Raw genomic sequence first — 57,671 nt, 5'->3', positions numbered from 1 at the left:
CACCGGCTGCGCACCGGCTTCACGCAGCAGGTCCACGATGAAAGTGAAGAGCTGGTTGGCTTCACCCACGCGGGCATCCGGGGCATCCGAACTGCTGAGACGGACGGGGACACCGATACGCGGACGGACGACTTCGGGACTCTTCATCCTTCATGATGCACCGGACAGCCGCCCGTCGCGCAAACGCCTGCGTCAAACCTGCTTCAAACCTGCCAAAAAGAGGAGCGATACTACGCTGGGACCATGAACCGCAGTGCGCCCCTGAACCCGAGTCCCCGCACACTTGATGTCGAAAGCGTGGCCCACTTCGACCGGCTGGTCAGCGCCGGTGCTGGGGCGATGAACGGTTGGCACGCGCAGTCACTGGATCTTCGAGGCCACGCCAAGGACCTGAAAGCACTGAATCCCCAAGGCGCGATCTTCCTCGGATGCACCTTCGACGACGGGGTGGAAGAGAGTCTTCGACGTCGCGGAGCGCTGATCTTTCCCAGGCTGCAGGGCGTGCCGTTCGACCCCTACCGGAACAGCCTGTACACCGCAGGAGAGCTCTACGATGACATCACTGCCACGGAGTACGAGTCCACCCTCGACGCGCGGGTCTACCAGTGGAGCATCCTTCCCGGACAACGCGCAAGCCTGGACGCCACCCTGGCCGCGGCACTGCACGACCACGCAATCGGCGACGCCCTGGACGAGCTGCTGGACCAGTGGGCGCTCGCGGGGACCACGGTGGTAGGGGTCATGGGTGGGCACGCCGCCCAGCGTGGCACCACCGAATTCGCCGACGCCGCGCGGCTGGGCCGGTTGCTCGCCCAAGCCGGTTTCGCTGTCGCCACCGGCGGCGGGCCCGGGGCCATGGAAGCGGCAAACATGGGTGCGTACCTGAGCGGAACGTCCGACGCCGATGCCGCGGCCGCGCTGGAAACCCTCGCCGGCGTACCGGGGTTCAGGCCCTCGGTGACGGCTTGGGCGCGGCAAGCAGCCGCCGTCGTCGACCGTTTTCCGGACGGTAGTCCGACCCTCGGCATTCCGACCTGGTTCTACGGCCACGAGCCGCCCAACCTGTTCGCTACGCACATCGCCAAGTACTTCGCCAACGCCGTCCGGGAAGCCATCCTGCTGGAGCTGTGCACCGGTGGGACCGTGTTCCTCCCCGGTGCCGCAGGAACGGTGCAGGAGGTCTTCCAGGACGCTTGCGAGAACTACTACGGAGCGCCTGAAACCATCAGCCCCATGGTGTTGGTCGGACGCGAACACTGGGAGCGGACACTCCCCGCGTGGCCCATGCTCCGGAGCCTCGCCGCGGGGAAACCCATGGCGGAGAAGATCTTCCTGGTGGACACCGTGGAGGAGGCGCTCGCGGTAGTCTCCGGCCAGTCGTGAGCTGCGCCTAGAAGTCCTTGCTGCAGGGACCCGAGCCGAGTTGGGCCAGCCCAGTCCTGTCGCCGGCGGCGTATTGCCGGACCCAGGATGCCTGGTCAAACATCAGCTGGCGCGGATCATCCACGTGGTCGAGTCCCAGGAGGTGCCCCAGCTCATGCATGATCACGGCAACGCCGATCTCCTTGCCCTCTGACGTGTCCACGATGCCGGCGAATTGCGGGGCGTCCAGGGACACAGTACCTGTGACGTAGGCCTTGTAACCGTCGCTCAGGCCGATCGACGAACTGCCGCCCAGTCCGACGGTCTGGCCGGTCAGGCGCGGTACCTGCTCCGGAGTGCTCCATGCGATCAGGACGGGAGCCCACCGGTCGCCGTACCTGGCGGGCTGGTATCCCTGCCTGTTGGTGGAGGGGACCTCGGAACTGGGGCCGTCGTAGATGAACTTCAGCCCCGTGGCCACGCTGGCTTGCCGGACCGCTTCTTCCACCAGGGGCTGCCACGAAGGGTCCGCGAGGTCCGAGTTCACGACGTAGTGGATGGGCCTGCACGGGGAGTACGCCAAGGGTGTTCCATCTTCCTTGACGGCGAGGAATTTGTACGAGGTACTGGTCCGGTTCACTGGCGCCGGCGTCCCAAGCGGCGCGTCGGCTTCTTCCAATCCGGGCAGGGGATCCTGACGCTGGCCGAAAGGTACCAAGCCGGGCCGGGGCGCTTGGCTCTGCGTAGCGGACGAGCCGTAGAGGAAGCGCTGAAGATCGCCGCTGAAGTAGGCTCCCGCGCACACCAGGCCGAGGATGCCCAGGAAAAACAGGATGGCGGCGATGCTGCTGTGTTTGATCGGCGGCCGGGGTGCCGGGGGATCGGGCGGGCGCGGACCAGGTGGCAGGTACTGCGGGCGAAGGGGATCGGGGTCCGGCCTCTGGGGCGACCCGTAAGGTTCCATGGAACCCCCTGACGTGGCGGCTGCGACGGGAGGTGGGGCGCCCGCCGTCGGCCGTAACCGTCAGCATAAGTCCGGACGCGCCGGGAGTCCATGGCGGACGTGATCACCGCCGGACAGCCGTCAGATGTCCTTGCGGCAGGGTGCCGAGGAGAGCAGGTGCAGGCCGTTCAGGTCGCCTGTGGCGAGGCCGTCAGGGGCGCCAATTTCCGGGTACATGAGCTGGACCGGATCATCAACATGGTCCAAACCCATCACGTGGCCCAGCTCGTGCTGCATGACAGCCAGGACATAGTCGGCCCCCTCGGGGTCGGCGAGCAGTTCGGCCACCTGCGGGGTGTCCAGTTCCAGGCTGCCTGTGATGTAGCTTTTGGGTCCGTTGTTGAGCGAGTACATGGTGCTGCCCCCGGTGCCGATGACCTTGTCGGCCAGCGCCGGCGCGGCCTCGGGGGTGGTCCAGGAAATCAACAGGGGAGCCCAGCGGTCGCCGTACTTGGCCGGCTGGTAGGGTTCGCGGCGGTCCACGGGCAACTCATCCGTCGTGCCGTCGTTGACGAACTGGATGCCGGACGCGGCGGAGACCCGTGCGATCGCCGTCTCCAGCAGCGCATCGGAGCCTTCCGGAGCGGATGCGTTGTTCACGACGTAGTGCAGCGGCCGGCATGGCGAATACCCCACCGGTGTGCCGTCGTCGTTGGTGGCCAGGAACTTATACGAATCACTGGCCGCAACGGGCGCCGGCGGCGAGGCGGGCGGGGCGTCCGCTTCCTCAAGGCCTGGCGGCGGTGCGTCCGACGCACGTGCGGGTTTTGTCTGGCTGCCACCGTCCTGCGGGGCGACCGGCAGGCTCACCCCTGGGAAAAGGGCCGTGATACGGGGGTCGCCGTGCAGGTAGCCGCTGACCAGGACTGCGACCAATGCGGCGATGACAGCCATGAGGAGTCCGCGAAGAACGCGCCATGTCGTTCCCGCACGCCGGTGCCTTGGCACACGGGTTTCCCGCTCCGAGTCCACGGTTCTCCATTCCTCACGCCCTGGTCACGCGGGGCAGCGCGGAGGACGAACCAACATTACGGGCTGCGGCAGGAACGGTTCAACTTAGATGATGGTTGCTCCGAAGACCAGGCCCAGTCCGTAGGTGGCGGCCGCTGCTCCCAGGCCAATGGCGAGTTGCCTCAGTCCGCGGCTCAGCGGCGACGTTCCGGACAGCAAGCCCACGACGGCGCCGGTCGCCAGGAGCGCGATGCCCACCAGTACGCCGGCCACCATCAGGGCGGCCACACCCGTCATGCCGAAAATGAACGGCAGGATGGGGACGATGGCGCCCGAGGCGAAGAAGCAGAAGCTGGATAGGGCGGCACCCCACGCCGAGCCGACCGTTTCGTGCTCATCCGTGGCCGGTTTCTCCGGCTGCAAGGAGAGGCTGGGGTCGCAGTCGCAGCTGAAGATGCCCATGCGCTCCGCTGCGCGGTGCTCAGCGGCCTCCCGTGTCATGCCCCGGGCCAAATACACCAGGACAAGCTCGTTGTGCTCGATGTCCAGGGAAGGCGCCGCCGTGAGCGTGGCTTGCGTGGGCAGCGTGGCGTTGAGCAGTTCCCGCTGGGAGCGGACGGAGACGTACTCGCCGGCGCCCATGGACAGCGCTCCGGCCAGGAGCCCGGCCACCCCGCTCATGAGTACCACCGGGCTGGGCACGCCAGTGGCGGCCATGCCCATGACGAGTGAAAGGTTGCTCACCAATCCGTCGTTGGCGCCGAAAACGGCGGCACGGAAAGTACCGGAGAGCCTGTTGCGTCCACGCGTGGCCAGGCCTCTGACTACTTCCTCGTGGATTTGCTCGTCGGCCACCATGGCGGCTGTTGCCGCGGGTTCGGTGCCGTAGGGGGAGCGGCCTTCCGCACGCTGGGCCAGGGCGAGGACAAAGACGGACCCAAAGTTGCGGGCCAGGAAGCCCAGGAATTGGCTGCGGGCTGATGCGGCCTTGGGCATTCCGGCGTGCTCGCCCAGGAGTTTGAGCCAGTGGGCTTCGTGCCTTCCTTCGGCCTCGGCCAGCGCGAGCAGGATCTGGCGTTCTTCGCCGTCGCGGCGCTGGGCGAGTTCGCGGTAGACGGCGGCTTCGGCGCGCTCATCGGCAAGATACTGACGCCACCGACGGATGTCGGATGGGGACGGCGATGCGGCGCCGTTTCCGGGGGCTGTGTTTTCCGGGGTGGGGTCCGGAGCGGGGCTCGACGAACCGTGTGATTCCTGGTGCTGTTGCACATTCTCTCCTGTGCTGGGTGGGGTAGTGGCGGCCCCATTGCACGCCCCACTGTACCGCCTATTGGCGGGGATTTTTGGCCGGTATTCCTTAACTGGAATGTTCGGCGCACCGTAATTTCCGGCCCTCCTTGACCCTTGCCGGGGCCCGGTGCTCAGATGGAAGGACCTGGGCGGGGGTCCTCCCCGCACATCGTTCAGTAGGGCTTTGAGTGGCCCACGAGACGGAGGTTGCACCATGGACGCCACCGAATCACACGCCAACCACCCGGAACGGGCAACCATCGAGTCGGACCCCGCGTACGACTATGCGGAGGACCAGGAAGTGGACGAAGCCTGGGTGGAGGAAGTGGACGCCCCCGAGGACGACGAACGCGTGGTCCCGCTTGATGAAACCGAGGATTTCCGCGAGGAGGACGAAGAACCCTGAACCGGGTCGTTCCAACCGAAAGTGAATTGTCGCTGCAGGCCATCGCGCTTGCCCGCAGCGGCGACGGTTACCGTCAGTGTCCTGGACGTTTCACACCATCGCGTTGGCCTGACGGCTTGGGCGAGGGCCTGGGCAATCAGCCCGGATTCCGGGTGCCGGAACTGCACCGTTCTGTTCCGGACCATGATGGTGACGGTGCCCAGGAAGAGGTCGACGGCGGGAATCACCGTAAGCGTGCGTGCTGGGGTTTTGGCGCTGGTGCTTGGAGCCGGGGTGCTGGGGACTTGGGTGGGATCGCCTTGGTACGGCAAGGGACTGCTCCTTGGGAGAGTGCTCTTGCCCGCTCGGTTGTCTCTGGTCCGGGGCGGGCCGCTTCCTCATCCGAACCACCCGTGAACATGGGGTTGGTGTGTGGCCAGTCGGAGCTTGGCACCACATCTCTTGAAGCTGGGACAACCCTACCCCACAGCACCCCACCCCTCCCGTTGTGAGGCCTGCTCTGCTGGCTTTGGCGGGGTCTTAGGGAGCAAAGCGGACCGCGCAACGCCCAATTCCCCGGCGACGAAACAACAGCGGCGACGAAACAACGGCGGCGCTTCCCCGGAAAGGGGAGGCGCCGCCGTCGAACTTTGCTCTTTTACGTCGTTAGTTCGTGATCCGTTACTTGTGGCTGCTGACCGGGTGGGCCTCAGGCGGCAGCTCTTCCGAGACGGCACCTGCCACGCGCTTGTCCCAGGCCTCGCGGACTGCGGGGTCGGTGGGCGGCGTGAGGAGCGAGATGACGACGTAGGCGACGAACGAGGCGGCCAGGCCGTAGTAGATGGGCTCGTTCGCGTAGACGCCATCGGCGCTCGGAATGACTCCGACGGCGAACATGATCAGCAAGGCCAGCGTGAGAACCGAGCCAACCGCCATGGACCAGGCGGCGGCGATGCCGGTGCCGCGCTTCCACACCAGACCGCCCAGGATTGCGACCAGGAGACCGCCAACCAGGATGTCGTAGGCGATGGTGAGGGCAACCACCACGTCCTGTGCTGCCATGGAGATCAACACGGCCACGATGCCGAGTCCGAGGACCCAGTAGCGGTTGGCCTTGACGTCGTGCTCGGGATTTTCCGTGTCGTCAGTGTTGATGGTCTTGCCGAACCAGCTGGCCACAAACGGGACAACGTCCGCACGTGCCACCGTTGCCGCAGCAATCAGGGCGCCGGATGCGGTGGACATCATTGCTGCAACGGCAGCGGCCATGACCAGGCCGCCGATGCCGACGGGCAGGATGTGTGTTGCGACCTCCGCGTAGACGACGTCCTTGCCGAGGTTGGCGACGTCGATGTCCGGGAGGGCCACGCGGGCGGCAAGGCCGATCAGGGCGCCGGCGATGCCGTAGAGGATGCAGTAGACGCCTGCGGTGGCGCCGCCCCAGCGTGCAACGGTGGGGGTCTTGGCGGTGAAGACGCGCTGCCAGATGTCCTGGCCGATCAGCAGGCCCAGGGTGTAGACCACGAAGTACGTGATGATGGTCTGGGTGCCGATGCCGTCGATTTGGAAGAAGCTGTCTTCGAGGCGGCCACGGATGCCGTCCATGCCGCCGGCAGCATTCATGACGAACGGGAGCATCAGGAAGAAGATGCCAACGGTCTTGATGATGAACTGCACCTGGTCGGCCAGGGTGATGGACCACATGCCGCCGATGGTGGAGTAAACCAGCACGATTGCGCCGCCAACGGCTATGGCCAGCCAGCGTTCCCAATCGAAGAGCACCACGAAGATGGTGGCGTAGGCGCCGGTGGACGTAGCGCACAGCATCAGCGTGTACGCAAGCATCACGATTCCGGACGTCTGCGTGGCCTTGCTGCCGTAGCGGAGGCTCAGCATCTGGGAGACCGTGTAGATCTTCAGGCGCTGGATGGTGCCGGCGAACAGGAGGCTGAGCAACAGGACGCCTGAGCCGATGGCTACAACCAGCCACATGCCGGAGATGCCGAACTTGTAGCCAAGGCCAACGCCGCCCACGGTGGATGCGCCACCGAGGACCACAGCGGCCATGGTGCCTGTGTAAAGGAAGGGTCCCAGGCGGCGGCCGGCCACCAGGAAGTCGCTGTTGTTCTTGGTGCGGGACTTGCCCCACCAGCCGAATGCCAGCATGGCGAGCAGGTACACCACCACGATTGCGATGTTAATAGCCGAAGATTCCATGAACGGTCCTTGGAGCTGATGCACGGAGGTTGGGGTTTTCGACGATACTCCTGCGAAGCGTCGAAGTCTCTGTGCTGATGATTGGAGATTGGGGAGGTGTTGTGTGCCTCACAGACAACACTTGTTGCCTATGAGGATATGTTGTGATCGGAGTAACAGTCAAGATGCTTTGGTCATGGTTCCGTGGATTCCCGTCGTCATGGCCTGTCTCCCGGCTACTATTGCTCCAATGACAGGGCCACATGACAGGCCTGAAAGGTTCGTGAATGAAGGCTCTACCCGTTGAACCGAGCAATGTTCCCGTTGCCATCGGTTCCAGAATCCGCGCAGCCCGGCAGGCGCAGCGCCTCACCATCGAGCAAGTGGCCGACGCTACGGGACTGACCAAGGGCTTCCTGAGCCGTGTGGAGCGCGACCTGACATCGCCGTCGGTTGCGTCCCTGGTCACTCTGTGCCAGGTCTTGTCGGTGTCGGTCGGCGACCTGTTCGCGGCCCCCGAAACGCACCTGACAAAGCGCGACGACGGCCCCCGCATTTCCCTGGGTGGCCAGGGCATTGTGGAGCGGCTGCTGACGGCCCGCTCCGAGCGCCGCCTGCAGATCCTGCAGGCAACCATCGAGCCCCGGGGCCGTGGCGAAAACGAGCTCTACGCAGTGGACTGCGACGTGGATGTGCTGCATGTGGTCAAGGGCAGGATCAAGCTCATCCTGACCAACGAGGAGTACGACCTCGAAGAAGGTGACACCCTCTCCTTCCCGGGCCGGGAACCCCACACCTGGATCAACCCCACGGACGAGACCGTCGAGGTTCTCTGGGTGCTGGTTCCCGCGGCGAGCCGCTAGCTTTCGGGCCGCCACCCGCCCTGGAAACTCGCGGGCGGGCGGTGCTCGGCTGGTGGCAAACCGGGAAGGAGCGCGCTGGTAAACGGGCGGTCAGCCGACGTGCACCCACGGCCGGCGGGTGATGTCCGGTTCAGCTTCCCTCAGCACTTCACGGGTGACCGGCGCAATTTCGCCTTCGCCGAAGAAGAGGAATTTGCTGAGGTTGGAGATGGGGTTGCCCTCGGTCCAACGGAAGTAGATGTGCGGCATGAAGCCGGTGACGTCGCGGATGTGGAGCAGGACGGCAGCAACAGTGTTGGGGACATTGTTGCTGTGCACTTCCAGGATCTTGAAGCCATGCCGGGTCTTGCCGACTACTTGGAGTTCCTGTTCGAAGTCCGAGCTGTCGTCCACGATGACCTCAATGAACACGGCGTCGCAATCGACGGGCAGGTGGCTGGCCTGTTGCGCGTGCTGGAGCTTCTCGCGGTATCGGCTGGCACTGAGGTGCTTGGGTTCGTGGGCGATGATCCGGACCGGCCCATCAGCCGCGTTTGCAGTGAATTCCAGGGCTTTCTGGTCCATCTTGATATGCGTGGCCCGGAGCTCGAAGGCGCGCCGCATGCGGGATATAAAGCTCACCACCATGATGCCGAGGATGAAGAGCGCTGCGATCTTCAACCCATCGGGGCGTTCGATCGAGTTGACCACGGTGGTGTAGACGAAGACGAGGGAAATGATTCCGAAGCCGATGGTTTGGGCGCGTTGCTTCCGGCGGCGTGCGGACAGGGTTACCGCAATGGAAGCGGAGGTAATCAGGACCAGCACACCCGTGGCGTAAGCACCACCCTGGGCGTTGACGTCAGCCTTGAAGATGACGGTGACGATGAACGCGATAACGGTAAACACCAGGACCAGTGGCCGCAGTGCCCGTGCCCAGGCCGGAGCCATTCCGTAGCGGGGCAGGTAGCGGGGAACGAGGTTCAACAGTCCGGCCATGGCCGAAGCGCCCGCGAACCAGAGGATGGCGATGGTGCTGACGTCGTAGATCGTTCCGAAACCGTCACCGAGGAACTTGTGGGCAAGGTAGGCCAGGGCGCGGCCTTCCGCCTTGCCTCCTTCTTGGAACTCGGCCGCCGGGATCAGCATGATCGTGGTGAAACTGGACGTGATGAGGAACGAACTCATGATGATGGCGGCGGTGGTCAGCAGCTTATGGGCACCTTTGATGCGGCCCGCCGGATTGGCCTCAGTGTCCGTGGCGTGTCCCTTGATCTGGGGCATGACGGCCACGCCGGTCTCGAATCCGGACAGCCCAAGGGCGAGGCGCGGGAATACCAGCAGGGCCAAGGCAACCATCATGATCGGATCGCCGTGCGAGGTAGTGAGGGCACTCCACCAGTCCGAAATCACACGGGCCTCGGTGAAGAGGTGGCCAATGGAAACCGCGATGACCACCAGGTTCAGTGCCAGGAAGGCTGCCACGAGGACCACGGCCACGTTGATGGCTTCCTTGAACCCGCGAAGGAACACGATGCCGAGTCCGGCAATCAACGCCAGCGTGATGACAACTTGCTGGCCTTCAAGGAAGTGCGGCGCGAACGGGTTTTCAATGAGGTGGGCTGTGGCGTCTGCAGCTGAGAGCGTGATGGTGATCATGAAGTCCGTAGCGGCGAACCCCAGGAGGGCCAGGACGAAGAGCTTGCCGCCCCAGCGGGGGAGGAGCCGCTCGAGCATGGCGATGGAGCCTTCGCCGCGGGGACTCTCGCGGGCCACCCGGCGGTAAACGGGCAGGGCGCCGGCAAGGGTTGCCAGCACCAGGAGCAAGGTGGCCAGAGGGGACAACAGGCCCGCGGCCAGTGCGGCGATGGCAGGCTGGTAACCGAGGGTGGAGAAGTAGTCGAGGCCGGTGAGGCACATGACCTTCCACCAGGCCTGGGGCTTATGGGATTCCGAAGGGCGGCCGTGGGGGCCTTGCCTCTTGCCTGAGGTGTCCGGCATTCCTTCCAGCAGCCAGGGCTTGAGCTTGAAGGAGTTTTTTCGCCGGTCGGCCGGATCGGCCGGAGGCCTCGACAAGGTGGTCACGGTGTCCTTTCGCGCAGCACTGTGCTGCTTCCCGCTAGGAGCGTATGGCCGCGTTCGACGCCGGGACCCCGGTTTTTATGGAATCTTTACGCCCGTTGTGACCGGCATCTCATGACGCACGCCAGCAAATCTGACTTGTAAACATGTGATGCATATTAGGCAACTTTGAGTGTATGATGGGTGTCACAGTCATCCCAGCTATCCACTAAGGAGTGGCGCATTTTGGAAGAGCTCCGTATTGAGGCCAACGGGAACCTTGGTCCCATCGATTCGTCCCGCATCCCGCGCTACGCCGGTGCCGCCACCTACGCCCGCCTGCCCCGCTTGGACCAGGTCGGCAAGGCTGACGTCACCGTTGTAGGTGTCCCCTTCGACTCCGGTGTTTCCTACCGTCCCGGCGCCCGCTTCGGTGCCAACCACGTGCGTGAGGCCAGCCGTTTGCTGCGCCCGTACAACCCCGCCTGGGATGTCAGCCCGTTCGAGAACATCCAGGTCGCCGACGCCGGCGACATGGCCGTGAACCCGTTCAATATCAATGAAGCCATTGAGACCATCCAGCAAAACGCGCTGGATCTCACGGCCAACGGCAGCAAGCTGGTCACCCTGGGTGGCGACCACACCATCGCCCTGCCGCTGCTCCGCGCGGCAGCCGAACGCGCCGGTGAGCCGATTGCGATGCTCCACTTCGACGCACACCTGGACACCTGGGACACCTACTTCGGTGCTGAGTACACGCACGGCACCCCGTTCCGCCGGGCCGTCGAAGAGGGCATCCTGGATACCGAAGCCATCAGCCACGTTGGTACCCGCGGTCCGCTGTACGGCAAGAAGGACCTCGACGACGACCACCGCTTCGGCTTTGGCATCGTCACCTCCGCAGACGTCTACTACCAGGGCGTTCTGGAGACGGTCGCAAAGATCCGCGACCGCATTGGCAACCGGCCGCTGTACATTTCCGTGGACATCGACGTTCTGGACCCGGCCCACGCCCCCGGCACCGGCACGCCTGAGGCCGGCGGCATCAGCAGCCGTGAACTCCTCGAGATCATCCGTGGGTTCCGCGGCATGAACCTCGTCGGCGCGGACATCGTGGAAGTTGCTCCGGCCTACGACCACGCAGAAATCACCGGTGTCGCAGGCAGCCACGTCGCCTACGAACTGGTGACCCTCATGGCAGACAACGCCGTCGAAGGTGACCGCCACGGCGCGCCCAACGGCTATGCACAGCAGGCCCTCGGCGCCCGCATTGCAGAGCTTGCCGAGGCCACCGGGGCAGCTGGAGAGCAACGATGATCGACTTCGATCCCGGCACAGCAGCCCCCACGAAGGGGACCAACCAGCGCAACGGTGGGGACCTCGTCGTCGAGACCCTTGAGGCGCTGGGCGCGAAGACCGTTTTCGGTATTCCCGGCCAGCACGCGTTGGGGCTGTTTGACGCGATGGGCCGCGGCAATCTGCATTTCGTTTCTTCCCGCGTGGAGAACAACTCGGCCTTCGCAGCTGACGGCTACTCGCGTGCCACGGGCGAGGTGGGTGTGTTGTTCCTGTCCACCGGTCCCGGCGCGCTGACGTCCCTTGCTGGTCTGCAGGAGGCCTATGCCACCGGTGTTCCCATGGTGGTGGTTGCCAGCCAGATCCCGCTGGACGGCCTGGGTGCACGTCGCAAGGGCATGCTGCACCAGCTCGATGACCAGAAGGCTTCGGCTGCGAACGTCACCAAGAGCCAGCGACTGATCCAGCACGCTTCGGGCATCCCGTCGGCCATCCAGGACGCATGGACCGAGGCGATCTCCTCGCCGCAGGGTCCGGTCTGGATCGAAATCCCGCAGAACGTTCTGCTGGATCCCATCATGGTCCCGCCGGTGGAGGACGCGCTTGCTGAGGCGTTCGACAACCCGCCGCGCGTCGAGCTGATCCGCGAGGCCGTGAAGTGGCTTTCGACGGCGGAACGTCCGGCGATCATCGCCGGCGGCGGTACGCGCCGTGGCCGGGCTGAGAAGTCGTTGCTCTCGATCGCCGAGCAGTTGCGTGCTCCGGTGATTTGCACTCCCGGCGGCAATGGCGCGTTCCCGTGGACCCACGAACTTTCGCTGCAGTCGTGGATCGAGGACCGGTATATGACCGATGTCCTCGAAGACGCCGACGTCCTGATCGTGATCGGTTCCTCCTTGGGTGAAGTGACCTCGAACTACTTCACGTTCGAACCCCGCGGCCGCATCATCCAGATCGACGCCGAACCGCGCGTCCTGGAATCCAACAGGCCTGGCCTTGGCATCCGTGCCGACGCCGGCCAAGCCCTTGCAGCATTGGATGAAGCCCTCGCGGCAGCAGGGGCAGCGGACGCGACAAAGCGTGATTGGCACGGCACCAGCCCGGAAGACGTGGTCAAGGACTCCCTGGCCAAGGTCACGGCCCGGCTGGAATCCCAGGACCTGGCCAAGGAACTGAAGTTCATGTCGGACATCCGCGAGGCTGTTCCGGCTGACATGCAGACGTTCTGGGACATGACCATCTCGGCGTACTGGGGCTGGAGCTGCTGGGACGCCCGGCAGGGCCAGTTCCACTCCGCCCAGGGTGCTGGCGGCCTCGGTTACGGTTTCCCCGCAGCCATCGGCGGCGCGGTAGGCCTGGAAACCACCGGCAAGCCAAGCCGGGTGCTCGCCGTATCCGGTGACGGGTCCTCCATGTACTCCATCTCCGAGCTCGCCACGGCCAAGCAGCACAACGTCCCGGTCACCTGGCTGATCGTGGACGACGGCGGCTACGGCATCCTGCGCGAGTACATGGTGGGTGCCTTCGGCCAGGCCACGGCCACCGAACTCGCCCGCCCGGACTTCGTCAAGCTCGCCGAGTCCTTCGGCGTCCCGGCCCGCCGGGTCGCCCCGGAAGACGTGGGGGACGCGCTCAAGGCGTCCTTCGAAGCGGACGGACCCAACGTCGTCGTGGTTGAAACGCTGCTGAAGATGTTCGGCCCCACGCACCTGGACGACTAAGCAAACCAACAGCCAGCCCCCGCACGGAACACCGTGCGGGGGCTGGCTGCTTTTAACAGTGGCGTGCATCTTTAGTTTCCCAAAGCAATCAATCTGAGGTATAGTTGCTTTAGGCAAACAAAAAGAGGGGTGTTTTCCATGTCCGTCGGTTCTGCCACAGCGACCGATCTTGTGCATCAAATCTTCGACCTCCAGCGCACGCTGCGCTGCGTGGTGACCGCCCACATGGCCCGCGTTCCCGACGTCGGCATGGCGGTCCAAGGCGTCATGCGCTTCATCGGCGAGGGGGAGACGCGCGCTACGCACCTGGCCACGCGCCTTGGCGTCAGCGCCCCGGTCCTGAGCCGGCACATCACCGAGCTCGAGGATCTGGGCTTCGTGGTCCGGAGGCCCGATCCCGCGGACGGCAGGGCCCAACTCCTCGCACTGACAGAGAACGGCGCGGCCAAGCTGCGCGAATTCGAAGAACAACGCAGCGTGAGACTGCGGGATTACCTGGCGGATTGGAGCGAGGCTGACGCCCTCGAGGCCTCCCAGGTCATCAACAAACTCACGGAGTCCCTCAAGGACTCAATCCGGGCAACGGCGGCCGGCTCCATCACAACAAACCAGACAGCTTAGGAGCCACCATGGCCACACCAGCAGTTCAGAACACCAAGGCGGTGGACGCCTCAGTTAACAAGGCCGCCGCTCCCATGACCCATCGGCAAATCATGGAAGCCCTCACCGGCCTCCTCGCGGCATTCTTCACGGCGATCCTCAGCAGCACGATTGTTGCCAACGCGCTGCCCACCATCATGTCCGAGCTCAAGGGCACCCAGACCGACTTCGCCTGGGTCATCACAGCCGCGCTGCTCGCGAACGCAGCCACCACGCCCATTTGGGGCAAGCTCGCCGACCTCTTCGACAAGAAGCTGCTGGTCCAGCTGAGCATCATCATCTTCGTGGCAGGCTCCGTCATGGCCGGCTTGTCCGAAACCATCCCGCTGCTGCTGACCGCCCGTGTCATCCAAGGTGTCGCCATGGGTGGCCTCACCGCGCTGGCACAGGCCATCATCGGCTCGATGATCCCGCCACGCGACCGCGGCAAATACTCCGGTTACATGGGTGCCGTGATGGCCGTCGGCACCGCCGGTGGTCCGCTGCTGGGTGGCTTCATCGTTGACAGCCCGCTGGGCTGGCGCTGGACGTTCTTCGTGTGCGTGCCGCTGGCCGTCGTCGCGCTCATCCTGCTTCAGGTAACCCTGAAGATCCAGCACATCAAGCGCCCTGCAAAGATCGACTGGCTCGGCTCCATCCTCCTGACCTCCGGTGTCAGCCTGCTCCTGATCTGGGTCTCCTTCGCAGGCAACCCGGACTACTACGACTGGTTCTCCTGGCAGTCGGCCCTCATGGTGGGTGGCGGCGTTGCACTGCTGGCCGTCCTGGTGTTCGTGGAAACCAAGGTTGCACAGCCGATCATCCCGCTGAAGATCATCTCCGAGCGCACCACGGCATTGGCCATTGTTGCTTCGGTTGCTGTCGGCATCGCCATGTTCGGTTCCTCCACCTTCCTGGGCCAGTACTTCCAGGTTGCCCGCGGTGCTACGCCCACAGAGGCCGGCCTGCTGACACTGCCCATGATCGCCGGCAACCTGATTGGTTCGGTCGCATCCGGTATCCTGATCAGCCGCTTCGGCAAGTGGAAGAGGTTCCTGATCGCGGGCTCCGTCCTCCTCATTGGTGGCCTCGCCTTCGCCGGGACCATGGACCACACCACGGAGTTGTGGATCGTGGCGATCTACACGGGCGTCTTCGGCCTGGGCCTCGGCATGCTGATGCAGAACCTGGTGCTGGCTGTGCAGAACACGGTCCAGGCCAAGGACATCGGAACTGCCAGCGCATCGGTGGCGTTCTTCCGCTCGGTGGGTGGCGCGATCGGTGTCTCCGTCCTGGGTGCGATCATGTCCAACCACGTGAAGGACCTGGCTGTTGAAGGTATGGCTGCCGCCGGCATTCCGGTCCAAGGCGGCGCCTCGGGAGCCAGCATGGACCTTGCCGATATGCCGGCGCCGATCGCTGACATCATGCGCGCTGCCTACGGCGACGCCACTGCTCAGATCTTCCTGATCTCAGCGATCATCAGCGTGGTGGCACTCCTTGCGGTGCTCTTCATCAAGGAACGTCCGCTGCGCCGCACCGTTGATGCGGCACCGGATAAGGAACTCCTGGCCACGGCATCGTCAGACGCCGGCATGTCACTGGACACGGCGTCCATGGACGCAGTCACAACGGACGACGACGGCGCAGGCACCCTGGGTGCCGGGCGTCAGGTACCGGCCGGCGAACGTCAGGTGCCGCGCACCGAACGCCCCTCCTCCAACGCGGACTCCGGATCCGATCTCGACCTTGAGTTTGCCCGGATTCTGACGCAAGAACGCCCGCATGCCCCCGCCGACGTGAAGGAAGTACAGGAGCAGTTGTCCCGCACCCAGTACGTCCTGGCGGAGCAGCAGCTGCAGCTCAGCCGGGCCAATGTGGAACTGCAGGCGAGGTTGCGGGATCAGCAGGCCATTGCGGAGCAGCAGACCCGCACTGCGGAGGAACTCGCAGCGATCCGCAAGGAACTGAAGCGGGAGCGCCGGCAGCAGGAACGGATGGCTCTGATGCTTCTCCAGGGCGTGGAAGCCCGTTCCGACCACGGCAAGCACGCAGGCTAGAACAGGAACAGGTCCCGGCCTGGTCGAAACTCCTGGCGTACTGCGCCCGGTACAAACGAACACAGGTGGGACGCTAAGCGCCGGCTGGATTCCAGCCGGCGCTTTACTGTGGGCACACCCCCCCAGCGGGAGCACCCGCCGACACGGCAAATACTCCGCTGGGATGATCTTTTCCGTAGGTTGTTTCGCCGGGGCAACGGATTTCGTAGAGTGGGGAGGCTAATACTGTCAGCCCCTGCTGCAACACTTCTCTTATCTCATTCGCGCACTCTTTCTAAGGACCCGTGGGCATGCTTGTCACCCTTATACGGCGCTACTCCAAGCCGTATTTGCCGCAGATTGTGGCCGTACTGATTTTTCAGTTGGCGTCCACTATCGCCACGCTCTACCTCCCCAGTCTCAACGCCAAGATTATTGATGAGGGAGTTTCCCGCGGCGACACCGATTTCATCTGGCAGACCGGCGCGCTCATGCTCGCCGTTGCCCTGGGACAGGTGCTCAGTGCCATCGTCGCCGTCTACTTCGGTTCCCGCGTCGCGATGGCCATCGGCCGGGACCTGCGTCGCAGCGTTTTCCGCCAGGTCAGCAGTTTCTCGGCCCAGGACGTCAACAGGTTTGGTGCCCCCACGCTGATCACCCGCGGAACCAATGATGTCCAGCAAGTGCAGATGCTGGTGCTCATGGGGTTGAACTTCATGGTGTCCACGCCCATCATGTGTATCGGCGGCATCATCATGGCGCTCCGTGAGGATCTCAATCTCTCCTGGCTCGTGTGGGTCTCCGTTCCTGTTCTGGTGGCTGTCGTGGGCTACCTCGTGGTCCGCCTCATGCCGCTCTTCCGCTCCATGCAGACCAAGATCGACGCCATCAACGGCGTGCTGCGCGAACAGATCATCGGTATCCGCGTGGTCCGCGCATTTGTGCGCGAACCCCATGAAGCCAAGCGTTTCGGCGACGCCAATGAGGATCTCACCGCAGTGTCCGTGAAGATCGGCAACCTCTTCGTCCTGATGTTCCCGGCGATCGGCATGATCCTTCACCTCTCCACGGCTGCTGTTCTTTGGTTCGGCGGCCAGCGCGTGGACTCCGGCGAGATGCAGGTGGGCGCCTTGACGGCCTTCCTGCAGTACCTGCTGCAGATCCTGATGGCTGTCATGATGGGCACCTTCATGGCCATGATGATTCCCCGCGCGTCAGTCTGTGCAGACCGCATCGGTGAGGTGCTCGACGTCGAGCCTTCCATCCACAACCCCAGCTCGCCGGTGGTGCCCGCCGAGAAGAAGGGACGCGTTGAATTCCGGGATGTCACCTTCAAGTACCCCGGTGCCGAGGCTCCCGTCCTGAGCAATATTTCCTTCACGGCAGAGCCCGGCAAGACCCTGGCCATCATCGGCTCCACGGGAGCAGGCAAAACCACCTTGGTCTCGCTGCTGCCGCGGCTCTACGACGTCGCCTCGGGTGACGTCCTCCTCGATGGCGTTCCTGTGACGGACATGGACTCCTCCGAGATCACCAGCCGCGTGTCGGCCGTTCCGCAGAAGCCCTACCTGTTCTCCGGAACCATTGAGCACAACCTTCGCTTCGGCAAACCGGACGCCACCGATGACGAACTCTGGGACGCGTTGGAGACCGCGCAAGCCAAGGGGTTCGTCGAGGAGAAGTCCTCAGGACTGAACCGCCGCATCGCCCAGGGCGGAACCAATGTCTCCGGTGGCCAGCGCCAGAGGCTGTCCATTGCCAGGGCCCTGGTGACCAAGCCCAACGTTTACCTTTTCGACGATTCATTCTCTGCTTTGGACGTTGCGACGGACGCCCGGCTCCGGAAAGCCCTGAAAGCCAAAACCCGGGATGCGACGGTCATCATTGTGGCCCAGCGCGTCTCAACCATCGCCGACGCGGACGAGATCCTGGTGCTGGACAACGGCCGCATCGTTGACCGCGGAACACACGACGAACTGCTGGAGACGTCACCTACGTACCAGGAAATCGTTGAATCCCAGCTGAGCGTGGAGGAAGTGGCATGAGCGAGCAGAACCAGCAGAAGGAGCGTGGCTGGGCTGCCAAGGCAGAGGCTGCGAAGGATGCCAAGGCAACAGCCGAGGCCGAAGCGGCAACAGAGGTCCTTGATGACGAGGACTTCGTCGAGGAGGAGTACGTTCCCTCCGAAGCCGACGGCGGCATGTTCGGCGATGTTCCGGCCAAGAAGGCCAAAGCGTTCTGGCCCTCGGCCAAGCGGCTGATGGGACTGCTGAAGCCCGAAAGCGTTGGCGTCTACATCGTCATCGGCCTCGTCGTGGTTTCAGTGGTGCTCAACGTGATCGCCCCCAAGGTCCTGGGCAGTGCCATGGACGTCATCTTTGGTGGCGTCGTGGGCAAGCAGATCCCTGAAGGTGTCTCCCAGGAGCAATTCGTGGAGCTCATGCGCCAGCAGGGGCAAGGCAACTTCGCCGACATGGTGTCCAAGATGGAGCTCACCAACGGCATCGACTTCCCCAAGTTGACGTTCCTGATTTCGATCGTGCTCCTGATGTACTTTGTGGCCAACATTTTCCTGTGGGCCCAGGGCTGGTTGCTCAACCGGATCGTGATGCGGGTCATCAAGCAGCTCCGCAATGACGTCCAGGCGAAGCTCAACAGGCTCCCGCTGAACTACTTTGACACCCGCCAGCGCGGCGACATCCTCTCCCGTGTCACCAACGACGTCGACAACGTCCAGCAGGGACTTCAGCAGGCGTTCGCGCAGCTGGTCAGCTCCGTGCTGACAGTCCTTGGCATCACCGTGATGATGTTCATCGTGTCCTGGGAACTGGCGTTGATCGCGCTGATCGCACTGCCTCTCTCCGGCATCGTCGCAGGCGTCATCGGCGCCCGCAGCCAGAAGCTCTTTGCTGCGCAGTGGAAGAACACCGGCGCCCTCAACGGCCAGATCGAGGAATCGTTCTCCGGCCACGATCTTGTGAAGGTGTTCGGCCGCGACGCCGACATGCTGGAGCGGTTCGACGCTAAGAACGAGGAACTCTACAAGGCGTCCTTCGGTGCGCAGTTCGTATCCGGCGTGATCTTCCCTGCGATGAACTTTGTGTCCTACCTGTCCTACGTCGGCATCGCCGTGGTCGGTGGCCTGCGGGTCGCTTCGGGCTCCATGAGCCTTGGTGACGCCACGGCCTTCATCCAGTACTCGCGTGAGTTCACCCAGCCGCTGGGCCAGATCGCCGGTATGGCGAACATGCTCCAGTCCGGTGTGGCCTCCGCCGAGCGCGTCTTCGAGTTCCTCGATGCGGATGAAGAAGTCGAGGAGAACGGCACGCGTCACCTGCCCGCCAAGACCGACGGCCATGTTGAGTTCGAGCACGTCTCCTTCAGCTACGTGGAGGACAAGCCGCTCATTGAGGATCTGTCCTTCGCCGCCGAACCTGGCCACACCGTTGCGATTGTCGGACCCACAGGTGCCGGCAAGACCACCTTGGTGAACCTTGTGATGCGCTTCTACGAGCTCAACTCCGGCCGGATCACGCTGGACGGTGTGGACATCAAGGACCTGACCCGTTCCGAGCTGCGCTCCAAGGTGGGCATGGTGTTGCAGGATGCATGGCTCTTCGGCGGGACCATCTACGACAACATCAAGTACGGCAACCTGGACGCCACCGAAGAGCAGATCATGGAGGCCGCGAAGGCCACCTACGTAGACCGCTTCGTGCGGGCACTGCCTGACGGCTACCAGACGATCATCGACGAAGAAGGAAACAACGTCAGCGCCGGTGAGAAGCAGCTCATCACCATCGCCCGTGCCTTTGTCTCGGATCCCTCGTTGCTGATCCTTGATGAAGCCACCAGCTCCGTGGACACCCGTACCGAACTGCTGCTGCAGAAGGCCATGGCCGCCCTCCGCACCGACCGGACAAGCTTCGTGATCGCCCACCGGCTCTCCACCATCCGGGATGCCGACACCATCCTGGTGATGGAGAACGGCAAGATCGTGGAGCAGGGCAACCACACCCGGCTGCTCGCCCTCCAGGGCGCGTACTACCGGTTGTACATGTCCCAGTTCGCCGGTGAGGAAGAAACCGCAGTGGATGATTCGACGGCGGTGCACAGCTGAGCACCGACTCACTGAAAACTGGCGTGAACGTCCAGGATTCCACGGCACCCCAGCGCATTGAGGTCCTTGTACCCATGCGCTGGGGTGACATGGACGCCTACGGACATATCAACAACGTGCAGATCGTTCGCATGCTCGAGGAAGCCCGCATCGCAGCTTTCGGCCCACCCCGCGGGGCGGGCCTTCCGGGCGTGGAGCCTCCCGCGGCACTGTTCAACGATGTCGAAGAGGGCACCATGACCCTCGTGGTGGAGCATAAAGTCCGATATGTCCGGACTTTGGAGTACCGCAACATCCCGGCCGTCGTGGAGATATGGGTTGGCGCCGTCAAAGGCGCCAGCTTCGATCTCCACTACGTCATCAAGGACCCCGTGACCCGGGAGGATTGCGTCAAAGCCACCACCCACCTTGCTTTCGTCGCCGAGGCCACGGGGCGGGTCCTGAGGCTCACCCAGGAGCAAAAGGAAAAGCTGGAACGGTACCGCGCGTAGCGTGCCCTGCCAGCACAAACCTACCCTCGTGTGTGCTCAGTCCCGTGTGCCCGTAGAGTTTCAGCATGAAACTTGAAATTGCCGTGGTCAGCGCGGCCGGTGCGGGTGTCGCTGCCGCCGAAGGAGCCAACCGCGTCGAGCTCTGCAGCAGCCTCGAACTCGGTGGAATCACACCCAGCCAAGGGCTCATGGAAGCCAGCATGGAGCACGTTGACGGCCGGCTTGAGATCCATCCCCTGATCCGCTCAAGGCCTGGCGACTTCCTGTACTCGGCGTCGGACGTGGACACCATGGTGCACGAGGTCCGCCACTTGCTGGCCCAGGGTGCGCACGGGGTTGTGGTGGGAGCCCTCACTCCTGCCCGGGAAGTGGATGTCCACACCATCCAGCGTCTGGTGGAAGCAGCGAAGGAAGCCAACCCAGAAGCCCAGCTGACCTTTCATCGGGCCATCGACCAATCCAAGGATCCCCTCGCAGCCCTCGATCAGCTGCTGGAGCTGGGCTTCACCAGGGTGCTGACCTCCGGACACGAAGCCACCGCGGGCTTGGGGTTATCCACCTTGACCACCATGGCGGAACGCGTCGGACACACCCTGCAGATCATGGCTGGTGGGGGACTGTCCCTCGACGATATCCCCGCCATGCACAGGGCGGGTCTTTCGGCCGTCCACCTGTCCGCCAAGAAGACCGTTTCCACCCTCGGTGAGGGAGCGATTTCCCTCGGAGCGAACGACCACAGCGATCCCACCGCCTACACCGTTACCGACCGCGACATCGTCCGGGCGGCCAGGGCGAAGGTGAACGCCCTCAATCTGGAAACCCATAGTTAGCCACGGCCGTCCCGTCCAGCAGGTGGGCGGGCGAATTCCAGTGAGTACGCATCGCAATGACCCTTTACGACTCCTCGGAACGTCGGGATGATGTAAGGATTCACCAACTCGGTGGAGAGCCACGCAGCTACCTTCAGGAGTCCCAGCGATGCCGCTGCCCACGCCGGTTTCACCGGCCGTTGTTTTCCCTTCGCCCACCACCAGAAAGAGCAACCTGACCGAAGGCCACCCGGAGGTGGACTGCGGCGTGGGGGCGTGGGACAAACTGCTCTACGGAAACCACCGTTTTGTGGTGGTTGCGGGGAACGGGACACGGGCGGCCCAGGCTTACAGGGTGGTCCTCCCATGGCGTCGGCAGGACGAGGATCCGGCCGGCGTGGACGTCATCATCGTTTCGGAGCAGACAGGTGCCAGGGTCCGGAACGTGATCGTGGAGGAGGCCTCCCGGGAGTCCGGAAGCATCGTTTTTGAGGCTATCGATGGTCAAGGGATCTACTTTGTCTACTACCTGCCCTACGCCATGCTGGGAAAACCCCATTATCCCCAGGCGCAGTACCTCCCGCGTCGTCCCACTGCGGATCCTGCGTGGGCGGCCGTCGTCGGGCGTTCCTTTGGGACGGGCAGAGCGCAAGGCGATCTGCCCAACGCCACGGTCCTTCGGTATGAGGCCGCCAGTGAGCGCGATTCCTTCGCGCCCATGAACTTCACGGCCCGCAGGGACGAACTGGAACGATTCCGGTCCCGCCACGCGGAGGATGCCTTCCTGGTCTTCCCCGAAGACCGGCTGAATCCCATTTCCATGCGCAGGGACTTGCCGGCGCATTGGGTCATGAGTGGCCCGTCGTACTCTCTTCAAGGGGCCGCCCAAGCGGGGGAGGACTACGTGGTCCAACTCGGGCTTTACGCGCAGAAGGACCTTGAAGACGTCACTGTCGCAGTGACCTCCCCGGCGGGAGGCCACTGCATCAACACCGACGGGGTGGACCGATTTGGAAAGCCATGGCGCAGGACGCTGGGCGTTCCGGCCGGGACCGTGCAGGCCCTGTTCATCATCCTTCCCATCCCGTTGAACGCTGCCGGAGGTTCACACTGCGCGGTGATTGCCATCGAGGCAGCAGGCGAAGCGGCATGGGAGGTCGGGGTCACGTTGGACGTAGCGCCGGAAACAGAGCCGCCGCCGGCCGCCGGAGGATTCGGTGACCCGCGATATCTGCGCCGCCTGGCGTGGCTGGATTCGCCGGTTGCCCAGGACGCGGAACTCGTCAGGCCTTTCACCGCCATCACGCTGGATGAACCGACCAAAACGCTGGGGATTCTGGGCAGGTCGCTACAGGTCGCCGAGTCGGGACTTCCGGCGCAGGTGACGTCCACCTTCACCACCGCCGTCACGGCAACGGACGGTCCCGCCGTCGAGCTTTTCAGGGGCCCGGTGCGACTGGACATCGAGGGCATCCACTGGAGCTATTCGCCGCTCACTTTCACGGCTGAGGGACCCGCCCGGATGTCGTGGCGCTGCCACTGGAGCGGGCAGCAACGGAGCGGCGAGGCAGGCGGCACAACTGCCGTCATAGTGCAAGTGACCGGAGTGCTCGACGCCGATGGGACCGTGTCGTACTCGCTTCGGCTCGTGCCGGAGCGGGCGGCGGAGGTGCCCGACGTCGGCCTGCAGTTGGCGTTTCATGAGACTGCGGTTCCGCTCGCGATGGGACTGGGTGTTCCCGGAGGGCGACGCCCTGACTCCTTGGACTGGGCCTGGGATGTTGCGGCAAAGAACCAGGACGCGCTGTGGTTGGGGAGCGTGAATGCCGGGATGCAACTGTCCCTCCGGGACGGCACCTATGAGCGGCCACTGAATACCAATTTCTACCGCGAGAAACCGCTGGTTGAGCCGGTGTCGTGGGCCAACCGCCAGGCAGAGGGGATCCGCGGCGGGATCACACTGCGGACCATGGAGAACACGGTGACAGTAAATGCCTTCAGCGGGGCGCGGACCCTGACCGCGAACGAGCCATTGGATTTCGACTTCCGCCTCCTGCTGACACCGTTCAAGCCCCTCCGCCCCGGCAACCACCTGGCTAAGCGCTACTTCCACCAGCCCGCGGACCCGGCGGATATCAGGGCGGCGGGAGCCACCGTGGTCAACGTGCACCACGCCACGGCACCCGCCCCCTACATCAACGACCCCCTGCTGACCGTGGAGTCACTGCGGGAATACGTGGCTGAATGCCACCGCCACGGACTCAAAGCCAAGGTGTACAACACTGTCCGCGAGCTCACGTTCCACAGTCCGGAGCTGCTGCCGCTGATGCAACTGGACCATGAGATCCTCAGTGACGGCCCGGGTGCGGGACACATATGGCTCCAGGAACATGCCGGGAGCGGCTACGTCTCCGCATGGTTCGCTCCGGACGTGGATGACATCGCCGTCGTGACCACAGGGGAGTCCCGGTGGGAGAACTTCTACGTGCGCAGCCTGCAGGAGCTGGCCAACGGGGTGGATGGAATCGACGGCATCTATCTCGATGACATCGCCTATGACCGCCACGCGATGCTTCGTGTTCGCAAAGTCCTGGAGAGGGCCTGCGGGGCGCGCGGCGTGGACGGCCCTGACATCGACCTCCACTCGGCCAACCAGTTCACGGCGAATGACGGCTATGCGTCCTCGGCCAATCTGTACATGGAGCAGCTGCCCTACGTGGACAGGCTGTGGCTGGGGGAGTACTTCGACTACGACACCACGGACCCCGACTATTGGCTGGTGGAATTGTCGGGCATTCCCTTCGGCCTCATGGGAGAGATGTTGGAAGGCGGCGGCAACCCCTGGCGCGGAATGGTGTTCGGCATGACCGGCCGGGCTCCCGCCGTCGACAACCGGCCGCTCTGGGAATTCTGGTCCGAAACCGGGCTGGAACACGGCCGGATGCACGGCTTCTGGGACCCGCAGGCACCCATCCGGACCAGCCACCCGGACGTCCGGGCCACTACCTGGCTCACAGACCGCGGGATGGTGGTGGCGTTGGCTTCCTGGGCCGGGGACACTGAGCATGTGAGGTTGATATTCGACGACGGAGCTGCCGCCACCAGCCGCATCAACGCTCCGGCGATCCCCGGCTTCCAAGCCGCCGCAAGTTACGCACCCGGCGATGCCATCACCCTTGAGCCGCGGCGCGGCCTCCTCCTCACGATCGGATACTGACGTGGCCATCACAGCCTCCAACCTCACCGTTACCACCATCCCGTTGACCATGGCCGAGCTCGGTCCACTGAACCCCTTGCCGGTAGTCGCCGCCGAACTGGACCAGCCCTACACCGTCGGCGAGGGCGTGCCGGAGGAACTCCAGGCATCAGCCCGCTACGGCGTGGTGCCCAACGTCTACCCGTACCTCATGCAGGACGGGTACAGCCGCGACGCGGCACCCAGGGAGGTTCCCGCCGTCGTGCTTGAAAACAGCAAACTGAAGGTGACGGTCATCCCTTCGCTGGGCGGGCGCATCTGGGAGCTATTCGACAAAGCAACCGGGAAGCAGCTCCTCCACACGCACGACGCCCCGCAACTGGCCAACATCGCGCTGCGGAAGGCCTGGGTTGCCGGCGGGTTGGAGTGGAACATCGGCACCCGTGGCCATTCACCCACCAGTTGCGATCCGCTGCACACGGCCATCGTCCACACCGCGGATGGTAAGCACATCCTGCGGATGTGGGAGTTCGAACGGCTCCGGGAAGTGGTGTTCCAAGTGGACGTCTGGCTCCCTGCGGACTCGGCCGTCGTCTTCGCCGCGGTGCGGATCAGGAACCCGAATGGCCACGACGTGCCCATGTACTGGTGGAGTAACGCCGCCATCCCGGAGACCGACCGTACCCGGGTGATCGCTCCGGCGGACGAAGCCTACGGCAGTGACTACACCACGGACATCACCCGCGTCCGGCCCACCGCCCATGAAGGCTATGACGGCACCTGGCTGGTCAACAGCCCGCACGCGGCGGACTTCTTCTTCGACATCGACCCTTCCGAGCGGCGTTGGGTGGTGGCAGCGGACGACGACGGCGATGGGCTGGCGATGTTGTCCACGGGCCTCCTGCGGGGAAAGAAACTGTTCGTGTGGGGCCAAGGACAGGGCGGAAAGCGATGGCAGGAGTGGCTGAGCCCCGGAGCCGGACCTTACGCCGAAATCCAGGCCGGCCTCGCCCAGACGCAATTCGAACACCTCATCATGCCGGCCAGGGCTGAATGGGCGTGGGTCGAGGCCTACGGGAACGGGCACCTTGATCCGGAGACCTCGCACGGTGCCGACTGGGACGCTGCCGTGGCCCATGCCGGCGAACGCTTGGAAGGGCTCCTGCCGCACGGGGAACTCGAGGCAATGCTTCCCGCCGCCATCACCGATGCCGACGTCCCGCCGTCGAAAATGCTCTTGCATGGGAGTGGCTGGGGCGTGGTGGAGCGTGCCCGGCGGCTCAAGACCGGCCGGACGTGGATCGATGAAAGCGGAACCCCGTTCGTGGCTGAAAGCGTCACAGGCGAGCAGGAACCGTGGCTTACGCTGCTGCAGGGAAAGAGGTTCGAGGGCGCGCCCGGTTTCGTCGCGGGGGAGGACTGGGAGGAGTTGCTGGCAGGGCAGGACAGCCCCGAAGCGCAATTCCATCTGGCCACCATGAAGCATGCCCGGCAGGATCTGGAGGGCGCCAAGAAGGGATATCGCGAGGTACTGGCCGTGGCGGATGCCAGACCGGAAACAACAGCGTTGGCACATCGCGGACTCGGGCTGGCGCTGCTGGCTGAAGGCCAGAATACCGACGGACTTGCTGAGCTCCGCCAGGGCGTGGCGGCAGGCAGTTCCAGCGTTGCCTTGCTCACCGAAGCCGTCACCCTCAGCATCCGTCATGGTGACCCCGCCTCGGCGCTGGAACTGGCCGAATCGGCACCCAGGGAGGGCGCCGGCGTCGGACGTTTGACGTTCCTCAAAGCGTTGGCGCTCGCACGCACGGGCAATCCCGGCGAGGCGGCATCGATTCTGCGTGAAGGCGTCGAGATCCCGGACCTCCGGGAGGGAGAGGACGCCATCGCGGACCTCTGGGAAGAGGTATGCCCTGACGAACCCGTCCCGGCTGCCTACCATTTCGGAATGCACTAGTGGCCGGTGTGGCCTCCCGCACATCAGGGGCAATCTCTGAAAGCGTGTTCTGGAACGTCAAGCGACAACGAACGGAGCACGGATTGATCCCCGAAATACCAGGACTGCCGCCCATGGAGTGGACGTCTTCCGCGGGCCACGCCAGCTATGACGAGGCGGAGGGAACACTGACGCTCACGGCAGCGCCCGGCGTCGACTGGACCAACGATTCCCTCGGCGGAGAGCCGCGGCACGGAGCCACGGCACTGGGCTTCAGGGCACCGGCGGCGTTCTCGCTCTCGGCCAGGGTCCTGGTTGCTTCACCCAGGACAACCTTCGACGCCGGTGTGCTGACCTTGTGGGCGGACAGCGACCACTGGGCCAAGCTCTGTTTCGAATACTCTCCGCAAGGGGAAGCCATGGTGGTCAGCGTGGTCACCAATGAGTATTCCGACGATTCGAACGGTCCTGTGGTCACGGCGCCGTGGGTCTGGTTGCGCGTGAGCAGGGTCGGTCCGGCCTGGGCATTCCACTCATCCTCCGACGGCCGTGAGTGGTCCTTTGTCCGCGTGTTCAGGCTGGAAACGGAGAAGCCGGTGCACGTTGGCTTCATGTCGCAGGCCCCCATGGGCGAGAGCTGCGAGGCACGTTTTGACGCCATCGAATTGACGGAAGAACCTCCGGCGGACCTGCGCGACGGAAGTTAGTCCGGATCAGGGCCGTGGGAGCGCCCGGCTGTGGATATTCGGATGCTTAGGTAAGCCAAACAAGGTAAGTTGGCATGGTGATTCCCTCCGTGAAACCTGCCATTGACCGCGCCCCCGGAGTCTCCAAGGAGATCGAGGACGCTGCCTGGTATGTGCTCGGTCCGGCGTTGCAGGGGAGACCTTCTGCGCTGGACGGCCGGACACTGACGTGGACCGCGGATGCCGCCGGCGAACTGCTGGAACGGCTGGAGCGCGGGGTGGAGGACTCCAAGGCTCCCATGATGACCAACCTGCGGCAGAACCTCGACGGCGCGTCCCGGGAGGCCAAGCTGCTGGCCGTGGAATTGCTGTTCCTGCAGTCCCTTCCGCTCGCTCACGAGGTCAAGTCGCTCAGGGTGAAGCGGGCGCGCGTGGCCGAGGCAGCGTCGTGGGTTGAGCCGGCTGTTGACCTGCCGGAAGAACTCTATGAGGGCATGACGGACCACGGCGTCATCCGCGACCGCACCGCAGAATTCAACTGGACCATCTGGGATCACTTGAAGTGGCTGTGTCGCTTTGTGGCCCACGTGGACCGCCAGAGCACGGCCACCATCAATGAAGCCCTCGAAGACCCGCTGAAGTTCCACGAACTCGCGGCCGCGACCCCCGAAGACCAGCCGGCCCTGCGCCGCAGCATCGAGTACTTGGTGTGGCCCAGCTACTTTGAGCCCGTGGTGGCCGATGTGGAACGCCAGGAGATCCGGGACGCGTTCGCTTCGCTCGTGGGCGGGGCCAAAGGTGACTCGGACGAGGACATCACTGCCGACATCCACCGCATCCGCCTGCACTTGGACGAGCAAGCCGGGCAACGCATCGATTGGTATGCCCGCCAACTGGTGAGCCAATGGCGCAAAGTGGGAGACCCCGGCCGCCGGTCCTGGCTCCTGCGAACCCATCACGACAATGCGGACCTCCTCGCTGCCTGGGTTGCCGAAGAAAAGGCCACCCTGGACGTGGAGCACCTGCGCACGTTGACGGCCGGCGTCACGGCCGGCGTGGTCCAGCATGCCGTGGACGAAGATTACAAACACTTGGGCTATGTGGAACGTGAGGACACCAAAACGGCGGTCTTTGCCTTCCTGACGGTCATGAAACCCGGCGATCTCACGCTCTACCAGCACGCTGGGCGGGTGCGGGTCGGCGTGGTCCTCGGCGAGCCCGAACACCACGAAGACAACCGCCGCATCCGCCGGAAGGTCCGCTGGTTCGATGACAGTTACGCCATCCCCGAGCTGCCTCGCCACGCCCAGCGGCAGTTGTCCACGCCCGGCATCCTGGTCGATGTCACCAGGGTCATCCAGGCCCTCCAGGAACTGCTCCCGGTAGAAGCCGAAACCGACGGCGAGGACGAAACCCCGCCCACCGCCGTCGTCGAGGTTGTCCAGCAAGGCTTCCGCCCCCTGACGGAAGAGTTCGCGGCCTCCCTGCACATGGACCTCGAGCCGCTCAAGGAAATCGCGGAACTGCTCGAAGAAAACCGCCAGCTGGTTCTGTACGGTCCTCCAGGCACCGGCAAGACCTACCTTGCCAAGCACCTCGCTGCCGAACTCGCCGGTGACCACACGGACGAGCGCGTGAAGCTGGTCCAGTTCCACCCGTCGTATGCCTACGAGGACTTCTTTGAGGGCTACCGCCCGGACAAGACGGACGACGGCCAGGTCTCCTTCAAGCTTGTTGCAGGACCCCTGCGCCGGCTCGCCGAGGAAGCCGCCAAACCGGAAAACGCGCACAAGCCGTATTTCCTCATCATCGACGAAATGAACCGGGCCAACCTGGCCAAGGTGTTCGGCGAGCTGTACTTCCTGCTGGAATACCGGGACGACCGCATCTACCTGCAGTACAGCCCCAACGAGCCCTTCAGCCTGCCCGACAACCTGTACATCATCGGCACCATGAACACCGCCGACCGTTCCATCGCCATGATGGATGCGGCCATCCGGCGCCGTTTCGCCTTCATCGAACTGCACCCCAACGTGGAGCCGGTCAAGGGCTCGCTGCGCCGGTTCCTGGAGGCGCGGGGACTGGACACGCTCAACGCGGACCTCCTTGACGCGCTCAACGCCGCCATTGATGACTGGGACCGGGACCTGATGATCGGGCCTTCCTACTTCATGAAGAACGCCGCCCAGAACCCTACGGGCCTCCGCCGGATCTGGAAATACGAGCTCATGCCGTTGCTGGAGGAGCACTACCATGGGCAACTGAACCGGGCACAGCTGGAGGAGCGCTTCGGCCTGGACCAGCTGCTGGGACGTCTTGCAGCCCGCTAAGGCCATTCCGCCGCGGCCGGGCAGGGCGCCGGCCAGCGCCGGTCGTGCACCCGCCCGTTCCGGGCCCCGGCACATCGTCATGGATGAGCTTTCCGGCGGCGTGGTGGACAAGCTCGACCCCGAATCTGCCGCGTTTATCAACGCCAGCGGACTGGCCAAAGCCGCTCCCATGGGCATGGGCCTCTACCGGATTGAGCCCGTCGGCAAGGTCGGATCGGTACGGACAGCGACGGTTCAGCTGGAAGTCCGGCCCAAGGACCGCCTGGGCCTGAGCCGCTTGCTCTTCCTGCTCAGCTACGCCGGCGAGCAGGGCTTCCGCGACCATTCGGTGGAGGCCGTGGAGCATCCGGACCTGTGGAGTGCGCTGGCTGAATCACTGGCACAGCTGGCGGACCGGGCGCTCAGCCGTGGTGTCCTGCAGGGCTATTTGACGGTGGAGGAGTCGCTGCGGACCGTGAAGGGCCGGATCCGGATTTCGGACCAGATCTCCCGCCGGCCCGGAATGATGGTGCCGTTGGAGGTTTCCTACGACGAATTCACCGAGGACATTGCCGAGAACCGCATCCTCCGGGCCGCGTTGGAACGGATGGGCAAGGTTCCAGGCGTCCGCCCCGACGTCCTGAGCCGTCTGCGCCAGCTGAAGGGAAAGCTCGACGCCGTCACCCGGCTGCAGTCCGGCGCACCGCTGCCGCCGTGGCGGGCGAGCCGGATGAACCTCCGGTACCACCCGGTGCTGAGGCTCTCCGAAGTGATCCTGCGCAATGCCTCCGCTGAAGCCGGTGAAGGCAAACAGCAAACAGCGTCCTTCGTGGTGGACATGGCGCAGGTATTCGAGGAGTTCGTAGGGACCGCGCTCCGCGCGGCCATGAGTGCCCATCCGGGGGAGATGCGTCTTCAGTACGGTGCGCTGCTCAATGAAGCCGTCAACGACTCGGACCGCCTCACCGTCCGTCCCGATGCTGTGCATTTCCTGGGCGGCCGTCCCGTGGTGGTCTACGACTCCAAGTACAAAGCAGCCTCCGACGCCGGGGCCTCGCTCAGCGCCGACCACTACCAGTTGCTGGCGTACTGCACGGCGCTCAGGGTTCCCACAGCGTGGCTCGTTTATGCAGGGCGTGGCGAAGTGAAACTGCGGCGCATCCTTAACACCGACATCGACATCGTGGAATACCCGCTGGACCTGTCGCTGCCGCCGTCGGAAATCCTCGCAGCGGTGGCCGACCTCGCCGAACAATCGTGGGGCGAAGTAGTACGCCAGGCTGTGGCGGGCCGGCCGGCGTCGGACTAGCCTGAGACATAAACCGTTCAGCGATAGGAGTCACCATGGCCAAGAAGAAATCCTGGCGCGACATGAGCAAGGGCCAACGCATATCGGTCCTCATCAGCGGAGCCCTGAACCTGGCCTTGCTGATAGCAGCGCAGCGCAGTATCGCCACGACGCCGGAGGCAAACATCAGGGGCAAGAAGGTTCTCTGGCGCGCGGCTTCCTTCATCAACTTCTTTGGCCCCGTCAGCTACTTCCTGTTTGGCCGCCGTCGGGAGGCAACGGGCACCAAGGGCTAGAAGGGCTCAGGCGGGCATCTTCACCGTAAACGTGGTGCCCCGGCCCGGTTCGCTCTGGAGCGTGATGGTGCCTCCGTGGGCTTCAACGATCGCTTTGCTGATGGGCAGCCCGAGTCCGACGCCGGGAATCGTGCTGTTACGGACGCCGCCGGCCCGGAAAAACTTGGTGAACGCCTCGGCCTGTTCCTCTTCGGTCATGCCCATGCCGGTGTCCGTGACCCGGCAGAACACGAAGTCCTGGTCCTCCCACGCAGCGACTTCCACGTCGCCGCCGTCGGGGGAGTACTTGATCGCGTTGGACACCAGGTTGTCCAGCACCTGGGCGATGCGGGACGAATCAACGTGGGCTTCCAAGGCCTCGGGAATGTCCATGGAGAGGCGGATGCCGGCCTTCGCCGCGCGGGGTTCGGCGGAGTTGACGCTGCCGCGGACCAGTTCGGCGACGTCCACCGCATGGGGCTGGATGACAATGTGGCCTGAGCGTACGGCCAAGAGATCCGAAACCAGGGTGAGCAGGCGCTCGGCGTTGCGCCGGACAATGTCGAGCTGCTTCCGGGACCGCGGGTCGAGGGCTTCGGTATCGTCAAGGATCAGTTCCACGTAGCCCAGGATGGACGTCAAAGGGGTCCGGAATTCGTGGGACACGTTGGCCACAAAGTCATCCTTGGCGGCCAGTGCATTGACCAGTTCCGTCACGTCGCTGAAGACCACCACGGAGCCAGCGAACTTCCCGGAGTCGTCCACCATGGGCCGGGCGCTGGCGGTGTAGGCCCGCTGTTCCTGGCCAGTGCCCAACCACACGAGCTGGTCGGTAAACCGTTCGCCAAGGACGGCACGGCGAACAGGGCGACGGTCTGCGGGCAGGGGCGTGGTCTGGTCGATGTCGAAGATCAGCAGCTGCGATTCGTTGGGATCATCGTTGTCCGGGGGAGTGGCCAGCGTGTGGGTTTGGCGTTGGCGACGGTTCATGAGGATGTCGTGACCGTCGCCATCGACCGCCACGACGCCCAGCGGCAGGGCCTCCATCACCGTATTAAGGAGCCGTTCCTGCTTGGTGCTGACATCCAGTGCAGCCTTAAGAGCCTCGTCCTTTTCCTCCAAGGCGCGTTGCTGGCGGACCATGCTCAAGGTCAGGACACTGACAGACACGCCGATGCCGAGAATGAGGATGGGGAAGAGCAGGGGCTTGGTGAGGGCCTGCTCGGTCACGCCGCCCCGGATAAACAAGGGAATCCACACAATACCGAGGGGGCCAAGGAAGGACAGCGCTATGGCCAGCTTTGGAAAGAGGCCGGAAGCGCAGAGCCAAATAACGGGAAGGACCACCAGCACGCTGAGGCCCGTGAGCGCTTCCTGGCCACCCTCGCGTCCAAACGCAATGGAGACCATGTCCAGGATGGGGATTGCCAGGAAGCTGGCGAAGGGCAGCCGGTGCCACGGCACAATGACGCACAAACCGAGGAGGAATGCCTGACTCAGGAGAAATATCAGGAAGAGCGGATTTTCCAGCGTGGCCGGGAAAAACAGCCACACCAGGATGGCCGAAAGACAAACACAGACCGACAACGGCAGTTGGCTGAGGACAACCCGCATTCTCAGGGTATGTTCGTGGAACGAGCGCTGAAAGACCAGGAGTTTCTTCTTTTCACCAATATCCCAAGTCGAAGGGTGGGTCATGGCACATCCACCACGGATGCGGAAGAAAAACGGTTCATGAGATCAGCCTAACCATAATGGATATACTTCTGAGGTTATCGAAGGGGCTGAGGGGCAGCGATGAGTGAAGTACGTGTGGGGCTGGTTATTGAAGATGACCAGGATATTCGCGAGCTGGTAAGGGTAGTCCTTTCCCAAGCGGGGTTCGATGTGCACACCGCATCCACGGGATCTGCGGGTGTGACGTCGGCGCGCGAGCTGAATCCGGACGTTATTACGTTGGATCTCGGCCTCCCTGACATCGACGGCTTTGAGGTCGCCCGCCAAATCCGTAAGTCTTCCGATGCGTACATCATTATGCTGACGGCCCGTGCCGAGGAACTCGACACCCTCATGGGCCTGGAGGCCGGTGGCGACGATTACCTCACCAAGCCGTTCCGCCCCCGCGAACTCCGCGCCCGTGTTGAGGCCATGATGCGAAGGCCCCGCGCGTCGTCGGACTCCCGGAATGTTGTTGAAGAAGTGGACCCCGAGGTGAGCCACAACGGTTTGGCAGTCTCGGCAGGTTCCCGCACCGCAGTCCTGAACGGTACCGAGCTCAAGCTGACCCGGACCGAATTCGACCTCCTGCTTGCGCTGCTTGAGACCGGACGGATTGTGCGGACCAAGGCAGACCTCGCCCGTCGCCTGCGCAATGAACCGTACGACGTCGGAAGTTACGTCAGCGACGCCGACGAACGCGCCGTTGAGGTGCATATGGGGAACCTGCGCAAGAAGCTCGGCGACAGCATCCAGGCGCCCCGCTGGCTTGAGACGGTCCGCGGCGTCGGCTATCGGCTCGCGCCTGCCTCCAACAACAACTAACGCGGCGGGCCAGTCAGGGCGGGCCGAGCGTAGAGGCAGGCCGACCCGTAGGCAAGCCGCGTGAAGTTACAGGAGCGGTGTTTCCAGCTCCCGGATCGTGCCGCGAACAAAGTTGTCGATTTCCTTCACCTGCGCCGTCAGCTCGTCCAGATGGTCCGCGTTGGGGAGGAGGCGGATGCTGATCTCCAGTTCCGTGGCCAAGCGGTTCATGCAGATGGCACCCACCATGTGGCTGGAGGTCTTCAGGCTGAGCACGGCATCCATGGCGTCCTCAATGTCCAGTTTTTGCAGCGCATGGTGGAGCCGCTCGACCCGCCACGGCAGCAGCTCTACATAGTGGCGAACGAAGCTGGTGATGATGGCTTGGTCTCCGCCAAGCTCGGCCTGGAGTTCAGTGAGAACGGTGCGATCCACCAGGGAGTCAGTGCACTCGTCATACTCAGACACCAGACTCCTCCCGCCTCCAAACAATAGATTCACGATTCAACAGTAGGACCACGTGAACTGCGGACGCGCCATAAAACGAAAGCTTGATCCAATCTTGAGCGGACTCAGAGGGAGTCTTGATTGGTGCCGTACACAGTAGGACGAGCAGGGGCATGATCACGGATCTGGGGGATTCCAGGCTTGAACCAAGGAACGGTAATGAGCATGAACAGCACTACGCGTCCATCGCCAGGCCTGATGGTTATCATCGTCTTTTGCATGACAGTTCTCCTTGGCATCGGCGGAACCGCAGCCTTTGCACTCTGGGAACAGAGCACACATCCCTCAGCCAAGGACCAGTCCGTCAGCTCGGCTCCGTCTGCCCCTTCCACGCGCTAGGCGAAGGGCTGTTCGTACTGCCCTCCAGAAACTGAGTCAGCCTGTCTTCGAGGATTGACCGGTCCTTCAGTTCACACTCCCACACCGTCAACACGTCCCAGCCTCCCGAGGCCAGCAGCTCCCGCTGCAGGGCATCGCGCTCGCGTGTCCGGCTCCTCTTGGCTTCCCAGAAGGCCGCATTGGCCGCCGGAGCATGCTGTCCTACCCGGCAGTCATGGAAATGCCAGAAGCAACCGTTGATGAAGATAACCTTGCGCCGTCCCGCGAACACCAGGTCCGGGCGACCCGGAAGCTTCGCCGAACCTGCTTGCCCGTGCAGCCGGTAGCGGTACCCTTTGGCGTGCAGGAGTTTCCGGACCAGCATCTCCGGCTTGGTGTTCTTGCCCCGGATTTTGGCCATGTTGCGGCTGCGCTGCTCCGGCGTCAGGAGGTCCCGGCTCTCGCCCATGGGTCCAGCCTACCCAGGCCGCACCTGCCCAGGCGCAGCATCGATCAATGAGTTCATGACCCCAGACTTCCGTGCCTGGAACACTCCCCGGTCCAGCCCCACGGCGTGACCTGGACCTTCATCCGGCGGCTGCACTGGGGGCAAAAGCGTGGCGGCTCCATCGCCAGCCGCTGCCGGCAGCCCTGGTGGGCGTCCGACGTCGGGCCCTCACCGCCGCAGTGGCCGCAGTACAGGCAGCTTGGTTTGGTGGTCATAGCGACTTCTGGAATTCCTTGATGGGCATGTTGAGTTCCACCAGCAGGTTCAGGTCGGCGTTGGCGGGGCGGCCCAAGGTGGTGAGGTAGTTGCCGACGATGACCGCGTTGATTCCGCCCAGCAGGCCTTCGCGGGTGCCGAGGTCGCCGAGGGTGAGTTCGCGGCCGCCGGCGTAGCGGAGCACGGTCCGGGGCATGGCCAGCCGGAACGCTGCGATGGCGCGCAAGGCATCCTTGCCGTCCATGATGCCCTGGTTTTCAAGGGGTGTTCCCGGGCGGGGGTTGAGGAAGTTGAGGGGGACTTCGTGGGGTTCAAGGGCGGCGAGCTGGGCTGCGAGTTCTGCGCGCTGGGCCACGGATTCGCCCATGCCGATCAGGGCGCCGCAGCACAGTTCCATGCCGGCGGCCTTGACCATGGCGCACGTTTCAAGCCGTTCCTCGTAGCTGTGGGTGGTGACCACTTCGGGGAAGTAGCTTCGGGCCGTTTCCAGGTTGTGGTTGTAGCGGTGAACGCCCCAGTCCGCCAGCTGGTCCACTTGGCGCTGCGTCAGCATGCCCAGCGAGCAGGCGATGTTGATGTCCACGGCCTCGTTGATGCGGTCGATCGCAAACTTGATCTGGTTCATGAGCTTGATGTCGGGGCCACGGACAGCCGCGACAATGCAGAACTCGGTGGCCCCTGTCGCGGCAGTTTCCTTGGCGGCTTTGACCAGCTCCGGAATGTCCAGCCAGACTCCCCGGACGGGGGAGTCGAACAGGCCGGACTGGCTGCAAAAGTGACAGTCCTCGGGGCAGCCGCCGGTCTTGATGGAGATGATGCCTTCCACTTCCACGTCCTCGCCGCAGTGCTTGAGGCGAACCTCGTGGGCGAGTTGCAGGGCTTCGGGGATGGCGTCATCCGGCAGCTCCAGGATCTCGATGAGCTGGGCCTCGGTCAGGGCTTCGCCACGGTGCAGGACTTGCTCCCGCGCGGTCTCCAGGATGGTGTGGACAGTGGTCTCCCGGGGTTCCCGGGCTTCGTGCGGTGCTTGGGTGGTCATGTCCTTGACGGTATCCGCGCAGGTGAAGGGCGATTTTGTGGGGTGCGCACAAACGCGGGTGGTTGGTTTTGGAAGCCTGCCGCAGCTTCCTGGCGTGGGACCACTGGTGCAGAAGTTACAGCCGCGAAACATGGCCGTGACTGAATTGACGCGCTGTGTGACTAGCGTCGGGGTCGAGGCACAGACCACGACGAAAGCGACCACGAATGATCGACGATAAGACGAGTACTGCGACACTGGAGCCGACGACGGCGGCAGGCACCGCCGTCGGAACCGGCACCGTGGGTGTACCTGCGGCGGGCAACGGAACTGCGACGGCGGGCAACGCCGACGCGATGAGTGCGGCGAAGGAGAGCCTGGAGGACTACACGCTCCGGTTCGCTCCGCGCTCGTACCGGAAGTGGAGTGCCGGCGTGGTGGCCACGAGTGCACTCGGCGGCATTGCCTACCTGGCCGACTTTTCGATCGGCGCGAACATCGGCATCGCGTATGGAACGGTGAATGCGATCTTTGGCATCATCGTGGCCGCGGTCATCATCTTCGCCACGGGGTTCCCGCTGGCCTACTACGCCGCCAGGTACAACATCGACCTGGACCTCATCACCCGTGGCTCGGGCTTTGGGTACTACGGTTCGGTGGTCACCAACATCATCTTTGCCACGTTCACCTTTATCTTCTTCGCACTCGAAGGTTCCATCATGGCCCAGGGGCTGCAGCTTGGCCTCGGCATCCCGCAGTGGATCGGCTATGCGGCGTCCACCATCATCATCATTCCGCTGGTGATCTACGGGATGAAGACGCTGGCCACCCTGCAGGTGTGGACCACGCCGCTCTGGCTGCTGCTCATGGTGGTTCCCGTGGGCTACCTGCTCCTGTCCCACCCCGAAAGCATCGACGCCTTCTTCGCTTTCACCGGTGCGTCCGGCCAGGGCGGCCCCAACCTGGCGTCGGTGATGCTGGCTGCCGGTGTCTGCCTGTCCCTCATGGCGCAGATCGCTGAGCAGATCGACTACCTTCGCTTCATGCCGCCCAAGACAGCCGAGAACAAGGGTGCCTGGTGGCGTGCAGTAATCCTGGCCGGACCGGGCTGGGTCATCTTTGGCGCCATCAAGCAGATTATTGGCTTGTTCATCGCGATCTACCTCATCGCCAAGCTGGACCCGGCAGCCGCTTCTTCCGCGAACGAGCCGGTCCACCAGTTCCTGGGCGTCTACGAAGAAATGATGCCGGCATGGCTCGCCATGACCCTGGCCGTGGTGCTCGTGGTCATTTCCCAAATCAAGATCAACGTCACCAACGCCTACTCCGGTTCGCTTGCCTGGACCAACTCCTTCACCCGCATCACCAAGACCTACCCGGGCCGCATGGTGTTCGTGGTGGTCAACCTGGTCATTGCGCTGGTCCTCATGGAATCGAACATGTTCGAGTTCCTGAACACGATCCTTGGCTTCTACGCCAACTGCGCCATGGCCTGGGTGGTCACGGTCGCCTCCGACATCGCGATCAACAAGTATCTGCTGAAGATCTCACCCAAGGTTCCGGAGTTCCGCCGCGGGATGCTCTACGCCGTGAACCCGGTGGGCTTCATCTCCATGCTGGTCTCCGCCGGCGTTTCCATCGCCGTGTTCTTCGGGGCGTTCGGTACCGCGGTCCAGCCGTTCTCGCCCATCTTCGCTGTGGGCCTGGCACTCGTCCTGCCGCCCGTCCTTGCCCTGGCGACCAAGGGCCGCTACTACCTGCGCCGCACGGACGACGGTATCGACCTGCCCATGTTCGACGCCGACGGCAACCCCAGCGACCAGAAGCTCCTTTGCCACGTCACCGGCCTGGAGTTTGAACGCCCGGACATGCTCCGCTCAGGCCAGGACGGGCCCGACGGCGAACACCAGTACATCTCGTCCCTCGCCTTGTCCACGGACAAGTCGGGCGAGTTGGTCCTCCCCGCCCAGAAATAGGCGCCCAGGCGCGCCAGGGGAGATGCAAAACGCCCCGGCTTCCCATCATGGGACCCGGGGCGTTCTGCTGTGTGTTTTCGTACTGTCGGCCTGACGGCCCCAGGCCTACTTGTCGAAGGCGTCCTTTGCGGCGTCCTTGACGTTCTCGCCTGCCTGCTTGGTCTTGGCGGCCGCTTGGTCAGCGACACCTTCGGCCTGCAGTTTCTCGTTATTGGTGGCGTCACCCAAGGCTTCCTTCGCCTTGCCGGTAACTTCCTGTGCCTTGTTGCTGATCTTGTCTCCGAGTCCCATGGGCCCTCCTTCGATGTAATCCAACGCTGACACTGGCTAGGCTATCGAGCAATTCTGGGTACTTCCTGAACGGTCCGGGAATAGTCAGGATGCTTACACTGAGATCATGACTGAGGAGATCCGGAACGAACAAACGGAGAAGACGGACCTGGACGAGGACATCGCCATGGCTTTGGTCAACAGTGTGGTCTCCGGGTCTTCCGATCTTGAGGACGAGACCGCGGATCCCCGCACGAGATACCCGTCGGGGGAATTCGAGCCACAAACCCAGGACTACCCCGGGTGGACCGAGGCCATGAACCCGCGCCCGGACCATGGGGAGCAAAGCTATGTGGGCCACCAGCGCCTGCTGGGCCGGAAAACCCTGATTACCGGCGGTGACAGTGGAATCGGGAAAGCCGTGGCCATTGCGTTTGCCCGGGAAGGTGCCGATGTCGCTTTCACCTATCTTCCTGAGGAGGAACAGGATGCCGAGCACACGGTCCAGGTGATCGAAGATGCCGGCAGCAAGGCACTCGCCCTGCCCGGCGATTTGCGGGACGAGGACTTCTGCCAGGAAGTCATTGCCCAGACCCTCACCGAATTTGGCGGACTCAATGTCCTGGTGAACAATGCGGGGTTCCAGATGGCCACCAACCAGGGAATCGAAGACCTCAGCACCGAGCAGTTCGACAGGACGTTCAAGACCAACGTCTACGCCTTGTTCTGGCTCACCAAAGCAGCCCTGCCGCACCTGCGGCCCGGTGCCGCGATCATCAACACCTCCTCCGTCCAGGGGTACCACCCCAGCCCCTCCCTGATCGACTACGCTTCCACCAAGGCGGCCATCAACAGCATGACCTTCTCCTTGGCGGAATCACTGGGGCCACGGGGAATCAGGGTCAACGCCGTAGCCCCGGGACCGGTGTGGACCCCGCTGCAGCCACCCACCCAGCCCGCCGAAAAGATCCAGTCGTTCGGTCAGGACACCCCGCTGGGCCGGGCGGGGCAGCCTGCCGAGCTTGCAGCAACTTATGTGCTGTTAGCCAGTGAGGATTCCAGCTACATTTCCGGATCGGTCTTTGGCGTCACAGGTGGAAAGCACTTGGCCTGACCTCCAGGCGTCAAGGGTCGCGATCAGGGCTTGAGGACCACCTTGATGCACCCATCCTGCTTCTTCTGGAACTTCTCGTACAGGGCAGGCGCCTCATCAAGGGAGCCTGTGTGGGTGACCAGGTGCATGACTCCCAGCGGATCGGCGTCTTCCTCTACCAGAGGAAGCAAATGGTCCGTCCAGCTGCGTACATTGCACTGGCCCATGCGGAGCTGGATTTGCTTGTCGAACATGGTCATCAGGGGCATGGGATCGGCCTGGCCACCGTAGACGCCACTCAGTGAAATGGTCCCGCCGCGGCGTACCAGATCCACCGCAGTATGGAGCGCGGCAAGCCGATCGACGCTCATGGTCTCCATGGCAACCTGCGCGGGCTTGTCCGGGAGCAGGGAAACAGCACGGTGAAGGAACGATGCCACGGGAGATCCGTGCGCTTCCATGCCTACGGCGTCCACCACCGAGTCGGGGCCGCGGCCGAGTGTCTGTTCGCGGATCTTCCCGGCGACGTCTGAGCTGTAGTCCATGGTTTCGACTCCATGCTTTTCGGCCATGGCTCGACGCTCGGGAACCGGGTCGACGCCGATGACCCTGAAGCCCTTATGGACGCCGATCCTTGCAGCAAACTGGCCCACCGGACCGAGGCCGAGCACTGCCAGGGTGCCACCGTCGGGAACGTTGGCATACTCGACTGCCTGCCACGCGGTGGGAAGGATGTCTGAGAGGAATAGGTAGCGCTCGTCAGGGGCGTCCGAATCGATGCGGATCGGCCCGTAATCCGCGAACGGAACGCGCAAGTATTGAGCCTGTCCGCCAGGAACGGATCCATAAAGCTCGGAATAGCCGAACAGTGCCGCTCCGGAGCCCTTCGCGGTGACCTGCGTGGTTTCGCATTGTGATTGCAGGCCTTGGTTGCACATATAGCAATGTCCGCAGGAGATGTTGAAGGGCACCACCACGCGGTCGCCCTTCTTGAGGCGGTGAACCTCCGCACCGACTTCTTCCACGATTCCCATCGGCTCATGGCCGATGACATCGCCTTTGTGCATGTACGGCCCAAGGACTTCGTACAGGTGGAGGTCCGAGCCGCAGATGGCTGTGGACGTGATCCGGACGATCGCGTCCGTTGGTTCCTGGATGGTGGGATCGGGGACGTCTTGGACACTCAGTGAGCGCCGGCCTTGCCATGTCACTGCTTTCACGATTGCTTCTCCCTGCGTTTCGGCTGGGTGGGTCCCGCCCTGCTGGAGCCCCTTCCAGCGAAGCAGAGTTGGAAGCAGTGCACAAGACGTTGCATCCTCGACACCGTCGGGGAGCAGGCCTAGATTGTGGCTATGAGCGAAGAAGCGAACGAAACCGGGGCGGCACCGTCCGAAGCCCCGGAACCATCGGTGCCCGCCGCCGTCGAGCATGACAAAAGTGCCGCCGGAACCGGCGATTTCACCACCGAAGTGGACCCCACCTTCATCCCGGATGAGAGCGGCGAAACGCCGGAAGAAAAAAGGGCACGGGAGCATCCTGAAGCGACGGGCAGCTAAAACCCGTAAGTAATCTGACTATCGGTGTTAACATAGTGGGCAAGGGAGAGTTTCGGGCAGAGATGACCGAGGAGTGTCCGCAGTGCCGTCCATGAAAAACCCTTTGGTTCCAGGGGACGCGACCCGCCCCCGTGCTGAACCCCTCAAGTGCCGCCGTTGCAGGTCCGCCGATGACCTGGTCTTGGACACCATTGAATCCCTCGAACCGCACGCCGGCGAGTTGATGGTGAGGGTTTCCTATACCTGCCAGGCTTGCGAAGCGTCCTACGCCCACAATGCCGCGTTCCATGACGTAGCCGCAGTCCTCAACCGCACTGGCAGCGTGACCGGGCTGCTCCAGTTCGGCGGGGTGTATTTCCACTGCGGCGAACCGATGACCTTCGCTAATTCCTCCGGCCGGAGCGTCCGCGCCCCCTTGGCCACGGAAGACGCCGATGATGGCCCTGCTGGACGTGTATCTGAAGACGCGCGTGATCCAATGCCGCTGCGGCTTCCGGATGGAGCTGCCGGCCTGAGGGCCCACCGTTTCGAGGGTGCCTTTTCGGGGTACACCCCACATACCAAGCACAGCGTGGGCCACGGGCGGCGCCCTTCAAGCCGCCCATCAGGGAGGTAATCCACATGGATACAGGGCAACTGGTACTGATCATCGTGGTGGCCGTCGTCGTGATCGCCGCTGTGATTGTCGCGGTCGTCATCGGACGCCGGAAGAAGGCCGAGATCAACCGCCACCGGGCTGAGGAACTGCGTGAAAAGGCAGCCGAAGAGGCCATTGGAGCGCACCAGGCGAAGGCCGAGTCCGCCCAGGCCGAAGCGGCTGCGCTCCAGGCGGAAGTAGAAGCAAACCGTCTGCGGAAGGATGCAGAACGGCATGCGGCGAAGGCTGGCGAAGCCCACGATCGGGTCGAAGAGCACCTTCGTCATGCCGACAAACTGGATCCCAACGTCAAGTCCCAGTCGGACCGCGCGAATGACCACGACAGCCGGGCTGACGGCGACCGGACGACCGACCGGGACCGTGCGACCGACCGGGGCAACGGAACGCTCGACGACGGTGAGCGCCTGACGCGCGACCGGAGCGGCCGTGAGGGTTCGGTGCGTGACGGTTCAACCCGTGAGGGTGATAGGAATTCATAGTTTCAGCGGAGAAACGGAGGCAGGAAGTGAGCATCGTTGTGAGGCGAACGGGTCAGGCGGTGCGCTTGGCTGAATCAAAGGCCAGCCGGCATGCAGTTGACGTCGTTCTGGGACATTTGGGTGAGATCGGACCGGCCGTAGCTGCCTTGCGCCGGGAATCCTCCAGGCTTGCCGAATGGGGCGAAGAACTTGCCCGGGTCCGGCGCCGGGGAGGCAGCGTCTTTGCCGCCGGCAGCGACGGATCAGCGCACGAAGCTCAGAGGTTCGCGTCCGAGCTGGCGGCCCACGACCCGGGAGGCGGAGCCACGTTCAAAGCCATCTCCATCTCCAAGAGCGCAGGGACGGATGGCGCAGGCAACATCAGTGCCCAAATCTCAGCCCAGGTACGCAGCGGCGACATCGTGGTCCTGCTCGCCGCGAAAGGCATCACCGATGACCTCCGCGACGCTGCCGCCGCAGCGAAATCCAAGGGTGCGCGGGTGTGGGCGTTGACAGGCAGGGACTCAAAGGACCTGGCCCAGTCGGTCAACGAAGCCATTTGCGTCAACACGGACCCCGCCCACGCCGAGGAAGCGCATCTTGTAGCCGTGTTGGCGTTGTGCGAGTGCTTTGACGATGCCCTGAAGAACACCAAGTCGGAGTAAATCCCCCTTTGAGTGGCAGCAGCGGTTGTTCCGGGCCTCAGAACAACCGCTGCTGCCGTTGGCCTGGCTGTGATCTGCGCCTCAACCGGAATAGTTGCAGACGCCATGCAGTTGCCCAGAGTGAACCTGATTCATTCTGAAAGGATCCGCGCATGCTGTTTTCCCCCCTGGCCCTCGGCGAACTTGAACTGTCCAACCGACTGGTGATGGCGCCCCTGACGCGTCTTCGCGCAGGCGACCAAGGCATTCCTGGTTCTTTGATCGCTGAGCATTACCGCCAGCGGGCCTCGCTCGGCTTGATCGTCAGCGAAGGAACCTACCCGACCCCCGCGGGCCGGTCCTACCCGGGCCAGCCGGGACTCGTGACTGAAGAGCAGGTCGCCGGATGGAAGCACGTTACTGACGCCGTGCACGCTGAGGGTGGCCGCATGTTTGCCCAGATCATGCACGGTGGACGCGTTTCGCACGCTGACATCACCGGCGGCGTCGAGATCGTTGGCCCCAGCGCCGTCGCTATCGAAGGCGAAGTCCGCACTCCCAAGGGCAAGCAGGCCTACCCGGTGCCCCGCGAACTGCGGACCGACGAGCTCCCCGGCGTCATCCAGGAAATCGTCACCGCCTCCAAGAATGCGATAGAGGCAGGGTTCGACGGCGTCGAACTTCACTCAGCCAACGGTTACCTGCTCCACGAGTTCCTCGCCCCGAACTCGAACGTGCGCACGGACAGCTACGGTGGCTCCCCGGAGAACCGCGCCCGCTTCGTGATCGAGACGGTCAATGCCGTCGTCGAAGCCCTCGGTGCCAACCGCGTCGGCATCCGGATTTCTCCGGAGCACAACGTCCAGGGCATCGCCGAGGTTGATGCTGCCGACGTACGCGCTACGTACGAGGTATTGGTGGACACCATCGCCCCGCTCAACCTGGCCTACCTGAGCATCCTGCACCACGACCCCAAGGGTGCCCTGGTCCAGGACCTTCGCGAGCGCTTCAACGGAACGTTCATGGTGAACACCGGCTTCAGCGAGATCACCACCCGTGAAGAAGCCTTCGCCATCATCGAAGACGGCCTCGCGGACGCTGTGGTGGTCGGACGCCCCGCCATCGCCAACCCGGACCTTGCCCGCCGCTGGCGCGAGAGCCTGCCGCTGAACGAGCCGGACGCCTCCACCTTCTACGCCGACGGCGCCGAGGGGTACACGGACTACCCGTTCTACGCGAACTAAAGCGCAGCACCCCAAACTGACCACGACGTCGGCACTCAACGTAGTGCCGACGTCGTGGTTTAACGTGTGGTGGGGTCTCCGCGGACGTATGTGACAGGCCCCGTACCCGGCCATGGGCCCGCGTTCCTATAGGATTTGTGGCATGTCTGATCGTTCCCCGGCTGGTGCCCGCGCCGGCTTTCCCGTCAGCCGCCAAGTGCTGGCCGACCACGTCTACGAGGCCCTCCTTGAGTGGCTCATGGACGGCCGCTTGGAGCCCGGGGCGGCAGTGAGTATCGATGGGATGGCGCGTGACCTCGACGTATCGCCAACTCCGGTGCGGGAGGCCCTGGCCCGGCTGGAGCACACCGGAATGGTCCGGCGTGTGGCGCTGAAGGGCTACCGCGTGGCCCCTGTCTTCACCAGGGAAGACTTCGCGGAGCTCATGGAAGCCCGGCTCTCCATTGAACCCGTCAACGCCAAACTGGCGTGTTCGCGGATGACCCCGGAGGGCTTGGACGCCCTCAAACAAGCCGTAGAGGATCTGAAGACCGCACCCCGTGGTGCGACTTTCGCTGAGTACCGCAGCTACCTCGAAGCTGACGAGCGATTCCATCAGCTCATCGCCGCGCAGGCCAACAACCAATTCCTGCTCGCGGCATACAACACCCTCGGCGGCCAGATCCAGCGATTCCGGCTGTTCGGGGGAGTGGGCATCACTGACGCCGAGCAAGCCATCGCTGAACACCAGGCCGTGCTGGATGCCATGACCAGCGGGGACCCGGACAAAGCTGCGGCCATGATGGTGGATCACGTCCAAAAGGTGCGCGGGCGGGCAATGGCCGACGCGCCCGGGGACTAACCTAAAGCCGAAGACCTCCTGACTCCACGCGGGATTCCGCATCTTTCGTGACACCCTTCACACTCATATGTAAGACATATAGGATCTAGGAAGTTTCTCAAAAAGGTTGACAGCATCGCCTTGTTCGTAAATCCTATAGGAAACAGGATTCCACGAAGGAGTGATCATCATGGCGTATACCGCCGAGAATTGGCCCATCACTGCGGCCCTCCTGCAGTTCCCGGGCACCAACGCGACGGGACAACAGGTCAACGACGCCGACCCTTCCGTTTGGGCTTCCGTCTTGCAGGAAGTGAAGGACGCTGGTTTCGCCAACGCCGACCTCACCGACAGCTGGGTCCGTCCCGGCGATCTCAGCAGGGAGCGCCTCTCCGAGTTCAAGCAGACCGCCGACGAGGTGGGCATTGGCGTACCCGTGATATCGGCCATCCGCCGCAGCGTTATCCATGCAACGGACTGGGCAGACAACCTCGCGTACAGCCACCGGACCATCGATGCTGCTGCGGAACTTGGCTGCGAAGTCGTGTCGTTCGGGCTCCACCAGGCCATCACCCCGGAACAGCAGAAGCAGCTCTGGTTCTGGACCGTCGAGGGCTACAAGGATCCCGTGGGGGACAAGGAGGCGTGGGGCAACGCCGTCTCCCGCATCCGCGAGCTCGGCAGGCACGCAGCAGAGGCCGGCATCCTGGTGTCGCTCGAAATGTACGAGGACACCTACCTCGGCACTGCTGATTCTTCGGTCCAGCTGGTCCAGGACATTGGCTTGGACAACGTCGGGCTCAACCCGGACCTGGGCAACCTCATCCGCCTGCACCGTCCCATCGAGGACTGGCGCGAGATGGTGGCCAAGACCCTGCCGTACTCCAACTACTGGCACATGAAGAACTACATCCGCGACGAAGACGTGGCCCGCGACAGTTACATCACCATGCCGGCTCCGATGGAGAGCGGCCTCATCAACTACCGCGAGGCCTTCAAGTTCGCCCTCTCCGTCGGTTTCCAGGGCATCCTCTGCACCGAGCACTACGGTGGCGACGGCCTCAGCGTCACGGCCAGCAACCAGGAGTACCTCCGCCGCCACGTCCTGCCGAAGACTGAAGGCTACCCCCTTGGGCAGAGCCAGGTTGCCCAAGGACGCCAGCAGCCCGCGACCGAATTCGCAGGAGTCTAGGCAGATGACACGGATTTTCGACAACCCGGCAGACTTTGCCGATGACGCACTGGACGGCTTCGTCGCTGCCAACCGTGGCTATGTTGCCCGCGTCGATGGCGGCGTGGTCCGTTCCACCGAGGTCCCGGCAGGTCAGGTGGCCTTGGTGGTCGGCGGCGGTTCAGGACACTACCCGGCCTTCGCCGGACTTGTTGGTCCCGGACTCGCCACTGGTTCTGCTTGCGGCAACATGTTCGCGTCCCCGGCGGCCGGTCAGGTTTACCGTGTGGCCAAAGCGGCCAATGCGGGCGGCGGTGTCCTGCTCAGCTACGGCAACTACGCGGGAGATGTCCTGCACTTCGGCCAAGCGCAGCTGCGCCTGAACGCCGAGGGCATTGAAACGCGGACGGTGACCGTCACTGACGACATCGCCAGTGCACCGATGGACCAACTCGACAAGCGCAGGGGCATCGCCGGCGACCTCACCGTTTTCAAGATCGCCGGCGCCGCCGCCGAAGCGGGCCTGGACCTTGACGGCGTCGAGCGTTTGGCCATCAAGACCAACTACCGCACGCGGTCGTTGGGGGTGGCGTTTGACGGCTGCACGCTTCCCGGCGCTGCGGACCCCCTGTTCCACGTGCCTGCCGGACAAATGTCGCTGGGCCTGGGCATCCACGGCGAGCCCGGCATCTCCGAGCACCCCATGCCCACAGCATCGGAACTGGCTGAACTCCTCGTCTCAAAGCTCCTCAACGACAAGCCCGAGGACGCAGGCCACCGCGTGGTCGCCATCGTCAACGGCCTGGGCACGGTGAAGTACGACGAACTGTTCCTGCTGTTCGGCAAGGTGGAGAAGCTGCTCACCGCGGCAGGGCTCACCGTCGTTGAGCCCGAGTGTGGCGAATTGGTGACCAGCCTGGACATGTCCGGACTGTCGCTGACGCTGCTCTGGCTGGACGAGGAACTTGAGCACTATTGGGCCGCGCCCACGGACACTCCCGCGTTTCGCAAGGGCAGCATGGCCCCGCGCGCACCCCGCAGCTCGGCGGCCATCGACGACGCCGAAACGGCCGACGTCGAACAGTCCACCTCCGCATCAGCTGAACTCGGGCAGCTGGCGGTTGCCGTGCTCGCCCAGGTGAGGGACGTCGTCGTCGAGCATGAAGGCGAGCTGGGTCAGCTCGACGCGATTGCCGGCGATGGCGACCACGGTATCGGCATGCGGCGTGGTGTTGACGCTGCGGCAGCAGCCGGCGAGGCCGCAGCTGGTTCCTCCGCGGCGCGGGTCCTGGCCGCGGCCGGCGAGGCATGGAGCGAACGCGCGGGCGGGACCTCGGGAGCGCTGTGGGGATCGGCCGTCATCGCCGCCGGACACGCGCTCGGGAACCGTGGGAGCTACGGCGCCGAGGACGCTGCCGCCGCGGTCGAAGCTTTCGTCCGCGCCATCACCGAACTCGGCAAGGCCGAGCCCGGCGACAAAACCATGGTGGACGCGCTTCTTCCGTTCCGGGACGCCTTCCTGGCAGAGCTCGACGGCGGTACTCCCGTTGACCGGGCACTGGCAGTAGCCGCGGCGGCCGCCGAGTCCGCTGCCGCCACGACTGCGGACCTGCGTCCGCTCAAGGGCCGTGCCCGGCCCCTCGCAGAAAAGAGCCTCGGCCATCCCGACCCCGGGGCAGTCTCTTTTGGACTGATCGTCGGCAGGATTTCCCGGTTCATCGATTCACAACTGGCCACGGCCGCCCCAGCGGGACAGCCTGCCGGAAAAGGAGCCCAAGCATGAGCAACACCGAAGGCTGGCGCATCATCGTCGGCAATGACGAAGCTGGAGTCGAATACAAGCAAGCACTCCTGGCACTGCTGGAAGCGGACCCGCGCGTAGCGGCCGTGACAGACGTGGGTGTCGGCTTCAACGACTCCACCGCATACCCGCACGTCGCTGTCGATGCTGCCCGCAAAGTGGCCGAAGGCGAAGCCGACAGGGCACTCCTGATCTGCGGCACCGGGCTGGGTGTGGCCATTGCCGCCAACAAAGTCCCCGGAATACGCGCGGTCACGGCCCACGACAGCTACTCCGTGGAACGGTCCATCCTCAGCAACAACGCCCAGGTCCTCACGCTCGGCCAGCGGGTGATTGGCTTGGAACTGGCCAAAAAGCTCGTAGGGGAGTGGCTCGACCACCGCTTCGACCAAAATTCATCCTCCGCCGCCAAGGTGGACGCCATCTGCTCGTACGAGCCCGACTACACGAAGGCAGTCTGATCATGACCACTCCTGAAGCAACCGCGAACAACGCCGCTTGGAAGATCGCCGTCGTCGGTTCCGGCTACATGGGCGGCGGCATCGCCCAGGTCCTGGCGCTCGGCGGGGCACGTGTCGCCTTGGCCGATGTCTCTGCCGAAATCGCACAGAAGAACTACGACCGGCTGCTGGTGGAGTCGGACCAGTTCATCGCCGATGGACTTTTCCCGGCAGGTTCCACCGAGATCCTTAAGCAGAACCTGTGGGCCGCGAAGGACATCGAGGAGGCCGTGGCGGACGCCGACTTCATCGAAGAAGCCGTCCCCGAAGTCTTGGAAATCAAGCACCAAACGCTCGCCCGTATCAGTGCAGCCGCCCGGCCGGACGCCTTGATCGGTTCCAACACCTCCACCATTTCCATTGGCGAGCTCGCCGAGGCTGTTGAAGGTCCGGAGCGGTTCCTGGGCGTGCACTTCTCCAACCCGTCACCGTTCATTCCCGGCGTCGAGATCATCCCCCACGCCGGCACCGCTGCTGCAACGGTTGCGGCGTCCCGCGAGCTGGTCCATGCGGCCGGCAAGCAGACCGCCGTCGTCAAGGACGTCACCGGTTTCGTACTGAACCGCCTCCAGTACGCGCTGTTCCACGAGGCAGCGCAGCTGGTGGAGCAGGGCATCGCAACAGCGGACGACGTCGACACCCTGGTCCGTACGACGTTCGGCTTCCGCTTGCCGTTTTTCGGCCCCTTCGCCATCGCCGATATGGCCGGCTTGGACGTCTACAACTTCTGCTACAAGTCCTTGCAGACCGGCTTCCCGGAACGGTTCGCGACGCCGAAGATCCTGTCGGACCTGGTGGAGGCAGGCAAGCTCGGCACCAAGACAGGCGCCGGCTTCCTCAACGTTCCCGCCGAGCGCACCCCGGAACTCATCGCCTACCGCAACAAGGCCTACGTCGCCATGCAGAAGCTCATTGAAGAGCTCGGCCCGGCCCCCATCAACTAAGACTTTCAGGAGAACAACACATGACTTTCCCCGCTGAACGCACCGCAATCGTCACCGGCGCCGTCTCCGAGCGCGGCATCGGCCGAGCCACCGTTAACTACCTCGCCGCGCAAGGCTGGAACATCGGCATCATTGACCTCGATGACGCCGCCTGCAAGATCGCAGCCAAGGAAGTTGCTGCCGAATACGGCGTCCAAGCCCATGGCGTTGGCGCCAACGTAGCCAGCGAAGCCGAGGTCAGGGCGGCCATTGACGAGCTGGAGAAGGAGCTGCCGCAAATCGTGGCCCTGGCCAACGTGGCCGGTGTCAGCTCGCCCATCGGCTACCTGGAACTTGAACCCGCCGAATGGGACCGCGTGCTGAATATCAACCTCAACGGCGTCCACTACGCCACCCGCCGCGTCGCCGAGTCCATGGTCAAGAACCGGATCGGCCGCATCGTGAACATCTCCTCCGTCTCCGCCCAGCGTGGTGGCGGCACGTTCTCGAAGACCCCGTACTCCGTGGCCAAGGCCGGCGTTATCGGCCTGACGCGCGCAACGGCCCGCGAACTCGGGGAATACGACATCACTGTCAACGCCATCTCACCTGGCCCCATTGATACCGACATCATGGGCGGCACGCTGAGCCAGGAACGCAAGGATGAGCTCACCAAGGACCTCGTGGTGAACCGGGTGGGTTCCACCCGCGACATCGCCGCTGCCATCGCCTTCCTCATCAGCGAGGACTCCGGATACATCTCCGGTCAGACGCTGAATGTGGATGGCGGTCTGTACATGCACTAGGACCCCATGCGGACCTGGACACGAGAACGCAAGATCTACCTTGCCGTGGGCATCCTTGCCTGCGCTGTGGGCATGGTGCTCATCTTCTTCCCGCGCTGATCGCGGGTGCACTAGTCATTTCCTGTCACTCAAAGAGGAGTTTCAATGTCTGTTTCCACCAATTCCACCAAGGAGTTGCTGGACACGCCGGTCCTTAAATCGGCGATCTCCAAAGCATCACGGCGGCTCATGCCGATGCTCGTCATCCTGTACGTAGTGGCCTTCCTGGACCGCACCAACGTTGGCTTCGCCGAAGCAGCGCTGGAAGTGGACAAGGGCATCACTGCCGGTGCGTATGCCCTGGGTGCCGGGATCTTCTTCATCGGCTATGCCCTGTTCGAGATCCCCAGCAACCTGCTGCTCACCAAGTTTGGGGCCAAGGTATGGCTGGCCCGCATCGCCATCACGTGGGGTATCGTCTCGGCGTGCTTCGCGTTTGTCCAAGGTGAGACGTCCTTCATCATTCTCCGCTTCCTGCTGGGCGTCACAGAAGCCGGCCTGTTCCCGGGCGTCATCATGTTCCTGGCGGCCTGGTTCCCGAACAAAGTCCGCGTGAAGATGTTCGCCATTTTCTACCTGGCCCAGCCGTTCTCGCAGATGATGGGCGCACCACTGTCCGGCTGGCTCATCAACATCGGCGACCAAGTCCCGGGCGTTGCCGGCTGGCAGGTCATGTTCTTCGTCGAAGGCATGCTCGCCGTCCTGGCGGGTGTCGCGGCCTACTTCTTCCTCATCAACAGCCCACAGGACGCCAAGTTCCTGACCAAGGAAGAGAAGACGGCGCTCTCCAACGTCATGGCGTTGGAAGACACCGTGAAGGAAGAAACCGGTCCCCGCGGGGTTCTGGCGTCCATGCGCAACGGGCGTGTCTGGTACTTCACGATCATCTACTTCTGCCTCCAGGTAGCGGTCTACGGTGTGACGTTCTACCTGCCCCAGCAGGTGGCGCAGCTGACCGGCCAAAAAGTGGGCATCGCCGTCGGCCTCCTGGCAGCCATTCCCTGGTTCTTCGGAATCTTCGCCTGTTACTTCATCGGCAAGGCAGCCAACACGGTGGCGCGTCGTCGGCGCTGGGGGACGGCCCTGTTCATCTCAACGGGCCTGTGCATCTTCGGCTCCGCCTGGGCAGGCGCCAACCAGATGCCCGCCGTCGGCATCATCTTCATCACCCTGGCGGTGTGCAGCTTCCTGTCGGCCGGCCCTATTTGCTGGTCGTATCCGACGGCGTTCCTCACCGGAACTGCCGCGGCTGCAGGTATCGGGCTGATCAACTCGCTGGGAAACCTGGGCGGTTTCGTGGCACCGATCCTTCGCACCACGGTCAACCAGGTCACAGCGTCGGACACCGGAACCATGGGCGTCTACGCCTTGGGTGTCCTGCCGTTTGTGGCTGCGCTGCTCATGTTCGGCACCAAGCGCTTCAGCAACAAGGCCGACGAACTGTTGGGGAAGTAGGGCGTGGAACCCGCTGCTGGGGACGCTGCGCCGGGCACCCTGTACATCGGCGTCAGCACCAAGATGTACATGGGCTACGCCCACAGCCTGGCGTGGTTGGAACAGTTGGTGGCAGAAGTGGACGCCCGTCCGGCCCTCGCGGCCGGGCGGGTGGTCCCGTTCGTCATCCCGTCCTTCCCGCTGTTGCCCGCGGCCGCGCGTTTGATTGAAGGTACCCCGTTGGTACTGGGCGCGCAGAACTGTGGTTGGGCTGACGGCCCCTGGACCGGTGAGGTGTCACCCTCCATGCTCGCCGAGCTCGGGGTGGGCCTCGTGGAAATCGGGCACGCCGAACGGCGACGCTGCTTTGCCGAAGATGAGGCGATGATTGCGCTCAAGGTGGGCGCCGCCGTCGACGCCGGGCTGACGCCGTTGTTGTGCGTGGGGGAGACAGAGGTCCTCGAGCCCGAGGCAGCGGCGGACACCGTGTTCAGGCAAATCAAGGAAGCCGTATCCGGCGACTGGTCCATGGCGGGGCGACTGGTCATCGCCTACGAACCCGTGTGGGCGATCGGTGCCCCGGAGCCGGCATCGGCTGGATACGTTGCGCAGGTAGTGGGCGCGCTGAGGGGATCGCTGGGCCGGCACGGACTCGCCGGGCTGCCCATTATCTATGGCGGCTCAGCGAAACCCGGTTTGCTGCCGCATTTGACGGGGATTTCCGGGCTCTTCCTTGGCCGCTTCGCCCACGATGCCGCGAACTTCGGCCTGGTGCTGGACGAAGCCCTCGCCCTCGCCCTCCCTGACTGAGTGGCAACTGTCAGCTACCTGGGCTGGCAGAGGGCAACGAAGCCGCCCAGGTTTTCGAGACCTTCAGGATGCGTCGGGAGATAGTTGGTCAGTTCGGGCGAACGCACGACGACGGCCCTCCACTGTCCGCGCGAGACCGCCACGTTGATGCGGTTGCGTGAGAGGAGGAATTCCATGCCGCGCGGGACTTCACCTGCAGCCGAGGCAGCCATGGACACGATGACCACGGGCGCTTCCTGACCCTGGAATTTGTCCACGGTCCCCACGCGCACCTTGCCCAAACCCGCTGAACGGAGCTCGTGCTTGATCAGCTGGACCTGCGCGTTGTAAGCCGCCACTACCAGGATGTCGGTCTCCTCGAGGGGCCGGCGGTCCGGTGAGACCGAAGGGTCCAACCAGGTCAAGCCGAGGTGTGCTTGGACCTGCCGGACCACTTCTGCAGCTTCTTCGGGGGAGTGCGTCGAGTTACCGGTGTGCGGGACATGGACGCAGGCAATCCCCGGACCGGCACCCTCCACCTGACGATCCTTGGCCGCGGGGGCTGCCTCCAGCCTGTTGTCGTAGGAGAGCTCTGAAACCGCGCTGCATAGTTCCGGATGCATGCGCCACGACAACGCCAGGAAGTACCCCAGTTCGGCCGGCAAGGTATTGAAGCCGTCTGACAGCCAGCCCAGCGCCGACTCATCGACTGGTTCCGGGTGCTTGCCCTGGGTCACCTGCGGCAGCTGCTGCGGATCACCCAGGAGGAGCAGCCGTTTAGCCGCCCGGCTCACGGCCATGGTGTTGGCCAGCGAGAACTGCCCGGCTTCGTCGATGACCAACAGATCCAAGGATCCCGGGGGAACAGAGCTGCCCACCATGGTCCATGCGGTGCCGCCCATCAAGGCTCCGCCCTGCGTGGACAACAGCTCTTCGACGTCGCCCTTGGCGCATTGCGTCCACGGTACGGGGTCGTCGTGTTTGACTTCCTTGGCCACCCGCTGGGGATCCACTCCGGCTTTGTCCACCGCCGCGCAGAGCATGTTTTCCACGACGGCGTGGGACTGGGCCACCACCCCCACCTTCCAGCCCTCGGCGACCAAGCGGGCGATGACATGTGAGCCGACGTAGGTCTTGCCGCTGCCCGGGGGTCCCTGGACTGCCAAGTAGGAGTCGTCCAAGTCCTTGACAGCGGTGGTGATCGCGTCAATATAGCCGTCCGGCCCTGGTCCGACGGCAGGCAACGACGGGAGGGAGCGAAGCTGCGGAGGCTGCCTTCGTACCAAGTCCAAGGAACAGTCCCGCGGCCACGCCGGCAGTGAGGCACTGAGCTTCGTGGCCAGCCCCGCGAGGGCGGCCCTCTGTCCGTCGGTGGAGATGGGGCTGTCCGGGGCCAGGGCCATGGGCAGTTCGGTGTATTCGGCTGCGCCGCGCGGGAGTCGTTCGGAAATGGTGACGGTCTCGGCGTCGTCTGTTTCCCCTACTTCGATGACCTCAGTGCCGCTCCAACCGGCGCGGCCGAGCACGGATGACTCCTTCGGGGCCAGTGCCTCGGGCAGGGGAGAGTCGAACATGCGGAAGTACTTCTTGCCGGGCTCCAAGCCTGAGCCGTCCCCCGAGCGGCCGATCAGTTGCGAGACACGCACGGGGTTCTTTCGCGGTGTTGGTTTGGCCCAGTCCTGCAGTACCCGGGCATGCTCCACGATGAAGATGTCGCGGCCCTCGTCCCACTGCGATACGGGCTTTTCCAGACGGTCGAAATGCCCCCACCAGTGCTGCTTGTCTTCGCGACGGTGGTACCCGACACCAGCGGCGACAATTGCTACGGCACGGGCGTCGGCAGAGCCACGCTCATCCGCGGGCAGTGCCGACAAGTACTCCAGGAGCGCGGTTTCTTCGGGTGCAGCCTCGTATTTCTCCGGCTCTGTTGGGGGCCCATCGTCCACCGGGCCGCCCGGCACGATGGAGCGCTCGGCGGCGCGGGCCAGCAACCAGTTACGCAGTTCCAGCGTCGACAGGCAGTCGTACTCGTTGTAATCGCGGATGCCTTCCAGGATAACCGCGGCTTGTTCGGCCTCCCCGTTGTCCCGTGCCGTGCAGTAGTCCGCGTAGGCAACCACGGAGGCGCCGGCGTCGGTGACCTCGCCGGAACGCAGATGCTGGCCCATGTACAGGGGCTCCAGCTTCTTGATGCTGTACGAATTCTCCGAGACCCGGATACTGTGCCGGACGGTGTCATAGAGGTCCACCAGGACGCCCTGGCGCAGGAGGTCGTCGACGGCGGTTTCACCCACCACGTGCGTCAGGGACAGGTTGCGGAGGGCAGTCTTCTCGTAGGCAGCGTAGTGGTAGATGTGCATGCCGGGATATTGCGCACGCCGCTTGGCCACGTAGTCCAGGAAGTCCACAAAGGCTTGGCCTTCCTCGGCCCGGGAGTGCGCCCAGAAGGGCCGGAATACCGGGTCGGCGCCAGGTTCCACGGGATTCTCGATCACGCCGAAGAGGTACTCCAGACCCCACTTACCGGTCGTGGGGTCCTGCCACAGAGGATCGCCCTCGAAGTCGAAGAAGATGTCACCGGGATCCGGTGCGGGCAACCTGCCGAGGGTGTTGTCCGGTAGCACGTTGTAACTGACGGCCTTGGCCTCACCGGTCTTGTCCGTGTAATTGACGGTTCCGTCCGGGGTGCCTGTGCCCGTTTGCAGTTGGGCTTGCCCGCGGAGCCTGAGCAGCGTTGAATCGCCGGTCGCCGGAATGGCTGCCAGCTGATCGATGGTGGTGATGCCGGCTTCGATGAGTTTCTTCCGGCGGCTGATGCGCATGCCGGCCACCATGAGGAGGTCGCGGTGCAGTTGGACCTGTTCAGCGCAGTAGTCGCACCGGCCGCACGCGGAATACCGGGCGTCGCCCCACTCGACGGGGTGGCCGGCCAGGACATGTGCCCCGGTCATGGCGAGGAAGCGTTCCCGGCGTTCCCTGAACACCGGAAGGATTTGTGCCAAGGGGTGGTCGCTGTGGACCCGGTCGCCCAGCACCAACGTGACGGTGGGATCCGGAGTGATGCCCGCTTTCAGGAGTTGGTCTCCGTAGGCTGCAAGCTGTAGAAGCGCTGTGACCTTGGCATGACGTGCCAACTTGGTGTCGAACACGGCATAAAGCCCGCCGGGCTGCTTCACCAGGAAATCGGACCGCCCATGGAATTGGCCGTCGAAGAAGGCAGCTTGGAACACGACGTCGGCACCGGAGCGCAAGGCGTCAATGGATTCGGCATGCTTGGCCGAAAGGGTGGCGCGGTCCATGGCTTCGGCGGGGACGACGTCGTAAACGCCCTTTCCGGTGGCCGGGTCCCAGTGCCCAAACTCAGCGACAAACTCATCCAGGACCCGGTGCTCGTGGACATCGCCCAGCGCGGCGGTGCGCTCCAGCATGGCGTCCGCCGCGAAGTCCGGTTTTGGCGACAGGCCGAGTTTTTCGTCGAGCTTCCGGAGCAGCTGGTACTCGCAGGTTGCCGCAATGACGAGGTCACTGGCTGAGAAGACCAGGTCCTGCGGGGCGTCCGCACTCTCCGGATCGAGAAAAAACACAGCGACCCACCTTCCTTCCACACCACGTGAATACCTTGTAGCCAAGCTATCAGCGGGCCCTGACATTTTAGGCTCCGTCCAATCCTGGCGCAGCGACCATAGACTGCACCCATGACCGAATCAGCCCGTACCCCGGACCCTGCGTTCGAAGCCGCGTACCACGCCGCGCAAAAGAGCCTCAGCGAGGGCGGCATTCCCATCGGCGCCGCCTTGGCCCGTGATGGCAAGGTCATAGCCAGCGGACACAACGAGAGGGTGCAGCATGGAGACCCGATCGCGCACGGCGAGATGTCGGCGCTCCGAGCCGCCGGACGCCAAAAGACGTATCGCGACACCACGCTCTATACAACCCTGGCACCGTGCGCGATGTGCACGGGAACCATCATCCAATTCAAGATTCCGCGCGTAGTAGTAGGCGAAGCCGAGACGTTCCCCGGCGAGTTCGACCTGCTGCGTTCCCGCGGCGTGGAGGTGGTGGTCCTGGACGACCCCCGCTGCGTGGACATGATGCGGACCTTCCAGCAGGAGCACCCGGAACTCTGGGCAGAGGACATCGCGGAATAGCCGCCAGGGGGATGGCCTGAACCGTCTGGTCAGGGGTACCGGCCGAGCGTAGGCTGAAATCATCGGCGCCCGGAGCCGAAGGACCCGTGCCGAAGGCCCCGCGTCGATCACCCCAATCGATGAAGGAGGACCCATGAGTGCCGTACGTGAATTCATGACGACGAATGCGCAGTGCATCGCCGAGGATAAGTCTCTTCAGGAAGCCGCCATGCTGATGAGGGATCTGGACTGCGGTTCACTCCCCATTTGCGGCACCGACGGCAAGCTCACCGGCTTCATCACCGACCGCGACATCGTGGTCAAGTGCGTGGCCGAAGGCAAGGACGCCCGCGAAGTCCTTGCCCGTGAGCTCGCCACCGGCAAGCCCTACTGGGTTGATGCCGACGCCAGCGTTGACGAAGCCGTCGCCATGATGGAGGACCACCAGGTGCGCCGCCTGCCCGTCATCAGCGATCACAAGCTGGTAGGCATCATCAGCCAGGGCGATATTGCCCGCAACCACTACGCAGAACAGCGCCTGGGCGAAATGGTGGAGCACATCTCCGCCAAGGAGCATATGGCCCACTGAGCTTGCGTTAACCAATCCAGCCGCCGCGAGGCCCTCCTTAGAGGAAGGCCTCGCGGCCCGTTCCTTCACGCAAGACGAGTTCGCCCTCTTCAATGGAGACGATCAGGCTCTTCGGCTTTCCGACGAGCTTCTTCGTTGCGCTGAGTTGTCGGCTCCTCACCTCTACGCCCACCGTGGCGCCCTTGGCGGGCAGTTCCACAGTGACTTCGTCCGCCATCCCCAGCAGCAGTTTGGTGGAGATGCCGCGCTCGGACAGGGCTTCCTTGCCGTTGACAGTCACGGTGACGTCATCGGAATCAAACCCTTCCCGGAGGATGATGAGCAGTTCCTGCATGGTCCAACTACAGCACTAACGGCGTCCGTGGGATAGGCCTTCCCGGTCCCGCCTTCGGAAACTGTCGGTCGCGTGAGGCAAACTGTCATGGTGACTTCAAATCTCCAACACCAGTCAGCTGATTCCGCCATCCACGCCCAAATCGCCGCCGAATTGGGCGTCAAGGCCTGGCAAGTCAAGGCTGCGGTGGAACTGCTCGACGCCGGTTCCACCGTTCCCTTCATCGCCCGCTACCGTAAGGAAGTTACCGGGACGCTCGATGACACCCAGCTGCGCGATCTCGAGGAACGCCTCAGGTACCTGCGTGAGCTGGAAGAACGTCGACAGTCCGTCCTCGAGGCGATTGCCGCCCAAGGCAAGCTGACTCCGGAACTGGAAGCCGCCGTCGTCGGCGCTGATACCAAGGCGCGGCTGGAGGATATCTACCTGCCCTTCAAGTCCAAGCGCCGCACCAAAG

The 57,671-nt window shown here is 63.9% G+C and carries 50 protein-coding genes and 1 riboswitch (2 of these 51 only partly in view); of the genes, 36 read left to right on the top strand and 14 right to left on the bottom strand.

Annotation, left to right across the window (positions count from 1 at the left end):
• Nucleotides 1-147, bottom strand: the 5' portion of a protein-coding gene (locus tag QF015_RS05485) for a gamma-glutamyl-gamma-aminobutyrate hydrolase family protein (RefSeq protein WP_429387613.1). Its footprint begins 645 nt before the window's first position; only the first 147 of its 792 coding nucleotides appear in the window; its start codon is at nucleotides 145-147; its stop codon lies beyond the left edge, outside the window.
• Nucleotides 148-243: 96 nt separating this feature from the next.
• On the opposite strand from QF015_RS05485, the gene QF015_RS05480 reads away from it, so the two are divergent.
• A complete protein-coding gene (locus QF015_RS05480; RefSeq protein ID WP_310202145.1) occupies nucleotides 244-1,383 on the top strand; it encodes an LOG family protein in 1,140 nt (379 codons plus the stop codon).
• Nucleotides 1,384-1,390: 7 nt separating this feature from the next.
• Here the strand turns inward: QF015_RS05480 and QF015_RS05475 are convergent, their stop codons facing one another.
• The 3 genes from QF015_RS05475 to QF015_RS05465 form a co-directional block, all read right to left on the bottom strand.
• On the bottom strand, nucleotides 1,391-2,326 hold the full coding sequence (locus QF015_RS05475) for a matrixin family metalloprotease (protein ID WP_310202143.1): 936 nt from the start codon (nucleotides 2,324-2,326) through the stop codon (nucleotides 1,391-1,393).
• Between the two features lie 120 nt (nucleotides 2,327-2,446).
• The gene (locus tag QF015_RS05470) at nucleotides 2,447-3,259 is read right to left on the bottom strand and encodes a matrixin family metalloprotease (RefSeq protein WP_429387610.1); all 813 of its coding nucleotides are present in this window, start codon (nucleotides 3,257-3,259) and stop codon (nucleotides 2,447-2,449) included.
• A 162-nt stretch (nucleotides 3,260-3,421) separates the two neighbouring features.
• Nucleotides 3,422-4,585 carry a VIT1/CCC1 transporter family protein gene (locus tag QF015_RS05465; RefSeq protein ID WP_310202139.1) on the bottom strand — a complete coding sequence of 388 codons (1,164 nt, stop codon included), beginning with the start codon at nucleotides 4,583-4,585 and terminating at the stop codon, nucleotides 3,422-3,424.
• A 235-nt stretch (nucleotides 4,586-4,820) separates the two neighbouring features.
• Here QF015_RS05465 and QF015_RS05460 point away from each other — a divergent pair, with 235 nt between their 5' ends.
• Nucleotides 4,821-5,012, top strand: a complete 192-nt coding sequence (locus QF015_RS05460; RefSeq protein ID WP_429387608.1) for a hypothetical protein — start codon at nucleotides 4,821-4,823, stop codon at nucleotides 5,010-5,012.
• Nucleotides 5,013-5,339: 327 nt separating this feature from the next.
• A riboswitch (SAM riboswitch) is annotated at nucleotides 5,340-5,459 on the bottom strand.
• 213 nt (nucleotides 5,460-5,672) lie between these two features.
• On the opposite strand, the gene QF015_RS05455 is transcribed toward QF015_RS05460, so the two are convergent.
• Entirely contained in the window at nucleotides 5,673-7,208 is a 1,536-nt protein-coding gene (locus QF015_RS05455; protein ID WP_429387606.1) for a sodium:solute symporter, read from the bottom strand.
• A gap of 266 nt (nucleotides 7,209-7,474) precedes the next feature.
• Here QF015_RS05455 and QF015_RS05450 point away from each other — a divergent pair, with 266 nt between their 5' ends.
• Nucleotides 7,475-8,050 (top strand): helix-turn-helix domain-containing protein, encoded by a 576-nt coding sequence (locus QF015_RS05450; protein ID WP_024819844.1) that lies wholly within the window; start codon nucleotides 7,475-7,477, stop codon nucleotides 8,048-8,050.
• Between the two features lie 90 nt (nucleotides 8,051-8,140).
• Here QF015_RS05450 and QF015_RS05445 read toward each other — a convergent pair whose 3' ends face one another.
• Nucleotides 8,141-10,114, bottom strand: a complete 1,974-nt coding sequence (locus QF015_RS05445; protein WP_310202133.1) for an APC family permease — start codon at nucleotides 10,112-10,114, stop codon at nucleotides 8,141-8,143.
• A 222-nt stretch (nucleotides 10,115-10,336) separates the two neighbouring features.
• Between QF015_RS05445 and speB the strand changes: the two genes are divergently transcribed.
• From speB to QF015_RS05375, 14 genes are all read left to right on the top strand, one after another.
• Nucleotides 10,337-11,407 carry an agmatinase gene (gene speB, locus QF015_RS05440; protein WP_429387603.1) on the top strand — a complete coding sequence of 357 codons (1,071 nt, stop codon included), beginning with the start codon at nucleotides 10,337-10,339 and terminating at the stop codon, nucleotides 11,405-11,407.
• Complete coding sequence (locus QF015_RS05435; protein WP_429387601.1) at nucleotides 11,404-13,107, top strand: thiamine pyrophosphate-binding protein; 1,704 nt, start codon at nucleotides 11,404-11,406, stop codon at nucleotides 13,105-13,107. Before speB ends, QF015_RS05435 begins: the two co-directional genes overlap by 4 nt.
• Before the next feature lie 138 nt (nucleotides 13,108-13,245).
• Nucleotides 13,246-13,728: a MarR family winged helix-turn-helix transcriptional regulator gene (locus tag QF015_RS05430; protein WP_310202128.1), complete on the top strand. Its 483-nt coding sequence runs from the start codon at nucleotides 13,246-13,248 to the stop codon at nucleotides 13,726-13,728.
• Between the two features lie 8 nt (nucleotides 13,729-13,736).
• The gene (locus tag QF015_RS05425) at nucleotides 13,737-15,806 is read left to right on the top strand and encodes an MFS transporter (RefSeq protein WP_429387599.1); all 2,070 of its coding nucleotides are present in this window, start codon (nucleotides 13,737-13,739) and stop codon (nucleotides 15,804-15,806) included.
• 290 nt (nucleotides 15,807-16,096) lie between these two features.
• Nucleotides 16,097-17,830, top strand: a complete 1,734-nt coding sequence (locus QF015_RS05420) for an ABC transporter ATP-binding protein (RefSeq protein ID WP_310202124.1) — start codon at nucleotides 16,097-16,099, stop codon at nucleotides 17,828-17,830.
• Complete coding sequence (locus QF015_RS05415) at nucleotides 17,827-19,905, top strand: ABC transporter ATP-binding protein (protein ID WP_310202122.1); 2,079 nt, start codon at nucleotides 17,827-17,829, stop codon at nucleotides 19,903-19,905. Before QF015_RS05420 ends, QF015_RS05415 begins: the two co-directional genes overlap by 4 nt.
• Nucleotides 19,906-19,979: 74 nt before the next feature.
• On the top strand, nucleotides 19,980-20,396 hold the full coding sequence (locus QF015_RS05410) for an acyl-CoA thioesterase (RefSeq protein ID WP_310202484.1): 417 nt from the start codon (nucleotides 19,980-19,982) through the stop codon (nucleotides 20,394-20,396).
• Nucleotides 20,397-20,461: 65 nt separating this feature from the next.
• Nucleotides 20,462-21,226, top strand: a complete 765-nt coding sequence (locus tag QF015_RS05405; protein WP_429387596.1) for a copper homeostasis protein CutC — start codon at nucleotides 20,462-20,464, stop codon at nucleotides 21,224-21,226.
• A 148-nt stretch (nucleotides 21,227-21,374) separates the two neighbouring features.
• Nucleotides 21,375-24,422: a glycoside hydrolase domain-containing protein gene (locus QF015_RS05400; RefSeq protein WP_429387594.1), complete on the top strand. Its 3,048-nt coding sequence runs from the start codon at nucleotides 21,375-21,377 to the stop codon at nucleotides 24,420-24,422.
• A 1-nt stretch (nucleotide 24,423) separates the two neighbouring features.
• Entirely contained in the window at nucleotides 24,424-26,358 is a 1,935-nt protein-coding gene (locus tag QF015_RS05395; protein ID WP_429387592.1) for a DUF5107 domain-containing protein, read from the top strand.
• 113 nt (nucleotides 26,359-26,471) lie between these two features.
• Nucleotides 26,472-27,044: a DUF1349 domain-containing protein gene (locus QF015_RS05390; protein WP_429387589.1), complete on the top strand. Its 573-nt coding sequence runs from the start codon at nucleotides 26,472-26,474 to the stop codon at nucleotides 27,042-27,044.
• A gap of 74 nt (nucleotides 27,045-27,118) precedes the next feature.
• The gene (locus QF015_RS05385) at nucleotides 27,119-29,353 is read left to right on the top strand and encodes an McrB family protein (RefSeq protein ID WP_429387587.1); all 2,235 of its coding nucleotides are present in this window, start codon (nucleotides 27,119-27,121) and stop codon (nucleotides 29,351-29,353) included.
• Between the two features lie 79 nt (nucleotides 29,354-29,432).
• Nucleotides 29,433-30,641 carry a 5-methylcytosine restriction system specificity protein McrC gene (locus QF015_RS05380; RefSeq protein WP_429387586.1) on the top strand — a complete coding sequence of 403 codons (1,209 nt, stop codon included), beginning with the start codon at nucleotides 29,433-29,435 and terminating at the stop codon, nucleotides 30,639-30,641.
• Nucleotides 30,642-30,676: 35 nt separating this feature from the next.
• Nucleotides 30,677-30,916: a PLDc N-terminal domain-containing protein gene (locus QF015_RS05375; RefSeq protein WP_310202111.1), complete on the top strand. Its 240-nt coding sequence runs from the start codon at nucleotides 30,677-30,679 to the stop codon at nucleotides 30,914-30,916.
• A gap of 6 nt (nucleotides 30,917-30,922) precedes the next feature.
• On the opposite strand, the gene QF015_RS05370 is transcribed toward QF015_RS05375, so the two are convergent.
• Nucleotides 30,923-32,593 (bottom strand): sensor histidine kinase, encoded by a 1,671-nt coding sequence (locus QF015_RS05370; RefSeq protein WP_310202109.1) that lies wholly within the window; start codon nucleotides 32,591-32,593, stop codon nucleotides 30,923-30,925.
• A gap of 99 nt (nucleotides 32,594-32,692) precedes the next feature.
• Here QF015_RS05370 and QF015_RS05365 point away from each other — a divergent pair, with 99 nt between their 5' ends.
• Nucleotides 32,693-33,436 carry a response regulator transcription factor gene (locus tag QF015_RS05365; protein ID WP_310202107.1) on the top strand — a complete coding sequence of 248 codons (744 nt, stop codon included), beginning with the start codon at nucleotides 32,693-32,695 and terminating at the stop codon, nucleotides 33,434-33,436.
• Nucleotides 33,437-33,502: 66 nt separating this feature from the next.
• Here QF015_RS05365 and QF015_RS05360 read toward each other — a convergent pair whose 3' ends face one another.
• From QF015_RS05360 to bioB, 3 genes are all read right to left on the bottom strand, one after another.
• The gene (locus QF015_RS05360) at nucleotides 33,503-33,883 is read right to left on the bottom strand and encodes an Hpt domain-containing protein (protein WP_310202105.1); all 381 of its coding nucleotides are present in this window, start codon (nucleotides 33,881-33,883) and stop codon (nucleotides 33,503-33,505) included.
• Nucleotides 33,884-34,226: 343 nt separating this feature from the next.
• A complete protein-coding gene (locus QF015_RS05355; RefSeq protein WP_310202103.1) occupies nucleotides 34,227-34,709 on the bottom strand; it encodes a very short patch repair endonuclease in 483 nt (160 codons plus the stop codon).
• Between the two features lie 250 nt (nucleotides 34,710-34,959).
• Complete coding sequence (bioB, locus tag QF015_RS05350) at nucleotides 34,960-36,003, bottom strand: biotin synthase BioB (RefSeq protein WP_429387581.1); 1,044 nt, start codon at nucleotides 36,001-36,003, stop codon at nucleotides 34,960-34,962.
• A gap of 206 nt (nucleotides 36,004-36,209) precedes the next feature.
• On the opposite strand from bioB, the gene QF015_RS05345 reads away from it, so the two are divergent.
• Nucleotides 36,210-37,958, top strand: coding sequence for a purine-cytosine permease family protein (locus tag QF015_RS05345; RefSeq protein ID WP_310202100.1), 1,749 nt, complete (start codon nucleotides 36,210-36,212; stop codon nucleotides 37,956-37,958).
• Between the two features lie 105 nt (nucleotides 37,959-38,063).
• On the opposite strand, the gene QF015_RS05340 is transcribed toward QF015_RS05345, so the two are convergent.
• Nucleotides 38,064-38,249 (bottom strand): CsbD family protein, encoded by a 186-nt coding sequence (locus tag QF015_RS05340; RefSeq protein WP_018777112.1) that lies wholly within the window; start codon nucleotides 38,247-38,249, stop codon nucleotides 38,064-38,066.
• A 106-nt stretch (nucleotides 38,250-38,355) separates the two neighbouring features.
• On the opposite strand from QF015_RS05340, the gene QF015_RS05335 reads away from it, so the two are divergent.
• Complete coding sequence (locus QF015_RS05335) at nucleotides 38,356-39,342, top strand: SDR family oxidoreductase (RefSeq protein WP_310202098.1); 987 nt, start codon at nucleotides 38,356-38,358, stop codon at nucleotides 39,340-39,342.
• A gap of 23 nt (nucleotides 39,343-39,365) precedes the next feature.
• Here the strand turns inward: QF015_RS05335 and QF015_RS05330 are convergent, their stop codons facing one another.
• Entirely contained in the window at nucleotides 39,366-40,541 is a 1,176-nt protein-coding gene (locus tag QF015_RS05330) for a zinc-dependent alcohol dehydrogenase (protein ID WP_429387578.1), read from the bottom strand.
• Between the two features lie 132 nt (nucleotides 40,542-40,673).
• On the opposite strand from QF015_RS05330, the gene QF015_RS05325 reads away from it, so the two are divergent.
• The 13 genes from QF015_RS05325 to QF015_RS05265 all read left to right on the top strand — a co-directional run bounded on the left by QF015_RS05325 (nucleotide 40,674) and on the right by QF015_RS05265 (nucleotide 52,185).
• Nucleotides 40,674-40,877 carry a hypothetical protein gene (locus QF015_RS05325; RefSeq protein WP_310202094.1) on the top strand — a complete coding sequence of 68 codons (204 nt, stop codon included), beginning with the start codon at nucleotides 40,674-40,676 and terminating at the stop codon, nucleotides 40,875-40,877.
• 181 nt (nucleotides 40,878-41,058) lie between these two features.
• A complete protein-coding gene (locus QF015_RS05320; protein ID WP_429387575.1) occupies nucleotides 41,059-41,493 on the top strand; it encodes a hypothetical protein in 435 nt (144 codons plus the stop codon).
• 5 nt (nucleotides 41,494-41,498) lie between these two features.
• A complete protein-coding gene (locus QF015_RS05315; RefSeq protein ID WP_310202089.1) occupies nucleotides 41,499-42,014 on the top strand; it encodes a hypothetical protein in 516 nt (171 codons plus the stop codon).
• Between the two features lie 59 nt (nucleotides 42,015-42,073).
• Complete coding sequence (locus tag QF015_RS05310) at nucleotides 42,074-42,658, top strand: SIS domain-containing protein (protein ID WP_310202480.1); 585 nt, start codon at nucleotides 42,074-42,076, stop codon at nucleotides 42,656-42,658.
• Between the two features lie 152 nt (nucleotides 42,659-42,810).
• Complete coding sequence (locus tag QF015_RS05305; RefSeq protein ID WP_429387573.1) at nucleotides 42,811-43,881, top strand: alkene reductase; 1,071 nt, start codon at nucleotides 42,811-42,813, stop codon at nucleotides 43,879-43,881.
• 142 nt (nucleotides 43,882-44,023) lie between these two features.
• A complete protein-coding gene (locus QF015_RS05300) occupies nucleotides 44,024-44,722 on the top strand; it encodes a GntR family transcriptional regulator (protein ID WP_429387571.1) in 699 nt (232 codons plus the stop codon).
• Nucleotides 44,723-44,891: 169 nt separating this feature from the next.
• Nucleotides 44,892-45,893 carry a sugar phosphate isomerase/epimerase family protein gene (locus QF015_RS05295; RefSeq protein ID WP_429387568.1) on the top strand — a complete coding sequence of 334 codons (1,002 nt, stop codon included), beginning with the start codon at nucleotides 44,892-44,894 and terminating at the stop codon, nucleotides 45,891-45,893.
• A gap of 4 nt (nucleotides 45,894-45,897) precedes the next feature.
• Nucleotides 45,898-47,655: a dihydroxyacetone kinase family protein gene (locus tag QF015_RS05290; RefSeq protein ID WP_429387565.1), complete on the top strand. Its 1,758-nt coding sequence runs from the start codon at nucleotides 45,898-45,900 to the stop codon at nucleotides 47,653-47,655.
• Complete coding sequence (locus QF015_RS05285) at nucleotides 47,652-48,134, top strand: ribose-5-phosphate isomerase (protein WP_429387563.1); 483 nt, start codon at nucleotides 47,652-47,654, stop codon at nucleotides 48,132-48,134. The genes QF015_RS05290 and QF015_RS05285 overlap by 4 nt, the downstream gene beginning before the upstream one ends.
• Before the next feature lie 2 nt (nucleotides 48,135-48,136).
• The gene (locus QF015_RS05280) at nucleotides 48,137-49,117 is read left to right on the top strand and encodes a 3-hydroxyacyl-CoA dehydrogenase family protein (RefSeq protein ID WP_429387560.1); all 981 of its coding nucleotides are present in this window, start codon (nucleotides 48,137-48,139) and stop codon (nucleotides 49,115-49,117) included.
• A 20-nt stretch (nucleotides 49,118-49,137) separates the two neighbouring features.
• Nucleotides 49,138-49,902, top strand: coding sequence for an SDR family NAD(P)-dependent oxidoreductase (locus QF015_RS05275; protein WP_429387557.1), 765 nt, complete (start codon nucleotides 49,138-49,140; stop codon nucleotides 49,900-49,902).
• 144 nt (nucleotides 49,903-50,046) lie between these two features.
• Nucleotides 50,047-51,396, top strand: coding sequence for an MFS transporter (locus tag QF015_RS05270; RefSeq protein WP_429387555.1), 1,350 nt, complete (start codon nucleotides 50,047-50,049; stop codon nucleotides 51,394-51,396).
• A 3-nt stretch (nucleotides 51,397-51,399) separates the two neighbouring features.
• Entirely contained in the window at nucleotides 51,400-52,185 is a 786-nt protein-coding gene (locus QF015_RS05265) for a triose-phosphate isomerase family protein (protein ID WP_429387553.1), read from the top strand.
• A 14-nt stretch (nucleotides 52,186-52,199) separates the two neighbouring features.
• Here the strand turns inward: QF015_RS05265 and QF015_RS05260 are convergent, their stop codons facing one another.
• Nucleotides 52,200-55,748, bottom strand: coding sequence for a TM0106 family RecB-like putative nuclease (locus QF015_RS05260; RefSeq protein ID WP_429387551.1), 3,549 nt, complete (start codon nucleotides 55,746-55,748; stop codon nucleotides 52,200-52,202).
• 111 nt (nucleotides 55,749-55,859) lie between these two features.
• Between QF015_RS05260 and QF015_RS05255 the strand changes: the two genes are divergently transcribed.
• Together QF015_RS05255 and QF015_RS05250 are read left to right on the top strand one after the other, a co-directional pair.
• Entirely contained in the window at nucleotides 55,860-56,312 is a 453-nt protein-coding gene (locus QF015_RS05255) for a nucleoside deaminase (RefSeq protein ID WP_310202070.1), read from the top strand.
• A gap of 133 nt (nucleotides 56,313-56,445) precedes the next feature.
• Nucleotides 56,446-56,880: a CBS domain-containing protein gene (locus QF015_RS05250; RefSeq protein WP_310202068.1), complete on the top strand. Its 435-nt coding sequence runs from the start codon at nucleotides 56,446-56,448 to the stop codon at nucleotides 56,878-56,880.
• A 37-nt stretch (nucleotides 56,881-56,917) separates the two neighbouring features.
• Here the strand turns inward: QF015_RS05250 and QF015_RS05245 are convergent, their stop codons facing one another.
• Nucleotides 56,918-57,214, bottom strand: coding sequence for a hypothetical protein (locus tag QF015_RS05245; protein WP_310202066.1), 297 nt, complete (start codon nucleotides 57,212-57,214; stop codon nucleotides 56,918-56,920).
• Between the two features lie 87 nt (nucleotides 57,215-57,301).
• Here QF015_RS05245 and QF015_RS05240 point away from each other — a divergent pair, with 87 nt between their 5' ends.
• Nucleotides 57,302-57,671: the start of a Tex family protein gene (locus tag QF015_RS05240; RefSeq protein WP_429387547.1), read on the top strand. The gene runs 2,072 nt beyond the window's last position; the window shows 370 of its 2,442 coding nt (coding positions 1-370); the start codon lies at nucleotides 57,302-57,304; its stop codon lies beyond the right edge, outside the window.

This window comes from Paenarthrobacter sp. TE4293 (assembly GCF_050435325.1).
Classification (GTDB): Bacteria; Actinomycetota; Actinomycetes; order Actinomycetales; family Micrococcaceae; genus Arthrobacter; species Arthrobacter nitroguajacolicus_C.
Note: the sequence above shows the minus strand (reverse complement) of the source record. Positions and strands in the feature narration are given on the sequence as shown.

Bases quoted from the DNA above. Each gene is read 5' to 3' on its own strand.
- QF015_RS05480 (WP_310202145.1), top strand. From the start codon at position 244: ATGAACCGCAGTGCGCCCCTGAACCCGAGTCCCCGCACACTTGATGTC.
- QF015_RS05475 (WP_310202143.1), bottom strand. From the start codon at position 2,326: ATGGAACCTTACGGGTCGCCCCAGAGGCCGGACCCCGATCCCCTTCGC.
- QF015_RS05470 (WP_429387610.1), bottom strand. From the start codon at position 3,259: ATGGCTGTCATCGCCGCATTGGTCGCAGTCCTGGTCAGCGGCTACCTG.
- QF015_RS05460 (WP_429387608.1), top strand. From the start codon at position 4,821: ATGGACGCCACCGAATCACACGCCAACCACCCGGAACGGGCAACCATC.
- QF015_RS05455 (WP_429387606.1), bottom strand. From the start codon at position 7,208: ATGGAATCTTCGGCTATTAACATCGCAATCGTGGTGGTGTACCTGCTC.
- QF015_RS05450 (WP_024819844.1), top strand. From the start codon at position 7,475: ATGAAGGCTCTACCCGTTGAACCGAGCAATGTTCCCGTTGCCATCGGT.
- QF015_RS05435 (WP_429387601.1), top strand. From the start codon at position 11,404: ATGATCGACTTCGATCCCGGCACAGCAGCCCCCACGAAGGGGACCAAC.
- QF015_RS05430 (WP_310202128.1), top strand. From the start codon at position 13,246: ATGTCCGTCGGTTCTGCCACAGCGACCGATCTTGTGCATCAAATCTTC.
- QF015_RS05425 (WP_429387599.1), top strand. From the start codon at position 13,737: ATGGCCACACCAGCAGTTCAGAACACCAAGGCGGTGGACGCCTCAGTT.
- QF015_RS05420 (WP_310202124.1), top strand. From the start codon at position 16,097: ATGCTTGTCACCCTTATACGGCGCTACTCCAAGCCGTATTTGCCGCAG.
- QF015_RS05415 (WP_310202122.1), top strand. From the start codon at position 17,827: ATGAGCGAGCAGAACCAGCAGAAGGAGCGTGGCTGGGCTGCCAAGGCA.
- QF015_RS05410 (WP_310202484.1), top strand. From the start codon at position 19,980: ATGCGCTGGGGTGACATGGACGCCTACGGACATATCAACAACGTGCAG.
- QF015_RS05405 (WP_429387596.1), top strand. From the start codon at position 20,462: ATGAAACTTGAAATTGCCGTGGTCAGCGCGGCCGGTGCGGGTGTCGCT.
- QF015_RS05400 (WP_429387594.1), top strand. From the start codon at position 21,375: ATGCCGCTGCCCACGCCGGTTTCACCGGCCGTTGTTTTCCCTTCGCCC.
- QF015_RS05390 (WP_429387589.1), top strand. From the start codon at position 26,472: ATGGAGTGGACGTCTTCCGCGGGCCACGCCAGCTATGACGAGGCGGAG.
- QF015_RS05385 (WP_429387587.1), top strand. From the start codon at position 27,119: ATGGTGATTCCCTCCGTGAAACCTGCCATTGACCGCGCCCCCGGAGTC.
- QF015_RS05380 (WP_429387586.1), top strand. From the start codon at position 29,433: ATGGATGAGCTTTCCGGCGGCGTGGTGGACAAGCTCGACCCCGAATCT.
- QF015_RS05375 (WP_310202111.1), top strand. From the start codon at position 30,677: ATGGCCAAGAAGAAATCCTGGCGCGACATGAGCAAGGGCCAACGCATA.
- QF015_RS05370 (WP_310202109.1), bottom strand. From the start codon at position 32,593: ATGACCCACCCTTCGACTTGGGATATTGGTGAAAAGAAGAAACTCCTG.
- QF015_RS05365 (WP_310202107.1), top strand. From the start codon at position 32,693: ATGAGTGAAGTACGTGTGGGGCTGGTTATTGAAGATGACCAGGATATT.
- QF015_RS05355 (WP_310202103.1), bottom strand. From the start codon at position 34,709: ATGGGCGAGAGCCGGGACCTCCTGACGCCGGAGCAGCGCAGCCGCAAC.
- bioB (WP_429387581.1), bottom strand. From the start codon at position 36,003: ATGACCACCCAAGCACCGCACGAAGCCCGGGAACCCCGGGAGACCACT.
- QF015_RS05345 (WP_310202100.1), top strand. From the start codon at position 36,210: ATGATCGACGATAAGACGAGTACTGCGACACTGGAGCCGACGACGGCG.
- QF015_RS05340 (WP_018777112.1), bottom strand. From the start codon at position 38,249: ATGGGACTCGGAGACAAGATCAGCAACAAGGCACAGGAAGTTACCGGC.
- QF015_RS05335 (WP_310202098.1), top strand. From the start codon at position 38,356: ATGACTGAGGAGATCCGGAACGAACAAACGGAGAAGACGGACCTGGAC.
- QF015_RS05325 (WP_310202094.1), top strand. From the start codon at position 40,674: ATGAGCGAAGAAGCGAACGAAACCGGGGCGGCACCGTCCGAAGCCCCG.
- QF015_RS05315 (WP_310202089.1), top strand. From the start codon at position 41,499: ATGGATACAGGGCAACTGGTACTGATCATCGTGGTGGCCGTCGTCGTG.
- QF015_RS05305 (WP_429387573.1), top strand. From the start codon at position 42,811: ATGCTGTTTTCCCCCCTGGCCCTCGGCGAACTTGAACTGTCCAACCGA.
- QF015_RS05300 (WP_429387571.1), top strand. From the start codon at position 44,024: ATGTCTGATCGTTCCCCGGCTGGTGCCCGCGCCGGCTTTCCCGTCAGC.
- QF015_RS05295 (WP_429387568.1), top strand. From the start codon at position 44,892: ATGGCGTATACCGCCGAGAATTGGCCCATCACTGCGGCCCTCCTGCAG.
- QF015_RS05290 (WP_429387565.1), top strand. From the start codon at position 45,898: ATGACACGGATTTTCGACAACCCGGCAGACTTTGCCGATGACGCACTG.
- QF015_RS05285 (WP_429387563.1), top strand. From the start codon at position 47,652: ATGAGCAACACCGAAGGCTGGCGCATCATCGTCGGCAATGACGAAGCT.
- QF015_RS05280 (WP_429387560.1), top strand. From the start codon at position 48,137: ATGACCACTCCTGAAGCAACCGCGAACAACGCCGCTTGGAAGATCGCC.
- QF015_RS05275 (WP_429387557.1), top strand. From the start codon at position 49,138: ATGACTTTCCCCGCTGAACGCACCGCAATCGTCACCGGCGCCGTCTCC.
- QF015_RS05270 (WP_429387555.1), top strand. From the start codon at position 50,047: ATGTCTGTTTCCACCAATTCCACCAAGGAGTTGCTGGACACGCCGGTC.
- QF015_RS05255 (WP_310202070.1), top strand. From the start codon at position 55,860: ATGACCGAATCAGCCCGTACCCCGGACCCTGCGTTCGAAGCCGCGTAC.
- QF015_RS05250 (WP_310202068.1), top strand. From the start codon at position 56,446: ATGAGTGCCGTACGTGAATTCATGACGACGAATGCGCAGTGCATCGCC.
- QF015_RS05245 (WP_310202066.1), bottom strand. From the start codon at position 57,214: ATGCAGGAACTGCTCATCATCCTCCGGGAAGGGTTTGATTCCGATGAC.